The sequence below is a fragment of the Bradyrhizobium sp. USDA3516 genome, assembly GCF_057651995.1.
In genome coordinates this window covers 1-57,140 of record NZ_JBYGYN010000005.1, presented here as the reverse complement: position 1 = coordinate 57,140, position 57,140 = coordinate 1, and the positions used below count along the sequence as shown (strand labels likewise).

At 66.0% G+C, this 57,140-nt stretch carries 47 protein-coding genes and 1 pseudogene (1 of these 48 running past the window's edge); 25 read left to right on the top strand and 23 right to left on the bottom strand.

The genetic code is table 11. The annotated features are described in order from the left end of the window. Nucleotides 1–1,338: the 5' portion of a lipopolysaccharide biosynthesis protein gene (locus AC24YW_RS17285; RefSeq protein WP_487483847.1), read on the bottom strand. Its footprint begins 99 nt before the window's first position; 1,338 of the gene's 1,437 nt are visible here — the first part of the coding sequence; the start codon lies at nt 1,336–1,338; the stop codon falls past the left edge of the window. A gap of 314 nt (nt 1,339–1,652) precedes the next feature. On the opposite strand from AC24YW_RS17285, the gene AC24YW_RS17280 reads away from it, so the two are divergent. Then, complete coding sequence (locus AC24YW_RS17280; RefSeq protein WP_487483846.1) at nt 1,653–2,720, top strand: endo-1,4-beta-xylanase; 1,068 nt, start codon at nt 1,653–1,655, stop codon at nt 2,718–2,720. Between the two features lie 22 nt (nt 2,721–2,742). Here the strand turns inward: AC24YW_RS17280 and AC24YW_RS17275 are convergent, their stop codons facing one another. Beyond that, nucleotides 2,743–3,537, bottom strand: a complete 795-nt coding sequence (locus AC24YW_RS17275; RefSeq protein ID WP_487483845.1) for a protein-L-isoaspartate O-methyltransferase family protein — start codon at nt 3,535–3,537, stop codon at nt 2,743–2,745. Between the two features lies 1 nt (nt 3,538). Further along, nucleotides 3,539–7,003, bottom strand: a complete 3,465-nt coding sequence (locus AC24YW_RS17270) for an ATP-binding protein (protein WP_487483844.1) — start codon at nt 7,001–7,003, stop codon at nt 3,539–3,541. A gap of 136 nt (nt 7,004–7,139) precedes the next feature. On the opposite strand from AC24YW_RS17270, the gene AC24YW_RS17265 reads away from it, so the two are divergent. From AC24YW_RS17265 to AC24YW_RS17255, 3 genes are all read left to right on the top strand, one after another. Next, nucleotides 7,140–13,583, top strand: coding sequence for an amino acid adenylation domain-containing protein (locus AC24YW_RS17265; protein WP_487483843.1), 6,444 nt, complete (start codon nt 7,140–7,142; stop codon nt 13,581–13,583). A 140-nt stretch (nt 13,584–13,723) separates the two neighbouring features. Continuing rightward, complete coding sequence (locus AC24YW_RS17260; protein ID WP_487483842.1) at nt 13,724–13,894, top strand: hypothetical protein; 171 nt, start codon at nt 13,724–13,726, stop codon at nt 13,892–13,894. 220 nt (nt 13,895–14,114) lie between these two features. Further along, entirely contained in the window at nt 14,115–14,846 is a 732-nt protein-coding gene (locus AC24YW_RS17255; RefSeq protein ID WP_487483841.1) for a 4'-phosphopantetheinyl transferase family protein, read from the top strand. Nucleotides 14,847–14,874: 28 nt separating this feature from the next. On the opposite strand, the gene AC24YW_RS17250 is transcribed toward AC24YW_RS17255, so the two are convergent. From AC24YW_RS17250 to AC24YW_RS17240, 3 genes are all read right to left on the bottom strand, one after another. Then, entirely contained in the window at nt 14,875–15,900 is a 1,026-nt protein-coding gene (locus AC24YW_RS17250) for a histone deacetylase family protein (RefSeq protein WP_487483840.1), read from the bottom strand. Between the two features lie 131 nt (nt 15,901–16,031). After that, on the bottom strand, nt 16,032–16,970 hold the full coding sequence (locus AC24YW_RS17245; RefSeq protein WP_487483839.1) for an SMP-30/gluconolactonase/LRE family protein: 939 nt from the start codon (nt 16,968–16,970) through the stop codon (nt 16,032–16,034). Next, the gene (locus AC24YW_RS17240; RefSeq protein WP_487483838.1) at nt 16,927–19,014 is read right to left on the bottom strand and encodes a PQQ-dependent sugar dehydrogenase; all 2,088 of its coding nucleotides are present in this window, start codon (nt 19,012–19,014) and stop codon (nt 16,927–16,929) included. The genes AC24YW_RS17245 and AC24YW_RS17240 overlap by 44 nt, the downstream gene beginning before the upstream one ends. A gap of 201 nt (nt 19,015–19,215) precedes the next feature. Here AC24YW_RS17240 and AC24YW_RS17235 point away from each other — a divergent pair, with 201 nt between their 5' ends. Then, nucleotides 19,216–19,449 carry a DUF6894 family protein gene (locus AC24YW_RS17235; protein ID WP_036011788.1) on the top strand — a complete coding sequence of 78 codons (234 nt, stop codon included), beginning with the start codon at nt 19,216–19,218 and terminating at the stop codon, nt 19,447–19,449. Nucleotides 19,450–19,458: 9 nt separating this feature from the next. Next, a complete protein-coding gene (locus tag AC24YW_RS17230; RefSeq protein ID WP_487483837.1) occupies nt 19,459–19,635 on the top strand; it encodes a hypothetical protein in 177 nt (58 codons plus the stop codon). Between the two features lie 179 nt (nt 19,636–19,814). Here AC24YW_RS17230 and AC24YW_RS17225 read toward each other — a convergent pair whose 3' ends face one another. Then, nucleotides 19,815–20,588, bottom strand: a complete 774-nt coding sequence (locus AC24YW_RS17225) for an enoyl-CoA hydratase-related protein (protein WP_487483836.1) — start codon at nt 20,586–20,588, stop codon at nt 19,815–19,817. A gap of 120 nt (nt 20,589–20,708) precedes the next feature. Between AC24YW_RS17225 and AC24YW_RS17220 the strand changes: the two genes are divergently transcribed. Further along, nucleotides 20,709–22,298 (top strand): gamma-glutamyltransferase family protein, encoded by a 1,590-nt coding sequence (locus tag AC24YW_RS17220; RefSeq protein WP_487484212.1) that lies wholly within the window; start codon nt 20,709–20,711, stop codon nt 22,296–22,298. Between the two features lie 3 nt (nt 22,299–22,301). Here AC24YW_RS17220 and AC24YW_RS17215 read toward each other — a convergent pair whose 3' ends face one another. The 4 genes and pseudogenes from AC24YW_RS17215 to AC24YW_RS17200 all read right to left on the bottom strand — a co-directional run bounded on the left by AC24YW_RS17215 (nt 22,302) and on the right by AC24YW_RS17200 (nt 25,769). Then, nucleotides 22,302–23,585, bottom strand: a complete 1,284-nt coding sequence (locus AC24YW_RS17215; RefSeq protein WP_487483835.1) for an NAD(P)/FAD-dependent oxidoreductase — start codon at nt 23,583–23,585, stop codon at nt 22,302–22,304. A gap of 11 nt (nt 23,586–23,596) precedes the next feature. Continuing rightward, nucleotides 23,597–24,329, bottom strand: a pseudogene (locus AC24YW_RS17210) (amino acid ABC transporter ATP-binding protein). Continuing rightward, nucleotides 24,326–24,979, bottom strand: coding sequence for an amino acid ABC transporter permease (locus AC24YW_RS17205; protein ID WP_197948930.1), 654 nt, complete (start codon nt 24,977–24,979; stop codon nt 24,326–24,328). Before AC24YW_RS17205 ends, AC24YW_RS17210 begins: the two are co-directional and overlap by 4 nt. Nucleotides 24,980–25,010: 31 nt before the next feature. After that, nucleotides 25,011–25,769 (bottom strand): ABC transporter substrate-binding protein, encoded by a 759-nt coding sequence (locus AC24YW_RS17200; protein WP_487483834.1) that lies wholly within the window; start codon nt 25,767–25,769, stop codon nt 25,011–25,013. A 180-nt stretch (nt 25,770–25,949) separates the two neighbouring features. Between AC24YW_RS17200 and AC24YW_RS17195 the strand changes: the two genes are divergently transcribed. Beyond that, complete coding sequence (locus tag AC24YW_RS17195; protein ID WP_487483833.1) at nt 25,950–26,594, top strand: helix-turn-helix domain-containing protein; 645 nt, start codon at nt 25,950–25,952, stop codon at nt 26,592–26,594. Between the two features lie 122 nt (nt 26,595–26,716). On the opposite strand, the gene AC24YW_RS17190 is transcribed toward AC24YW_RS17195, so the two are convergent. Next, nucleotides 26,717–27,982 carry a D-amino acid dehydrogenase gene (locus tag AC24YW_RS17190; protein ID WP_487483832.1) on the bottom strand — a complete coding sequence of 422 codons (1,266 nt, stop codon included), beginning with the start codon at nt 27,980–27,982 and terminating at the stop codon, nt 26,717–26,719. Between the two features lie 66 nt (nt 27,983–28,048). Beyond that, nucleotides 28,049–29,377 (bottom strand): omega-aminotransferase AptA, encoded by a 1,329-nt coding sequence (aptA, locus tag AC24YW_RS17185; protein WP_487483831.1) that lies wholly within the window; start codon nt 29,375–29,377, stop codon nt 28,049–28,051. A 160-nt stretch (nt 29,378–29,537) separates the two neighbouring features. Here aptA and AC24YW_RS17180 point away from each other — a divergent pair, with 160 nt between their 5' ends. Beyond that, a complete protein-coding gene (locus AC24YW_RS17180; RefSeq protein ID WP_018646206.1) occupies nt 29,538–30,086 on the top strand; it encodes a cupin domain-containing protein in 549 nt (182 codons plus the stop codon). A gap of 177 nt (nt 30,087–30,263) precedes the next feature. Here the strand turns inward: AC24YW_RS17180 and AC24YW_RS17175 are convergent, their stop codons facing one another. Genes AC24YW_RS17175 through AC24YW_RS17165 form a run of 3 tightly spaced genes read right to left on the bottom strand, consistent with a single transcriptional unit; the run spans nt 30,264 to nt 34,067 of the window. Beyond that, nucleotides 30,264–32,525 carry a xanthine dehydrogenase family protein molybdopterin-binding subunit gene (locus tag AC24YW_RS17175; protein ID WP_487483830.1) on the bottom strand — a complete coding sequence of 754 codons (2,262 nt, stop codon included), beginning with the start codon at nt 32,523–32,525 and terminating at the stop codon, nt 30,264–30,266. Continuing rightward, nucleotides 32,518–33,573: an FAD binding domain-containing protein gene (locus AC24YW_RS17170; protein ID WP_487483829.1), complete on the bottom strand. Its 1,056-nt coding sequence runs from the start codon at nt 33,571–33,573 to the stop codon at nt 32,518–32,520. The genes AC24YW_RS17175 and AC24YW_RS17170 overlap by 8 nt, the downstream gene beginning before the upstream one ends. Further along, nucleotides 33,570–34,067 carry a (2Fe-2S)-binding protein gene (locus tag AC24YW_RS17165; RefSeq protein WP_487483828.1) on the bottom strand — a complete coding sequence of 166 codons (498 nt, stop codon included), beginning with the start codon at nt 34,065–34,067 and terminating at the stop codon, nt 33,570–33,572. The genes AC24YW_RS17170 and AC24YW_RS17165 overlap by 4 nt, the downstream gene beginning before the upstream one ends. A gap of 252 nt (nt 34,068–34,319) precedes the next feature. Between AC24YW_RS17165 and AC24YW_RS17160 the strand changes: the two genes are divergently transcribed. The 3 genes from AC24YW_RS17160 (at nt 34,320) to AC24YW_RS17150 (ending at nt 36,542) form a co-directional block, all read left to right on the top strand. Next, nucleotides 34,320–34,955, top strand: coding sequence for a TetR/AcrR family transcriptional regulator (locus tag AC24YW_RS17160; protein ID WP_487483827.1), 636 nt, complete (start codon nt 34,320–34,322; stop codon nt 34,953–34,955). A gap of 188 nt (nt 34,956–35,143) precedes the next feature. Then, a complete protein-coding gene (locus tag AC24YW_RS17155) occupies nt 35,144–35,956 on the top strand; it encodes a nickel-binding protein (protein ID WP_487483826.1) in 813 nt (270 codons plus the stop codon). A 181-nt stretch (nt 35,957–36,137) separates the two neighbouring features. Then, nucleotides 36,138–36,542: a DUF4864 domain-containing protein gene (locus tag AC24YW_RS17150; RefSeq protein WP_487483825.1), complete on the top strand. Its 405-nt coding sequence runs from the start codon at nt 36,138–36,140 to the stop codon at nt 36,540–36,542. Here AC24YW_RS17150 and AC24YW_RS17145 read toward each other — a convergent pair. Beyond that, a complete protein-coding gene (locus tag AC24YW_RS17145; protein ID WP_487483824.1) occupies nt 36,539–37,726 on the bottom strand; it encodes an MFS transporter in 1,188 nt (395 codons plus the stop codon). The genes AC24YW_RS17150 and AC24YW_RS17145 overlap by 4 nt on opposite strands. Nucleotides 37,727–37,978: 252 nt before the next feature. Between AC24YW_RS17145 and AC24YW_RS17140 the strand changes: the two genes are divergently transcribed. The 9 genes from AC24YW_RS17140 (at nt 37,979) to AC24YW_RS17100 (ending at nt 46,263) form a co-directional block, all read left to right on the top strand. Then, complete coding sequence (locus AC24YW_RS17140) at nt 37,979–38,398, top strand: hypothetical protein (protein ID WP_487483823.1); 420 nt, start codon at nt 37,979–37,981, stop codon at nt 38,396–38,398. Between the two features lie 77 nt (nt 38,399–38,475). Then, nucleotides 38,476–38,757, top strand: coding sequence for a hypothetical protein (locus AC24YW_RS17135; RefSeq protein WP_487483822.1), 282 nt, complete (start codon nt 38,476–38,478; stop codon nt 38,755–38,757). Between the two features lie 9 nt (nt 38,758–38,766). Next, on the top strand, nt 38,767–40,191 hold the full coding sequence (locus AC24YW_RS17130; protein WP_487483821.1) for a TolC family protein: 1,425 nt from the start codon (nt 38,767–38,769) through the stop codon (nt 40,189–40,191). 13 nt (nt 40,192–40,204) lie between these two features. Then, nucleotides 40,205–41,539, top strand: a complete 1,335-nt coding sequence (locus tag AC24YW_RS17125) for a multicopper oxidase family protein (RefSeq protein WP_487483820.1) — start codon at nt 40,205–40,207, stop codon at nt 41,537–41,539. Nucleotides 41,540–41,571: 32 nt separating this feature from the next. Further along, nucleotides 41,572–42,027 (top strand): cupredoxin domain-containing protein, encoded by a 456-nt coding sequence (locus AC24YW_RS17120; protein ID WP_487484211.1) that lies wholly within the window; start codon nt 41,572–41,574, stop codon nt 42,025–42,027. A gap of 20 nt (nt 42,028–42,047) precedes the next feature. Further along, nucleotides 42,048–42,350: a copper-binding protein gene (locus AC24YW_RS17115; protein ID WP_487483819.1), complete on the top strand. Its 303-nt coding sequence runs from the start codon at nt 42,048–42,050 to the stop codon at nt 42,348–42,350. 283 nt (nt 42,351–42,633) lie between these two features. Next, nucleotides 42,634–43,326: a hypothetical protein gene (locus tag AC24YW_RS17110; RefSeq protein WP_487483818.1), complete on the top strand. Its 693-nt coding sequence runs from the start codon at nt 42,634–42,636 to the stop codon at nt 43,324–43,326. 300 nt (nt 43,327–43,626) lie between these two features. Continuing rightward, nucleotides 43,627–45,768 (top strand): flagellar biosynthesis protein FlhA, encoded by a 2,142-nt coding sequence (flhA, locus tag AC24YW_RS17105; RefSeq protein ID WP_487483817.1) that lies wholly within the window; start codon nt 43,627–43,629, stop codon nt 45,766–45,768. A 294-nt stretch (nt 45,769–46,062) separates the two neighbouring features. After that, a complete protein-coding gene (locus AC24YW_RS17100) occupies nt 46,063–46,263 on the top strand; it encodes a hypothetical protein (RefSeq protein ID WP_197963782.1) in 201 nt (66 codons plus the stop codon). A 167-nt stretch (nt 46,264–46,430) separates the two neighbouring features. On the opposite strand, the gene AC24YW_RS17095 is transcribed toward AC24YW_RS17100, so the two are convergent. From AC24YW_RS17095 to fliI, 6 genes are all read right to left on the bottom strand, one after another. After that, nucleotides 46,431–47,651 (bottom strand): NAD(P)/FAD-dependent oxidoreductase, encoded by a 1,221-nt coding sequence (locus AC24YW_RS17095; RefSeq protein WP_487483816.1) that lies wholly within the window; start codon nt 47,649–47,651, stop codon nt 46,431–46,433. Nucleotides 47,652–48,706: 1,055 nt separating this feature from the next. Further along, entirely contained in the window at nt 48,707–49,666 is a 960-nt protein-coding gene (locus AC24YW_RS17090; RefSeq protein ID WP_487483815.1) for a helix-turn-helix transcriptional regulator, read from the bottom strand. 149 nt (nt 49,667–49,815) lie between these two features. Then, entirely contained in the window at nt 49,816–50,856 is a 1,041-nt protein-coding gene (locus tag AC24YW_RS17085) for an anti-sigma factor (protein WP_487483814.1), read from the bottom strand. Between the two features lie 37 nt (nt 50,857–50,893). Further along, nucleotides 50,894–51,439, bottom strand: coding sequence for a sigma-70 family RNA polymerase sigma factor (locus AC24YW_RS17080; protein ID WP_487483813.1), 546 nt, complete (start codon nt 51,437–51,439; stop codon nt 50,894–50,896). Between the two features lie 315 nt (nt 51,440–51,754). Then, complete coding sequence (gene fliJ, locus AC24YW_RS17075; RefSeq protein WP_025032035.1) at nt 51,755–52,174, bottom strand: flagellar export protein FliJ; 420 nt, start codon at nt 52,172–52,174, stop codon at nt 51,755–51,757. 121 nt (nt 52,175–52,295) lie between these two features. Beyond that, entirely contained in the window at nt 52,296–53,621 is a 1,326-nt protein-coding gene (gene fliI, locus AC24YW_RS17070) for a flagellar protein export ATPase FliI (protein WP_036011877.1), read from the bottom strand. Nucleotides 53,622–54,082: 461 nt separating this feature from the next. Between fliI and ctrA the strand changes: the two genes are divergently transcribed. The 4 genes from ctrA to AC24YW_RS17050 all read left to right on the top strand — a co-directional run bounded on the left by ctrA (nt 54,083) and on the right by AC24YW_RS17050 (nt 56,919). Then, nucleotides 54,083–54,784, top strand: coding sequence for a response regulator transcription factor CtrA (gene ctrA / locus AC24YW_RS17065; protein ID WP_016848562.1), 702 nt, complete (start codon nt 54,083–54,085; stop codon nt 54,782–54,784). 162 nt (nt 54,785–54,946) lie between these two features. Beyond that, on the top strand, nt 54,947–55,351 hold the full coding sequence (locus AC24YW_RS17060; RefSeq protein ID WP_487483812.1) for a DUF350 domain-containing protein: 405 nt from the start codon (nt 54,947–54,949) through the stop codon (nt 55,349–55,351). 17 nt (nt 55,352–55,368) lie between these two features. Continuing rightward, a complete protein-coding gene (locus tag AC24YW_RS17055; RefSeq protein ID WP_487483811.1) occupies nt 55,369–55,755 on the top strand; it encodes a hypothetical protein in 387 nt (128 codons plus the stop codon). A gap of 3 nt (nt 55,756–55,758) precedes the next feature. Then, entirely contained in the window at nt 55,759–56,919 is a 1,161-nt protein-coding gene (locus tag AC24YW_RS17050; protein ID WP_487483810.1) for a glutathionylspermidine synthase family protein, read from the top strand. The last annotated feature ends 221 nt before the right edge of the window (nt 56,920–57,140 follow it).

The following is a 57,140-nucleotide window of genomic DNA, read 5'->3' as shown; positions in this document are numbered from 1 at the left end:
AAGGCCGCCGGCGAGGCTGACGATGACGAGCGAGGCAAGGCCGGTGCCGCCCGCTTGCGCGCGGGCAATCAGGATCGCGGCGGCCATGGCGGCCGCGGAGATGGCCACGCCGGCGAGGCGATTGAGCTCGAACGGGACCGGATGGGCCCGATGCATCAGGACGACTGCGACGAGGAAGCCGATCGCCTCGGTTGCCAAGGTCGCCAGCGCCGCGCCGTAAAGGCCGTAGCCGCCGATCAGCGCGAACATCAGGATCACGCTGATCACCAGGGTGAGGAAGGATTGCGCCGCCAGCATGAACGGCCGCTCGGCGAGCTGGAAGCTGATCTGCACGTAGAACTGATTGGCGATGCCGAAAAGCCGCGCGAGCACCAGCGTCGGCAGCAGCGCCGAGACGCCGGCGCGGAAGTCGATGCCGACGAGCGTGCCGGCCACCTGGTCCGCCGCAAGCGCAAGCCAGACCGCAACGGGCGCCACGACGGCGAGCAGCAGCTCCAGGCTTTCGGTCAGCCGCTCCCGCGTCGTTTCGCCGTTGTTCTCGGACAACGACCGGAACACCAGCGGCACGGTCGCCGAGGCAACGCTCGCGGCGATCATGACCATGAACTGGCGCGGCAGATCGGCGACGACGCCGAAGATACCGGCTGCGTCCTTGCCGAGCATCCAGGCGACGATCAGCCGGTCGCTGGCCGAGTAGATCGCAACCGAGAGCCCAGCCAGCGTCAACGGCAATCCATAGCGCGCCAATTGCACCAGCTGACTGCGCTCAAAGCGCGCGATCCTGGTGCGGTCACCGACGAGATTGAAGAGGATGCCGGTCAGCGAGCCCAGGCCGAACGCCGCGAGCAGACCCATGCCGCCCCAGCAGAGCCAGATACCAAGCAGGCCAAAGCCAACGCTCGACACGCTGCGCACGATCGCGATGGCCGCGAAGCGATACGGCCGCAGCTTGGCGCGCTCGAACTCCTGGCCGACATCGACCGCATTGACCATGATCGCAACGAAGATGCTGGCAACCAGCAGCTCGACGCTGACATCATCCCGGAACAGCACGACCAGCGGGGCCGTAGCGCAGAGAACGGCGACCGTGAGCGCGAAGGCGACCATTGCCGTGCCGCGAAAGTCCACCTCCGCCGACATCGCTTGATAGCGCGACACCGAGAGCTTGATCCAGGCGAAGAAGACCGCGCCCAGAATGCCGGCAAAGCTGAGGCCGACGACATAGACGCCATACTCCGCCGGTGTCAGCAGCCTTGTGTAGAGCGTGACCGCGAAGAAGCCCACCGCCGCAGGCAGGATGTAGGCCATGAGATAGATCGAGAAATGGCGGTTCAGCATGCGAGCACGGGACCGGTGGCAGCCTTGTGGCGTTCTTCCCGACTTTGGCGACCGCTCATCAGTCGGCGATGGCGTGGAAAAACGGACTGCGGCGCAGCATCCCCCAAAGATAGTCACATAAGTCTGCAGATCGGACCGCGAATGACGGGGCAAGGCCGGTTTCACGCGTTAGCGTTAAATTTGCCCTACACCGACGCAGCGGTCCGGCAAGGGGTTAACCCAACGACAAGGGTTAACCCAACGAGAGGAAAGCCCGGCGTCGCACGACACCGCTTGGTACGATGATGCGTTGGTTCCGAAAGGACTCCCGCGCCGTGACCAGGCTCGACAGACGCGAATTTCTCCTCGGCAGTGCCGCGACGCTTGCGGCAGGCGCCTGCGCGTCCGCAGCGCCAGCGTCACGACTGGCTCAGCGCCGTCCCGGCTTTGGAGCCGCGACCAACCTCTGGAACCTGCAAGCCGATCCGCGCTTCGGCGAAGCCATCGGCACCTACTGCACCCAGGTGGTGCCGGAGGTCGAGCTGAAATGGCCGATGCTGCGGCCGGACGCGCACACCTTCACCTTCGAACGCGCCGACGCGATCCTGGACTTTGCCCGGCGGAACGACCTCGCGATGCGCGGGCATGCGCTCGCCTGGTATCACGACATTCCGGAGTGGACCAAGCAGATCACGGACGCGAAGGGCGTCGAGCGTGCGTTCGTCGATCACATCGCGACCGTCGTGTCCTATTACAAGGACAAGCTGACGTCGTGGGACGTCGTCAACGAGCCGATTCCGGACAATCCCAAAGGAGTTACCGACAGGCGGGATTCGTTCTGGTCGCAGAATCTCGGCAAGAGCTGGATTCCGCTGGCCTTCCGAACCGCGGCCGCGGCCGATCCATTCGTGAAGCTCGCGATCAACGAATACGATATCGAGTCCGCCAAAGACTCGTTCATCGCCAAGCGCGCCGCGTTCCGCAATCTCATCATGGACCTGCTCGACCAGGGCGTGCCGCTCCACGCCGTGGGGCTGCAATCGCACCTGCATGCCGAGCTCGATATCGACACGCACGGGCTCGCCGAATTCGTCACCGAGCTCCGTTCCTGGGGACTGGATGTGATCGTCACCGAGCTCGACGTCGACGATCAGAAGTTGACGGCCGATCCGGCCCAGCGCGACGCAATCGTCGCCAAGCGCGTCGATGATCTCCTGACCGCGATCTCGATCAGCGGTCCGGTACGCTCGATCCTGACCTGGGGTATCTCGGATCGCCATAGCTGGATCAACAGCACCTTCGCCCGCAAGGACAAGCAGCCCAACCGCCCCTTGCCGCTCGACAGCGACTTCAAGCCAAAGCCCTTCATGGACGTCATTACCAAGTTCACGAAGGACGCTTGACGAGAGCAAGCGCCGGAAGGCGTTAGCAATCCGACGGCAGTCCCTGCTCCAGGGCGCGAAAGCGGAGCGGCGCCAGGGCCGAGGCGCGCTGCCACCAATCTGCGACGCGGTCGTCGAGGGCGGTCACGCCGCGGCCATGGCCGGGGAAGATCCGGATCTGCTGGATCGCCTCTGCCTCGAAACCCCTGGCCCTCCGCCTGATCTTGAGGGCGGCGCCTTCGCGGTCGCGCTGGGTCAGCGGCACCAGAAGACGGCCGCGCGGACGGAGCGACCGCAGCCAGAGCGGGTGCGGATGCGGGAAGCCGGCATGCACGATGATCACGTCGGCGGGCCCACCCACGTCCTTGCACCCATCGCCGTGGACGACCGTGACGTTGCCATAGCCGCGCAAATAGCTCGCCGCCCGGGCCGCGAGCCGCTGGTCGCATTCGATCGCATGGACGCGGCCCTTTTCGCCGACCATCATCGACAGCACCGCCGAGAAATAGCCGAGGCCGCAGCCGATCTGCACGATACGGTCCGACCGCTTGACGTCGAGTATGTCGATCAAATGCGCCCACAGGCTCGGCAGGCCGGTGTCGAGCTTGCGCCGGGCGTCGATCGCAACCAGCACGTTGTCGTAGAGATGAACGGGATCGGCGTCCGGCGTCAGCCGGTAGCTGCGCGCCGTCTCGTCCTTGATGCGCCATGGTCCCCTTGGCAGAAAGTCCTCGCGCGGAACGGCGGCGAGCGCATGGAGGAGACGCTTCGAGGCAATCCGCTCGCGCCTGGCGATCAACTCCACGTAGCGCGCACGCGCGGCGGCAAGATCGCTCATGTCACAGACCGGCCTGCTCGCGCACCGCCGCGTCGCTACCGAGCTCATCGACGAGCTGCATCGCCTGCTTCAGGTCCGGCGTGTAAAAGCCCTCGCTGAATTTGGCGACGATCGGCATCAGCAGGAGTCTCGCATGCTCGCGCTTGCCGGCTTGATGCGACAGGCGCGCGAGGCCGAGGGCGGTGCGAAGCTCCCAGGACAGCGCACCCTGCTTGCGTGCGGTCTCCAGCGAAAGGACGAACAGGTCCTCTGCCTCCTGGACCGACGCCGGGTCGCCACCCGCCAGCGTGATCTCGCCTTGCAGGCGGTAGACCTCGGCGAGATAGAAGTGATCGCCGGTCCGCCTTGCGGTCGCAAGCGCACCATCCAGCGCGCGCAAGGCGGCGTCGCGCATCCCGACCTTGGCGTAGGTTTCCGCGAGCAGACAGCGGAACCAGCAGCCGGCGAGCCAGGAATCCATCGCCTCGTACTCGTCGAGGCCGAAGCGCATCTGTCCGAGGCCTTCGTCGGCCTCGCCGAGCTGAGCCAGCGCCCAGCCGCGCAGGATCGCCGCCTGCTGCTTCCAGTGCAGGAAATTGTGCTCGGTGGCGATGATCATGGCGCGGTTGGCGTGGTCGCGCGTGCCTTCGACGTCGCGCAAATGCTGGCGGAGATAGGCTCCGAACACCAGAGCGAAGGCGAGCGTGAAAGGGTGGCGGATCTTCTCGGCGTTCGCGATCGCCTGCTCGCTGTGCTGGCGCGCCGCGTCGGGCCGGCCGAGGAACCACAGGAGGTAGCCGAGATAGGACAGCGAGACGACACCGGGATCGATGCCGTGCCGTTCCATCAAATCGGAGTGCAGATCGGGGCTGAACAGGTTGATGCAGCGGTGCAAATGATGCTGCGAGGCCGCGAAGCGGCCGCGATAGAGCATGGTCATCGCGATGGCGCGGTGCGCCTCGATCAGATAGCCGGTCTGCTGCGCCGGCTGCGTCCGCTCGTTCAGCCGCGCGCGCTTGGCGAATTTCAACAGCTCGACGCTGAGATCGTGCGCGCGGGTGAGATCGGCGCGGATGAAATGGCACACCCAGAGCCCGCGCGTCGCAGCGAAGACCTTTTCGTCGTCATCGAGCTGACGTCCGAGCTCCAGCGCGCGGACGTAGTTCTCCTCGACCTCCTGCACCGCATAGCCCTTGGCGGCGATCAGCGCGTTGCCGAGCGCAATGCGCAGCTTGAGCTCCATCTCGTCGGCGCCCTGCATGCGCGCATTGGCCTGCACGACGTTAAGGCCGCGGCGCAGGTGGCCGATCGCCTCCAGATTGGCGCCGGTCTTGGCCGCCTGCTTGCCGGCCTTGAGCCAGAAGCTGGCGGCGCCCTCGCTCTGGCCGGATTCGGTCAAATGATGGGCGAGCAGCTCCGGTTCGCGCTCGGTCTTCTCCGGATACATCTCGGCGAGCACCTGGGCGATCCGCGCATGCAGCTTGCGCCGCTCGCTGTGCAACAAGCTCGCATGCGCGGCGTTCTGGATCATCACGTGCTTGAAGGAGTACAGGGCATCCGGCGGATGGCCGCGGCGCATGATCAGCCCGGCCTCCTCCAGGTGACTGAGCGCCGCCTCGATCTGCTCGGCCGGCGTATTGGCGACGGCGTGCAGCGTCTCGTAGGAGAACTCGCGGCCGATCGTGGCGCCGATCTGCGCGATGCGCTTGAAGGGTCCCATCCGGTCGAGCCGCGCCATCAGCGAGTCGGTCAGGGTCGCCGGGATTGCGAGCTGCCGCCACGGTCCCGACAGCACATAGCGCCCGTGCCGCTCGGTGAGCAGATTGGATTCCAGAACCGTCTTGGTCAGCTCTTCCAGGAACAGCGGCACGCCATCGGTCTTGACGATGATCTCCTCGACGACCTCCTTGGGCAGCTCGCGGCCCGCGACGCGCTCGACCAGCGTCGTGCGCAGCTGCCGGCTCAGGCGATTCAGGACCAGGGTGGTGATATGCGAACGCGCATTCCAGCTCGGCTGGAATTCCGAGCGCGCGGTGATGATCGCCAGGATCGACCGATTCTGCACCCGATCCACCAGGAGGTCGATCACCTCGCGCGAGGTCGGGTCGATCCAGTGCAAGTCCTCGAACGCGATCACCAGCGGCATCTCGCGCGCAAGGCCGAGGAAATGGTTGACCAGCGCCACGACGGTCGCATCCTTCTGCTGCTGCGGCGACAGCTCGAGCGGCGGATAGCGGTCGCCGGTCGGGATCGACAGCAGCGCGGCAAACAGCGGGGTCACCTGCTCGATGTCGCCATCAGCGGCGGCGATCGCGTTCTCCAGGCTCGACAGCGCCAGCGCGGACGAATCCTCGCGATCGAGGCCGAGGGAGAATTTGAGCTGCGCGACAAACGGATGGAACGCGGTGGAGGTGTAATAGGGCGAGCACTGCAGCGAGACCTGTCCATGGCGGTCGTCCGATATCCGCTCGAAGATCTCCTGGATGATGCGCGACTTGCCGATGCCGGGCTCGCCGAACTTGACCACGACCTGGCCGTCGCCGTCCTTGGCCTGCTGCCAGCGCCCCATCAACAGCGCGATCTCCTCCTCGCGGTTGACGAGCGGCGTCAGCCGCGTGCCCATGGCGGCGGCGAAGCGGGTCTCCACCCGCGAGGCGCGCACCACGTGCCAAGCCTGGGCCTTCTCGGAGATTCCCTTCAAGTCGTGGACGCCGAGATTGCGGTAGTCGAAATTCCCCTTCAGCAGCGCCTGCGTCGAGGCCGAGATCACCACGCCGTTGGGCGGCGCCAGGCCTTGCAGGCGCGCAGCGAGGTTGACGGTTTCCCCGACCGCGGAATCGCGTTCCTCGGTGCCCTGCCCGACCAGATCGCCGACCACGACGAGCCCGGTCGCGATCCCGATGCGGACGGCGGGTGAATGGCCGAGCGCACCGCGCGGCTCGACCGCGCGTGCCGTCGACAGCACCCGCACGATCTCGAGCCCGGCGCGCACCGCGCGCTCGGCATCGTCCTCATGTGCGGTCGGATAGCCGAAATAGACCAGGATACCGTCGCCGACGAAACGGGCCGCGAAGCCCTCGTATTGCTTGACCACCCGGACGCAGGTCTCGCGAAAATCCGCGATCATGTCGCGGACGTCCTCCGGATCGAATTGCGCGGACAGCGAGGTGGAATCCACCATGTCGCAGAACATGGTGGTGAGCTGGCGCCGTTCGGCTCCGACCTCGGCCCGGACTTGCGGACGCGGCGCCGCGGCCGGCGCCTCCGTGGTTTCCGCTTGAAACAGCGCAGCCATCGCCCGCTGCAGCCGCTTGCGATCGCCGAGCGGCAATCCGAGCTCGACCAGATCGGCTTCGGTGAGATCCCCGATGACGTCGAGATCGAGGCGGTGCTGCGCGAAAAGATCGGTGTAGTGCCCGAGGCCGATACTTTCGAGCCAGTGCTTCAGCCCGCCTTCTGAATTCGTGCCCGGCTCGTTCTCCAGCATCGTGATTCTGCCCGCCCCTCACTCCGTCGAAGGGCTCGAGGGCCCCTCAACCACAGATTTTGGGGCCCAAACTTCACCTCGGACTGGACGCATTCCCCAACTTCTTGGAAGAATAACTTAATCAGACCAAAAGGGAATGGCGTTGTCGGACATTGCATCCGGAGCAGACGAAGCTTCCGTCGGCACCACGGCCGAAACCAAGATATTCGCGCATATCAGCGGCCTTCTCGAATTCCATGCCCGCAGGACGCCGGCGGCACCCGCACTCCTCGCTCCCGGCCGGCCGGCGCTCAGCTATGGCGCGCTGGCCGAGTCGATCCGGCAACTGGTCCGTACCTTGCGTGAACTCGGCATCGGCCCCACAGACCGCATCGCGGTGGCGCTGCCGCGCGGCGCCGATACTGCGCTGGCGCTGATCGCAGTCGCATCAGGCTGCGCCTGCGTCCCCGTCAACCCCGATCTGACGGCGGACGAGCTGCAACGCTATTTCAGCGAACTGAAGCTGACCGCGCTCGTGACCCGGGCCGACATGAACTCGGCGAGCCGCGACGCCGCCAGAGGGCTCGACATCGCATTGATCGATTTCGTGGCCGGGCCCGCCCACGATCTCGGCGGCTGCGCGTTCATCGCTCCGGCGATCGGGCCGGCCAATACCGGCGGCGCTTCGGGCGGCGACGACGATGCGTTCATCCTGCTGACGTCAGGCACGGCGGCGCGGCCGAAAATGGTGCCGCTGACCCACCGCAATGTCTGCCTGTCCGCTTACAATGCCGGCCATGTGCTGTCGCTCACGACGCACGATCGCCTGCTCAACGTCCTGCCGCTGTTTCATGCCCATGGCTTGATCTCCGGCCTGCTCACGGCGCTGGCCGCGGGCTCCAGCGTGATATGCACCGACGGTTTCGACGCAGCGTCGTTCTTCGGCTGGATGCGGGAGCTGCAACCGACCTGGTACACGGCGGTGCCGACCATTCATCGCGCATTGCTGACGGCGGCAGACGCGAACCCAGACCGTGCCCGACCGTCGTCGCTGCGTGTGATCCGGTCGGCTTCGGCCTCGCTCGCGCCGACGATTCTCGCCGGGCTGGAGACAACGTTCGGCGTTCCCGTGCTCGAGACCTACGGCATGACCGAGGCGGCCTCGCAGATCGCGGCCAATCCGTTCGAGCTGCGCAAGGTCGGGTCGGTCGGCCGCGCCGCCGGCCCGGAGATCGCGATCATGGACGAGACCGGCCGCACGCTCGCAAGCGGCGCGCACGGCGAGATCGTGCTGCGCGGGCCGAACATGAGCCGCGGCTATTACAATGACGAGGCGGCGACGCGGGCCGCATTCCGCAACGGCTGGTTCAGGACCGGCGACCTCGGCTATCTCGATGACGACGGCTATCTCTTCATCGTCGGCCGCATCAAGGACGTCATCAACCGCGGCGGGCAGAAGATCTCGCCCCTGGAGGTCGAAGACGTCCTGCTCAGCCATCCGGCGGTGCTGGAGGCCGGCGTGTTCGCGGTCCCGCACGAGAAGCTCGGCGAGAACGTCGCGGCGGTCGTGGTGCTGCGGCCGAATGCCGAGGCGACCTCGGACCAATTGCGCCAATTCGCGCGAAAGCGGCTTGCGGCCTACAAGGTGCCGAGCCTGATCCGCAGCGTGGCGGGGCTGCCGAAGGGCGCCAGCGGCAAGGTCAAGCGCAATGCCCTCGCCGAGCTGATTGCATCCGTCGAGACGGATCACGCGACCCGGCTGCCGCGCAATGCGATCGAGAGCCAGCTCGCCCAGATCTGGGCCGGCCTGTTGGAGCTGCCGCAGGTCGGCGCCGACCAGGACGTCTTCGCGCTCGGCGCGGATTCGCTCGCAGTGACACAGATGCGCTCGCGCCTGCGGGACCGCTTCAACGTCGACTTCTCGTTCGAGGACATTTTCGACTGCCCGACGGTCGCAGCACTCGCGGCCCGGATCGAGACCACCGCAAGCCGGCGCGAGACGGCGCTGCCGGCCTGGCGCCGGCTTACGGGCACGGACGCACCGCTATCGTTCCAGCAGCAGCGGATGTACGTGCTGTCGCGGCTGGACCCAACCCGGTACAATTACAATGTCGTCGAAGTCGCGGTCCTCAAGGGCCCGGTCGACGCCGCCGCGCTGTCTGCGAGCCTCGCTGCGATCTCAACGCGCCATGAGGCGCTGCGTTCGGTCTTCATCGAGCGCCAGGGCGAGCCGGTGCAGCTCGTGCTGTCGTTGCAGCCGCGGTTGGAGCGCATCAAGCTCAAGCCGTGCCCTGTCGGCAGGCGGCCTTCGGCAATCCGGCGCGAGGCGCTGAGGCTTGCGCAACATCAGTTCGACCTGGCCCACGCGCCGCCCCTGAAAGCCACACTGCTGTCATTCAACAGCAACAGCCATGCGCTGGTGGTCAACGTCCATCACCTCGCCACCGACGGCTGGTCGCAGCGGCTGTTATGGCAGGAACTCGCCGTCCATTATGCCGCGGCGCGCAGGCGGCATTCGGCTGCATTGCCGCCGCCCGCCTTCCAATATCGCGACTTCGCACTCTGGCAGCAAAGCTGGGCGCAGACGCCGGCGGCCAGAGAGCAGCTCGATTATTGGCGGAGCCAGCTCGACGGCGTCACCATGCTGCCGCTACGAACCGACAGGCCGAGGCCTGAGGTCTGGAGCGGGCACGGCGCGCGCCATTATCTGGAATTCTCAAAATCCGTGTCGGCCGAGCTGCGCGCGCTGAGCCAGAACCAGGGCGTCACGCCGTTCATGACGCTGCTTGCCGCCTTCCAATGCCTGCTGTTCCGCCACACCTCGCACGAGGACGTCGCCACGGGATCGCTGATCGCCAACCGCAACCAGATCGAGAGCGAACGCCTGATCGGGCTGTTCGCCAATACCCTCATCCTGCGCAACGATTTCAGCGGCGATCCGAGCTTTGGCGAGATGTTGCGGCGGGTGCGGCAGGTCACGTTGGACGCCTACCGCAACCAGGATCTTCCGATCGAGGAGGTGCTGCGCACGTTGCAGGTCGCGCGCCGCAGCGACGGCAATCCGCTGTTCCGGACCATGTTCATCCTCCAGAACGCCTCGATCGAGGCGGCGCGCTTTCCCGGCCTGTCGACGCGGCGGCTGGAAGTCGATCCCGGAGTGGCGCGGTTCGACATCACGCTCGAACTGGTCGAGGCCGATGGCCGCTTCACCGGCTTCTTCGAATACGCCACCGATCTGTTCGAGGCCGCGACGATCGAAGGCATGGCCGCCCAGCTCAAGACGCTGCTCAAGGCCGTCATCGCCGATCCGGAGCAGCGCATCTCGCGCCTGCCGCTTCTGACCGAGGCCGAACGCCGGCAAAAGCTGGCAAAAGGCCGGGGCATGCCGGCCAATTTCACCACACGCGGCAACTTGAGCGAACGCTTCGAGCGCCAGGCGAGGAAGACGCCGAACGCCGTCGCGGTCTCGGACGGTCGCACGTCGCTGACCTATCGCGAGCTGGCGCACCGCAGCCGGGCGGCCGCGCGCTGGCTGGCCCGCGAGGGCGTCGGTGCCGAAAGCGTGGTTGCCCTGCTCGCGGAGCGCGGGCCCGACCTGCTCGCCGCGATGATCGCGGTGCAGCGCGTCGGCGCGGCCTTCCTCAATCTCGATCCCGACCAGCCGACGGCACGGCTCTCGACGATCCTCGGATCGAGCTGTGCCCGCGTGCTGCTGACCGGGCGGGCTCAGTCCGCCATGGTCGAGGCCCTGCTCGAACCGCTGGTCGAGCGCATCCCGGTGGCCGAGCTCGACGACGCGGTCGCGACAAGGGTAGGCGCGCCGGCCCGCGCCGCACGGCGCGCCGCCTCGAGCCTTGCCTATCTCGTCTATACGTCGGGCTCCTCCGGCGCGCCGAAGGGCGTCATGATCGAGCAGCGTGGCCTGTCGAACCATCTCGCCTCGCTCATCTCCGAGCTCGGTCTCTCGCCCAAGGACGTGGTTGCGCAGACCGCGCCGCAGAGCTTCGTCATCTCGGTCTGGCAGTTCCTCGCCGGTCCCATGGTCGGCGCGCGCGTCCATGTCTGCGGCAACGCGATCGTGCAGGACCCGATGCTGCTGGCGCGCGAGATCGAGCGCGAGGACATCACGGTGCTCGAGATCGTGCCCTCGCTGCTGCGCGTCGTTCTCGAACGCATGAACGAGGCGCCGATCCGGCGCGCCTTCTCCAAATTGCGGCTGCTGATCTCGACCGGCGAGCCGTTGCCCGTCGAGCTCTGCCGCGCCTGGTTCGCGCGCTGCCCGAGGGTGCCGCTGATCAATGCCTATGGCGCCTCGGAATGCTCGGACGACGTCTCCCTGCATCGCCTGACCAAGGCCCCGGCGATCGCGACGGGCAACGTTCCGGTCGGGGCGCCGCTGCCGAACACGCAGCTCTACGTGCTCGACGCAAACCTCCAGCCGCAACCGATCGGCGTGACCGGCGAGCTCTGCATCGGCGGCGCCGGAATCGGCCGCGGCTACGTCAACGATCCCGCGCAGAGCCGGCAGCGCTTTCTGCCCGATCCGTTCTCGCGCCAGACCGGCAGCCGGCTCTACCGGACCGGCGATCTGGCCCGGTGGCGCCCCGACGGGACGATCGAATGCCTCGGCCGCGCCGACCATCAGGTCAAGGTCCGTGGCTATCGTATCGAGCTCAAGGAGATCGAGAGCGCGCTTGCCGGGCATTCAAGCGTGCGCGCCGCCATCGTCGAACCGCGCCGCGAGGCGAGCGGCGACGTCAGGCTGATCGCCCACGTCGTCGCCAAGCCCGGCAGCCGCAGCAGCGCCAGCGAGCTGCGCGACTTCCTGAAGAGCCGGCTGCCCGGCCACGCTATCCCCGCCGCCTTCCTGTTCCTGGATCAGGTGCCGCTCAACGCCCATGGCAAGATCGACCGCTCCGCACTGCTGGCGTCCGTCCCGCCGGAAACGTCCGGCCCGGATGCGATCGTCCCGGCACGGCGCTTCACCGAAAAGGTGCTCTCCGACATCTGGATCGACCTGCTGAAGGTCGAGCGCATCAGTGTCACCGGCAATTTCTTCGACCTCGGCGGCCATTCGCTGCTGGCCGGCCAGGTGATGGCACGCATCGCGCGGGCGCTCGGCGTCTCGCTGCCGATCAAGACCGTCTTCGAGGCGCCGACGATCGAGGGGCTGGCGCGGCGGGTGGACCAGGCCTTGGCCACGAAGCCGCACAAGCCCGCCGCAAGCCTGCCACGATCGGCCGCGGGCGAGCCGCCTGCGCCTTCCATCGGGCAGGACCAGATGCTGCAGATCGAGCGGAATCTGCCGGGGCTGCCGCAGTTCAATTTGCCCTTCGCCTTCCATCTGCAAGGCCCGCTCGATTCGGCCGCCCTGGCAAAGGCGATCGACGACGTGGTGCGCCGGCACGAATCGCTGCGCACCGCGTTCGCCTGGAACGGCGATGAGCCGGAAAGCCGCATCGCCGGGCCGCGCACGCTCGGCCGGATCATGACGGTCGAGACGATCGGCGACGGTCATCCCCACAACAACAAGCGGCGCAAGGCGCTCGAGCTCAGGAAGATCGATCTCCTGATCGAGCAGGAGGCCTATACCCCGATCGACCCCACGCGCGCGCCGCTGTTGCGCGCCCGGTTGTTGCGGCTCCATGACGACGATCACGTGCTGCTGCTGACGCTGCATCACGCCGTCGTCGACGGCTGGTCGATCGGCGTGCTGTTCGAGGAATTGTCGCGCCGCTATGCCGCGCTGGCCGGATATCCGTCCGCGCCATTGCTGAGCCCGCCGCCGGCCTTTTCGGATGTCGCACGCTGGCAGCGCTGGTGGTGCGACACCGACGCGGCGCGCCGCCAGGCTGACGACTGGACCCTGAATTTGCGCGGAGCGGGTCCCGTCTTCGACGGCGAATCGAGCCCGGGCGTCTCCACCGGCCATCATCCGGTCAGCCTCGAGCGCGAGCTGATCGTCCGGCTGACGGCGTTTGCCGGCCAGCATAATTGCACGCTGTTCATGGGCCTGCTCACCGGCCTGAAGGCCATGCTGCTGGCCCGAACAGGCCGCACCGATATCGCGGTCGCGACCGCGATGGCCAATCGTGCCCAGCCGGACACCGAACGGATCATCGGCCCGTTCGAGAACACGGTGATCGTCCGCACGACAATCACGCCGGACCTGTCCTTCGCGCAAGCCCTGCTGCGGGTGCGCCAGAGCGTGCTCGAGGCGCATGCACGGCAGGAGCTGCCGTTCAACATCCTGGCCGATCGATTGGAGCAGGAGGGGATCGATCCCGCCTCGCTGCTCCAGGTCTATTTCACGCTGCAGAATCCGCTGCGCCAGCCGCTCGATCTCCCGGATCTCGTGACGGAATCGATCGGCAACGTCGCACGCGAGGGCCAGCCGGTGCTGCCGATCGACCAGACCTGGCTGTCGCTGATGCTCAAGGAGCGCCCGGCCGGCATCACCGGCTCGTGCAATTACAAGCGCGATTTGCTCGAGGGCCGAGTGGTCGGCGAATGGATGGAGGATCTCGTCGCCCTGCTGACGGCGGCGATCGCCGGGCCCCACGCACCACTCGGCAGGTTGCTCGCGCGCAGGGCCGCTTGACGCCGCGACATCGCGCCAGAGTATGGGTTCACGCGCCAAAGCTGTGAATGATCAAGTTGCAGCTTGATTATTTGGCGTCGTCGCGCAAGATTATTCCCGGGTTCTGATTTGGGATGATCATTTTCAACCGGGGGAGTGTTATGGGTTTCATCAAATTTACGAAGAAGACCTCGCTCAGCGAGGAGGACCGCAAGGCGCTGCAAGAGCTGCTCAATTACGAGAAGCAGAAGCTTCAGGACAAGCTGAAGGATGTCGAAGCCAGCCTTAAGGCTCTGCGCGCGTCCAAGAAGAAGTCCAAGAAAAAGAAGTAAATTCGTCGGTCGGGGACGCCGTACGAGTCTTCACAGAGCGACCGCTTGCTTGTCGAGCTTCGGGTCTCGCACAAGCTTGCGCCTGTAAACCGGCCTGCAAATCGACAAGAATTCGCCCGGGTGGACCGCTAGGTACGGTCCTCTCGGCTGATTCTTGCGCAGTTGTTTCTTCCGTCGGGACCGAGGGATTTGGCCTCGCCCGACGCCATGGGCCCAATTGATGGCAGACGACAGAATCGAACTCTTTGTCGGACTGATCGAGAGCATTGACGTGCCGGGCGCGGTCGAGGCGTGCCGGCGCCTGCTCTCGGTCGACGAACGGGCCCGGGCCGATCGCTTCGTGTTCGAGCGGCATCGGCGGCAATACATCTTCGCACATGCGATGCTGCGCCTCGCGCTGTCGCAGGTCGCTTCCAACGTCGCGCCGACCGACTGGTCGTTTGGCGCGGGCCGCTATGGCCGGCCGTTCGTCGCAGCGCCGGCCACCTCGACCGCGCTGCATTTCAGCCTGTCGCATGCCGACGGCTGCGTCGCCTGTGTGGTGTCGCGGCATGAGGCCGTCGGGGTCGACGTCGAAACCGTGTCGCGGCGCGTCGCGCCGCTGTCCACCGCGCTTCGCTTCTTTGCGCCGGAGGAGGTCGAAGCCTTGCGCGGACTGCCGGAGCCCGCGGCGATCGAGCGCTTCTTCGACTATTGGACGCTCAAGGAGGCCTATCTGAAGGCCAGGGGCTTCGGGCTCAATCTGCCGCTCGACGCCTTCGCCATGCAGGTGTCACGCGAGGCCATCGAGATCAGCTTCAAGCCCGACATCGTCGACGATCCGGACGCCTGGCGCTTCTCGCTGAGCTCGCCATCGCCCGCGCATCGCCTCGCGATCGCCGACGGCTCCCGCGCGGACGGCGGCCTTCCCATCAGCCGCCATGCCTGGCCGCTCCGCGAAGCGGCGGAATGAGGCGCGCAAGCGCCGAGGCGAAGCGATCTCACCGCGCGTCTTCGAAGCCCGCCAGCACCGAGGTCAGGTTGGCGCCGAGGATGTCCGAGAGATAGCCGCCTTCCTGCACCAAGACGGTCGGCAGGCCCATCTTCGCGATGGCCTGGCCGATGCGGCGGAAGCCGGGTGTGGTGACGGCCAAGCCCTTGAGCGGATCGTGCTCGGAGGCATCGAGGCCGAGTGCGACGACGAGGGCGCCGGGCGCAAAGGATTCGATCGCCTTGCGCGCGAGGTCCAGCGCCTGGAGATAGCCGTCATCGCCGGTGCCGATCGGAAGCGGAATGTTGAGATTGGTGCCGAGGCCGAGTCCTTCGCCGCGCTCATGCGCATAGCCCCATACGTACGGATAATACGCAACGGGGTCGGCATGGATCGAGATCGTGTAGACGTCGGGCCGGGCATAAAAGATGCCTTGCGTGCCGTTGCCGTGATGGACGTCGACGTCGAGGATCACGACGCGCTCGTGCTTCTGCCGCAGATGCTCCGCCGCGATCGCGCTGTTGTTGAGGAAGCAGAAGCCGCCGGCCATGTCGCGATAGGCGTGATGGCCGGGCGGACGGCAGAGCGCGTAAGTCGCGTCCTCGCCGTCCATCACCATCTGCGCTGCGGTGACCGCAACGTCGGTGGCGACGCAGGCAGCAAGCCACGTGCCCGGGCCGATCGGCGCTGCGGTGTCGGCGGTGTGCCAGCCGAGCTTGCCGACGATGTGGGTCGGATAGGTCGCGGCATGGCGCACCGGGTGGATATTGCCGATCATCTCCGGACCGGAATCGCCGAGCGCGGTCCAGGCGTCCCAGGCCTCGCTGAGGAACGACAGATATTCCGGGCTGTGAACGCGCGCGCGAGGGCCGGGCCCGAACTTGGTCGGCTCGACCAGTTGATGCCTGCCGTCCTTCAATCCCCTCAGCAGGCGGTCGGCGCGCTCGGGCTGCTCGGTGGTGCGCTTGACGACACCGCGCACCAGGAAGAATTGCGGATCGTGGCTGCGGTGCAGCTCGGTATGGACGGCTTTCACTCAAACACTCCGGGATCGCGTGCTACTGGATGTGCCGCAGAGTCTTGATCGCCACGGCTGCCGGATGCAAGCAAGAAGAATGCCGCCCATCGTCGCGCTGCCCTGCACGATGAGCAGAGCGCTTGCGAAGCTCAGCAACGCCCGCGCTGGAGGCAGTGCTCCCGGCCCGGCTGGTCGGTGCGGAAGGACTCGATGAAGCCGCCCTGGCGCTGGGTGACGAAGACGGTCTTGCCGTCGCTGCCGCCGAAGGCAATGTTGGTCGGCTCCTTGGCCTTCAGCGGGATCTCGCGCTCGACCGCGCCGGTCGGCTTCATCAGCGCGATCGTGCCCTTGAGAATGCGCGCGACGTAGAGGCGGCCGGCAACGTCGGTGCGCAGGCCGTCGATGGTGTCGGGCTGAAACGCCTTGACGAGTTTTGCAGCCGTCAGCTCGTTGCCGCTTATCGCATAGGACCAGATCTGGCCGCTGCTGGATTCGCCGACATAGAGCGTCTTGCCGTCAGGGCTGAGATCGATTCCGTTGGTGGTGCCCATCGCGCGCGGCGCCGACATCACCTGCCCCCGCACCGTACCGTCCGCTCCCCTCGCGATGCGCCAGATGTGGCCTTCGCGCCCCTTCCAGTTCGGATCGCTCGCATAGATCGTGCCGTCGGGGGCGATGGTGATGTCGTTCGGCTGGCTCATCTCGTCGGAGTGAAACCACACCGCGGGCTCGGTTGCGCCCTTGGGGATCGCGAGGATGTTGTGCTTCTTGTAGTCGGCGATGAACATGGTGCCGCTGCGATCGAAACGGATCGCGTTGCCGACACTGCCCTCGGGGAGCGTCGTGAACAGCTCCGAGGCGGCGCCACCCGCGGGCAATTTGCCGATGGTGCCGGGCTTGCCGAGATTGACGACGAACAGATTGCCGTCGAGATCGGCGGCCGGCCCTTCGATGCCGAAGGTGTATTCGCTGGCGGGCGTCACCTGCGCGCTTTCGAACAGCTTTGTTTCGGCAGCGGCCGGCAGCGTTGCGACCAGCAGGATGCTACTGCACAGGCACCAGAAGTTCCTGCCGGATGTAATAGCCATCGCCGTCGGTGCACTCGCCGTTCAGATAGGGATCGGCTGGCCGGAAGAATCGGCTGAAGCCGGGTCTGTCTACAGCGCTCCTTTGTGTCACGACGACGACCTTTCCAGCCGGTATTTCGCCGCATTCCTTGTTGGCCTTGCTGAAAAACTTCCGCTGCGGCGGGCCCGGCTTGATTCGCATCCGCGTGCCCGGAACCATTTTGGCGACGAGCAGGTCCGCGGTATCGAGCAGGCGCGTGTAACCGGGTTCTAGCTTCGGCAGGTTCTCGCCGCCCGGCGGCATCAGCTTCTCGGCGCCAAGGCCGCGCAGGCGCGTGCGCAGCCTGCCGGCGTCGGGATCGCCAGGATAGATCCAGCCGTCCTGCGCCAGGATGAAGTGCAGCACCGCTCTGTCCTTCTCCGCATCCGATTGCCCCGCGCTCAGGCCGAAATCCGAATGGCAGCCGACGCAATGCTTCTCGACGAGGCCCTTGCGCAAGGCGGTGAGGCGCACGCTGTTCTGCGCGTCCCTTGCGACGAAAGCGGCGAGTTGGTCGATCATCGCCTGGCTGCGGGTATCGCAAGGGAGCGGCGGAGGTGGCTCGCCAGCCGCGCGATCGATCCGGATCACGGTCTTGTTCTTGTCCTCGACCAGCCAGATTGCGCCATCCTCGGCCACCGTCATGCCGACCGGCGCGCCTTGCGGCCGCGCGCCGTTGACGCGGTGCCAGCCTGCAATCAGCTCTTCGAACGGCGCGGCGGCGACCTCGCCGGCGTCGGTCCGGAAATCGCGGGTCGGCTCGGCCCCGCAACTGACGTGATAGCGCACCGGTGGCGGCGCGGGTTTTGGAAAGCCGTGATCGTCGACGTCATAGACCAGCAGCCGGCTGCCGGTCGGCCGATAGCCGTGCAGGCCGACCAAGAGCTTGCCTTCCAGCTCCGGGAATTTGGCGCCCTGGTAATACAGCATCGCGAGCGGCGCGCCGTGCGGCGGCAGCAGCGAGAGCGGCGCCTTGTAAAGCGCATTGGCCGAGCAGAAAGACTTGTACGCGCCCGATTGCAGCACGAGCCGGAATTCGGGGCTCGGCGTCGACAGATCGTAGCAATAGGGCCAGCCATAGTGCCTGCCCTGCTCGATCGCGTTGATCTCCTCGTTCGGCTTGAAGATATCAGGCAGGTCGCGGGCGTTCTCGCCTTGGAGGAAGGCGTAGCCGGTATCCGGAAACTTCGGATGCAGCGCCAGCGCCATCGAGTTGCGCAAGCCGCGCGCATAGACGCTGTGCGGCGGGTCGGGATCGCCGGGCTTCAATGCCGGGAAGACGCCGCTTGCGGGCGGCGTGAACAGCCAGATCGATGCCAGCGCGGACGCGCCCTCGGCCGCCGCGCAGGGTCTTGTGATCGGCGCAGGCGTGATGCAATCGTCGCTGTGCGAGCCGACATTGACGAACAGCCGGCCGCTCCGGTCGAACACGAACTGCTTGAGCGGATGCGCGCTCTCATCCAGCCTCCTGCCGTCCGGCAGCGTGATCCGGCGGCCGGGCATGTGGCGGATGATGGTCTCGACCGTGCTGCGTGGATTGTCCGCGAGCGGGTCGAACCGGAAGATCGTCTCGGCGGTCGAGGCATAGAGCTTTTTGTCCGGGCCGATGACGAGAGCGAACGGATATTCTATCCCCGTCAGCAGCTCCTTGACGCGTTGCCCCTGCGGGGCACGCGGATCGAGCAGCAGCAGCCGCCCGTCGGTGTGGCCCCAGCCACCCATGTCGGCGACCACGAACAAGTCGCGGCCGGGCACCTGGACGATCGAGCGCGGAAATTTGAGGCGGTCCTCTTCGCTGGCGACGAGGCCGGCGCAAAATCCCGCCTTCATGTCGATCTGGATCCTAGGAAAGGCGAGATCGCCGCTGCCGCAGGCTTCCGTGCCGATCGCATAGCCGCTCTTTCTCACCGGCTCGGAGAAGGCCGGGGCGAAGCCGAGCAGCGCGGCGGCCCAAACCGCTGCAAGAATGGCTGCCGCAGGCAAGCGCAGATGTCGCCGTTCGCGATCGAGTGTGAACTGGTTCACGGTGAAGCCCCGCCTTCCCGCGGGCGTTGTTCCATGCCGCCGCCGCGCCGTCCAGTCATCACCCGGCTGTGATTAAACCTGTAACGACCTTGGGCCCGACCAATATCCGTAAATTCCCTTACCGGGCTCGACCCGAATGTTTCGCGAATGCTTGGGGTGGTATCGGTTTGCCGTCCCGATCGCTTTCTACAGGAGGCGCCTATGGTCCAGGTCTATTTTCACTGCTCCAACACCGAGGGCACGCTGATCGACCGCTACGGCGCCGCAGTCGCCAATCTGACCGAGGCGCGCGACCGCGCCGCGCAGATCATGAACTCGATGATCCAGACCCCCGGTGCCGAAGACTGGCGCGATTGGGTGATCCATGTCAGCGGCTCCGACGGCGAGGATCTGTTCGACCTCCCCTTCACCGCCATGCTCGGCAAGCCGCATTGAGGTGATGCCGTGTTGCTCGCTTCCCTGACCCTGCTGCGCCAGCCCCTGAGCTTCGTCGCCACCCGATGGCAGACGCTGTTCCGCGTTGCGGCCGACCCCTACCGCCCCGAGCTGCACTACATGCGCGGGCCCGGCCCGAAATGGCGCGCCAAGTATCAGGCCAGCCGGCTGGATCGCTCGCACTGAGTGCTACGTCTTACAGCTGACCCTTTGTTTGTCGTCATGGCCGGGCTTGTCCCGGCCATCCACGTTTTGGGGGCGCGGATCCGAAGACGTGGATGCCCGGGCCTTCGCCTCGCCGAAGCGGCTTCCGCCGCGCAGGCGGGACAAGCCGGGCATGACGAGGGGAGAAAGGGCGCCCCACCTCACCTCCCTGTAAATCTCGCCTTGCGCTTCTCCGCGAAGGCATTGCGGCCTTCGATGGCGTCCGCGCTCTTGCGGATCGTGGCCTGGAGCTCGATCTCGCGACGGAACTGCGCCTCGTAGGTCGCGTGCTCGCTCTCTTCGACCAGCGCACGCGTGGCCACCAAAGCGCGCGTCGGCCCGTCGGCGAGGCGGTGGGCCAGACCTAAGGCCTCGTCCATCAGCCTGGCGTCATCGACGACCTGCCGCACCAGGCCGATCTCCTGGGCACGTTCCGCCGTCAGCGGCTCGTTGAGCAGCATCAGCTCGAGCGCGCGCTGCCGGCCGATCAGTCGCGGCAAGAGCCAGGTCGAGCCGAGATCCGGCACCAGCGCGATGCGGCTGAACACCTGGATGAAGGTCGCCGACCGCGCTGCGACGATGATGTCGCCGGCCATCGCCAGGCTAAAGCCGCCACCGGCGGCAACGCCATTGACGGCGACGACGACGGGCACCCGGCATTCGCGCAAGGCCTTGAAGGCGGGCCAGTAGAACCGCATCACGCCCTCCGCGATATCCTCGCCGAGCGCTTCGGATGCCTTCAAATTCTGCCCCGAACAAAATCCGCGACCGGCGCCGGTGAGGATCAGGGCTCTGATGCCTTCGTCCTGCGTCATCTCGGCGACAGCGGCGGCAAGCGCGCCGAGCAGGTCCGGCGTCATCGCGTTGAGGCTGGCGGGCTCGTCGAGTGTCAGGATCCCGACCGCGCCATCCCGCGCCTGTTTCACACCAGCCATGCCGCGCCTCCCTTTGGATGTTCTCGTTGGCGGCAATGTGCCATTGTCCGCGCGCTTCGCCAATTGCGGAGCCTCGCATTCAACGCGAGCGAAGCCACCGACGAGCATCAAGACGACACCATGCCGCACCAGTTCAGCCTCAACCAAGCCATCCGCAAGCCCGCCGTCACCTCCAAGGGCGGCATCGTCGCCTCGCAATCGCGGCGGGCCGCGGAAGTCGGGGCAGAGGTGCTGGCCGCGGGCGGGGATTGCGTCGATGCGATCGTCGCGACCACGTTTGCCCTCAACGTGCTGGAGCCCTGGAACAGCGGCATCGGCGGCGGCGGTGCGATGGTGCTCTACCGCGCCAAGGAAAATCGCTACGAGGTGATCGACTACGGCATGTCCGCGCCGCAAAGCCTGCGCACCGCCGATTATCCGCTCAGCGGCGAAGGCGCGTCGTCAGATCTGTTTCCCTGGCCGCGGGTGAAGGATGACCGCAACGTCCATGGCCCCGGCGCGATCGCCGTACCCGGCGTCGTCGCCGGAATGGAAGAGGCGCATCGCCGCTACGGCAAATTGCCGTGGAAGGATCTGGTCGCGCCGGCAGCTCGGCTCGCCGGCGAAGGCCTGCTGGTCGATTGGTGGACGACGGTGACGATCGCGGGCTCGGCCGCCGATCTCAGGCGCTACCCCGCGAGCGCGGCCGCCTATCTGAAGAACGGCCTGCCGCCGACCGCGCCGTGGGGCATCAAATTCGAGACGCGGCTGCCGCAGGACGCCCTGAAGGCGACGCTGGCACATCTTGCGGACGCCGGCCCCCGCGATTTCTATCAGGGCGAGCTCGCCAGGAGCATTGCTTCCGACATCAAGGCCGACGGCGGCTCGCTGTCGGTGGAGGATCTCGCCGCCTTCCGCGCCCATCCGCGCGAGCCGCTGGCGATCCCCTATCGCGAAGGCAAGGTGTTCGCGACGCCGGAGCTCACCGCGGGGCCGACGATGGCGCATGCGCTGCGGCTGCTGCAGCAGAGCTTGACGCCGGCAGACGCGCCGGATGCCGCCGCCTATATCGAATATGCGCTTGCCCTGCAGGCCGCCTTCCGCGAGCGTCTCAAGGACATGGGCGATGCCGACGGCAAGCGTTCGCTCGGTGCCGAATATCTGGCGCCCGCCTGCACCACGCATTTCTCGGTGGTCGATCGCCACGGCAACATCGCGGCGGTGACGCAGACGCTGCTGTCGTCGTTCGGCTCGCGCTACGTGACACCGCACACCGGCATCACCATGAACAACGGCATCATGTGGTTCGACCCGACGCCCGGCACCACCAACTCGCTCGCTCCGGGCAAGCGCTGCCTCTGCAACTATACGCCCGTCATCGCCGAGACCAAGGACGGCAAGCGCCTCGCGGTCGGCGCCTCCGGCGGCCGCCGCATCCTGCCTGCGGTGATGCAGCTCGTGTCCTTCGCGATGGATTACGGCATGGACCTCGACGCCGCCATCCACCAGCCGCGCATCGACGCCAGCGAAGGCGCGGTGGTGATCGGAGACGCCCGCCTGCCGGCTGAGGTACGCGAGGCGCTGGCCGCGCGCTTCGACTATGAAGAGAGCCGGCTGCAGGCGGTGCCGCAGAAGTTCGCCTTCCCGAGCGTCGTGATGCGCGAGGGCGAGCTCAATTCCGGCGCGGTCGAGATTTTCCAGCCCTGGGCCGATGCGGTGGCGGAAGGCTGAAGGCTAAATTCCGAGCCGGTCCCGCACCCGGCCCGCGATCACGGCGGTGGTCACGCCGACCGGCCAGAATGCGTGCATCGGGATCGGCTTGATGCCCGTGATGGGCATGTCGATCTCGGCCCTTGCGCCGCCGATCAGGCGGCGGGCGAGCTGCGCGCCCATCGCGGTCGAGAGCGCGACACCGCGGCCGTTGCAACCGAGCGAGATCAAGATGTTCTCCGTGGGCTCGTGCACATGGGGATAATGATCCCCGGTGATGGCGAGCCGGCTGTTCCAGCCGTGGGTCCAGGCGACGCCCTTGAGCTGCGGCCAGAGCCGCTCGGCATAACGCATGAGATAGGCGACGTCATGCGGTGACTTGATCCAGCGCATCGGGCCGCGGCCGCCCATCAACAGGCGATTCTGCTGATCGATGCGGTAGTAAACGGTGATGTGGCCGCTCTCGTAGAGGACGGGGCGCGTCGGCATGATCGAACGGGCGACTGCGTCGGACAGCGGTGCGGTGGCGGCGATCGAGGAAAACACCGGCACGACGGTGCGGCGGAGCGCCGGCCAGAGATCGTCGGTGAAGCCGTTGGTGGCGAGCAGGACCTTGTCGGCATGAACCACCGCGCGCGGCGTCTCGATGCGCCAGCGCGTGCCGTCGCGGCGCAGCGACAACGCCGGCGTCTCGCCATGAACCGTCGCGCCGGCCGAAATCGCGGCGCGCGCAAGACCGCGGGCGTAGCTCAGAGGATGCAGATCGCCGCCGCGCGGATCCAGCATCGCACCGACGTAGCGGTCGGTGCCCGTCATCTCGCGGAGCTGCTCGCGATCGAGATACGTCACCGGCATGCCGCGGCGGATGCACTGCTGCGCGGTTTTCTCGATCGCGGCGGCGCTGCTCCCATTGTAGGCAGCGCGGAGCGTGCCGTTCTGCCGCGCTTCGCACGGAATCTGGTAGCGGCGGATCAAATCATGCGTGAAGTTGGTCGTGCCGTAGGCGAACGCGATCATCCGGCGGCCGAGCTCGACGCCGAAGTCGGCTTCAATCTGATCAGGATCGTGCTTCAGGCCCGGATTGGTATGGCCGCCATTGTTGCCGGACGCGCCCCAGCCCGGCTCTTGCGCCTCCAGCACCAGCGCCTCGACGCCCTGTTCGGCCAGATGCAGCGCGGTGGAAAGGCCGGTGTAGCCGCCGCCGACGATCGCGACCGAGACGCTTCTGTCGACATCGAGCGGCGGCGTGGCAACCGGCGCCACGGCGGTGTCGGCATAGAGCGAGGGCGGCAGAGGCAGGCGCGTCATGGAAAGTCCGGTCAGAGCGGATGCAGCACGCGGCGCAGGAAATCCTGCGTCCGCGCGTGCTGCGGTTGATTGAGCACCGATTTTGCCGGCCCCTGCTCGACGATGACGCCGCCGTCGATGAACAGAACGCGATCGGCGACATCGCGGGCAAAGCCCATCTCGTGGGTGACGACGACCATGGTCATGCCGTCGTCGGCGAGCTTGCGCATCACGCCGAGCACGTCCCCGACCAGCTCGGGATCGAGCGCCGAGGTCGGCTCGTCGAACAGGATGGCCTTGGGCTGCAGTGGCGAGCGCCCGCGCGATGGCGACCCGCTGCTGCTGGCCGCCGGAGAGTTGCGGCGGATGCGCGTCAGCCTTTTCCGCAAGCCCGACCTGGGCGAGCAGCGCGCGGCCGCGCTCCAGCACCTGGGCGCGCGGCTCCTTCTTCACGAAGAGCGGACCCTCGATCACGTTCTCCAGCGCCGTCCGGTGCGGGAACAGATTGAAACGCTGGAACACCATCGAGACCTGGGTACGGATGTTCACGATCGACGGCGCGTCGCGATCGACCTTCAAGCCTTCGACGCTGATTTCGCCGAGGTCGTAGCTTTCGAGACCGTTGATGCAGCGCAGGATGGTCGACTTGCCGGAGCCGGAGGGGCCGATGATGCAGACCACCTCGCCCTTCTCGACCGAGGCCGTGATGCCCTTGAGCACCTCGACCTGGCCGAAGCTCTTGTGGACGTCGCTCAGCTCGATCATCGTTTGCCGGCCCGCTTTTCGAAGTGACGGACCAAGAGGATCAGCGGAATGCTCATGGTGAGATACATCAGCGCGACCAGCGTGAACACGCTGGTGTTCTTGAACGTCGAGGACGCGATCAGCTTGCCCTGCAGCGCGAGCTCGGCGACCGTGATGGTCGAGGCTTGCGAGGAATCCTTCAGCATCATGATCATGACGTTGCCGTAAGGCGGCAGCACGATGCGCACGGCCTGCGGCAGCACCACGCGTCGCATGGTGAGCCACCAGCCCATGCCGATCGACTGCGCCGCCTCGATCTGTCCCTTGTCGATCGCCTCGATGCCGGCGCGGAAGTTCTCGGCCTGATAGGCCGAATAGGCGATGCCGAGCCCAAGGATCGCGGCCTGCAACGCGCTGAGCGTGACGCCGAGATCGGGCATCACGAAGTAGAGGTAGAACAACAGCACGATGATCGGGATGCCGCGGATCACGTTGATCAGGCTGGCGCTGAGCATGGACAGCGCTCTTATGCCGGAGACCCGCATCATGGCCCAGACGAGGCCGAGCACCGTCGAGAGCAGCAGCGAGCCCACCGTGACGACGATCGTCAGTGCGACGCCGTTCAGCAAGATCGGGAAGAACTCGACGGCATCGCGCCAGAAGCCTTTCATCGGGCAGCCTTCATCGGTCAGACGCTGACGATCATCCCTGGGCCTTCAGACCCCATTTATCGAGGATCTTGTCGATGGTGCCGTTGGCCTTCAGCTTCGCCAGCGAGGCGTTGATCTTGCCGAGCAGCGCGCTCTCGCCCTTGCGCACACCGATGCCGACCGAACCGACCGTGACGGGCTTGTAACCGTCGACCAGGCGCACCTCGGGAAAGCCGCCCTGCTTCAGATTGTAGGCGAGGATCGGATAATCGGCGTAGCCGGCCTTGAGGCGGCCGGTGTTCACGTCGCGCAGGATGTCCGGAATGGTGTCGTAGGCCTTGACCTCGGCGAACAGGCCGGTCTTCTTCAGCGCGTCGACGAAGGCGGTGCCGACCTGGGCGCCGACGGTCTCGCCCTTCAAATCTTCCTGCGTGGCGTAAGCCTTGGTGTCGCTCTTCGGCACCACGAGGCCCTCGCCATAGCTGTAGATCGGATCGGAGAAGTCGACGACCTCCTTGCGCGGCGGCGTAATGAACATCGCGGCCGCGATGATGTCGATCTTGCTCGAGGTCAACGACGGGATCAGCGCCGAGAACTGCATCGGCTCGATCTGCACGTTGAAGCCGGCATCCTTGCCGACCTCGGTGATGAGATCGACCATGATGCGCTGGATGCTGTTCGTCTTGGTGTCGAGGAAAGTGAAGGGAATGCCCGTCGGGGTCGATCCGACCTTCAGCACCTGTTGCGCCGAAGCCGGCACGGCTGTGGCAATGGCGAGCGCCGCAACTGCGGCCCGAACAAAACGCTTCATCGCATCCCCCTCTTGGGCTTGGCCGACGGCGGCACGCGCGCATGTCGCGATCAGACGTTGCGGGCCGGCCCGTTTCGGCCTATTTTCACCAGTATGAAAATTTGGTCACACTTTCACGGACGATGCAAGCGGTTTTCATGCACATGAAGGAAGCGGTTTGACGTGAGCGGTGGCAAAAGAATGCGCAAACCGGCCGCCGCAAAGCCGGCCAAGATGAAGCCGGCCAAGGTGAAAGCCAAAGCGGCCGAGCCGGCGATGGACGTCGCAGTCGGCCGCCGCATCCGGGATCTCAGGCGGGTCAGGCAATTCTCGCTGGAGACGGTCGCCGCGCGCACGGAGCTGTCGATCGGCTTCCTCAGCCAGATCGAGCGCGGGCTGTCCTCGCCCTCGCTGCGCGTGCTGGCGACGCTCGCCGACGTGCTCGGCGTCGGCATCGCCGCGCTGTTCGGCGCGAGCCCGAGCGCCGACGGCGGATCGGATCAGGTGGTCACGCGCGGACTGCAGCGGCCGGAATTGAAGCTGTGGCGCACCGGCGTGTCCAAGCAATTGCTGAGCCCGGCCAGCAGCGACAACAAGCTCAATCTGTTCCTTGTGCATCTGGAGCCCGGCGGCTCCACGGGCGATGAGCTCTACACCCATGACGGCGAAGAGGCCGGGCTCGTGCTCGAAGGCGAGATGATGCTGACGGTGGACAGCAAGACGTGGTCGCTGAAAACCGGCGACAGCTTTCGCTTCGCGAGCCGACGGCCGCACCGTTTTTCCAACCCGGCGCAGGATGCGAAGGCCGTGGTGCTGTGGGTGAATTGCGTGACGGGGGCGGGGTAGCGCTGTTCGCAACGTCAACAGCCGTCATTGCGAGGAGCTCTTGCGACGAAGCAATCCAGACTGTCTCCGCGGAGAGATACTGGATTGCTTCGCTACGCTCGCAATGACGAGCCGATAGAACGTCACCCGAACCGGTGCTTGTACCGCTCCACCGACAACGCACTGACGTCGATCTCCGGCTTCTTGCCCGACAGCATGTCGGCGAGCACGCGGCCCGAGCCGCAGGACATGGTCCAGCCGAGCGTGCCGTGGCCGGTGTTGAGGTGGAGGTTGGCGTAGTGCGTCCGGCCGATCACCGGCGGGCCGTCCGGAGTCATCGGGCGCAGGCCGCTCCAGAACGTCGCCTTGGACAGATCGCCGCCGCGCGGGAACAGGTCGGTCAGCGAATGATCGAGCGTGGCGCGGCGCGCGTCGTAGAGCTTGTCCGAATAGCCGGAGATTTCGGCGGTGCCGCCGACGCGGATGCGATTGCCGAGGCGGGTGATCGCGACCTTGTAGCTCTCGTCCATCACGGTCGATTCCGGCGCGCCGGAGGCGTCCTTGATCGGCACCGTGATCGAATAACCCTTCACCGGATAGACCGGCAGCGAGATGCCGAGCGGCGCGACGAGCCGCGACGACCAGCTGCCGAGCGCGAGCACGTAAGCGTCCGCCTGCAACAGGCCGGCGCTGGTCGCGACACCGCTGACGCGCGCGCCGTCGGTGACGATGCGGTCGATCGAGGTGTTGAACAGGAAGCGCACGCCGAGCGCCCCGGCATGCTTGGCGAGAGCCTGCGTGAACATGTGGCAGTCGCCGGTCTCGTCCTGCGGCAGGCGAAGCCCGCCGACGAACTTCTCCTTCACACCGCCGAGCGCCGGCTCGGCGGCGATGCAGCCCTCGCGGCTCAGCACCTCGAAGGGAACGCCGTATTGCTTGAGCACGGCGATGTCTTCGGCCGTGCCGTCGAGCTGGGCCTGATAGCGAAACAGCTGCAGCGTGCCTTGCGACCGCTCATCATACTGGATGCCGATGTCGCGGCGCAGATCACGCAACGCATCGCGGCTGTATTCCGCGATCGGAATCATCCGACTCTTGTTGACCGCATAGCGCGCACTGGTGCAGTTGCGCAGCATCTTGAGCAGCCAGACCCACATGACCGGATCGAGCTTCGGCCGGATCACAAGCGGGCCGTGCTTCATCAACAGCCACTTGACCGCCTTCACCGGCACGCCGGGGCCGGCCCAGGGCGAGGAATAGCCGGGCGACACCTCGCCGGCATTGGCGAAAGAGGTCTCCAGTGCCGGCTCCGGCTGACGGTCGACGACCGTCACCTCATGGCCGGCACGGGCGAGGTAGTAGGCAGAGGTGACACCGATGACACCGCTGCCGAGGATCAGAACTTTCACGCTTCGTCAAACTCCCGCGGCGCTCGCCGCTGCAAGGACACAACTCGCTAGCGGCGAGAGCAATTATCAGGCCACCTTCTTGATGGCGTCGCCGAGGATCGAGATCATCTGGTCGATATGGCTCTTCTCGACGATGAGCGGGGGCGACATCGCAACGGAATCGCCGCCGGTGCGCAGATAGAGGCCGCTGTTGAAGCATTCGACCAGCATGTCGTAGCCGCGTGCGCCGACCACGCCGCCACGCGGCGCGAGCTCGACCGCGCCCATCAGGCCGCAATTGCGGATGTCGACGACGTTCGGCAGACCCTTGAGCGAATGCAGCGCATCGCGCCAGTATTCGGCGAGCGAGGCGCCGCGCGTGAGCAGGCCTTCATCCTTGTAGATGTCGAGCGTCGCGATGCCCGCGGCGCAGGCCACCGGATGCGCCGAATAGGTGTAGCCGTGGAACAGCTCGATCTGGTTCTCCGGGCCGGTCATCATGCCGTCATGCACCTTGCGGCTCGCGAACACGGCGCCGCAGGGCACGGTGCCGTTGGTGATGCCCTTGGCCGTCGTCATCAGATCAGGCGTGACGCCGAAGAAATTGGCGGCGAACGGCGTGCCGAGACGGCCGAAGCCGGTGATGACCTCGTCGAAGATCAGGAGAATGCCGTGCTTGTCGCAGATCTCGCGCAGGCGGTTGAGATAGCCCTTCGGCGGCGGCAGCACCGCGGTCGAGCCGGGAACCGGCTCGACGATGACGGCCGCGATGGTCTCGGCGCCGTGCAGGGCGACCAGACGCTCGAGATCGTCGGCGAGCTCGGCGCCGTGCTCGGGCAGGTCCTTGGCGAAGGCGTTGCGGGCGAGATCATGGGTGTGGCGGATGTGGTCGACGCCCGGCAGCAGGGTGGTGAAGGCGCGGCGGTTGGCGACCATGCCGCCGACCGAGGTGCCGCCGAAGCCGACGCCGTGATAGCCGCGCTCGCGGCCGATCAGCCGGGTGCGGCTGGCCTGGCCGTTGGCGCGGTGATAGGCGAGCGCGATCTTCAGCGCGGTGTCGACCGACTCGGAGCCGGAATTGGTGAAGAAGACGCGGTCGAGGCCCTTGGGCGCGATTTCGGCGAGACGCTCGGCGAAGTCGAATGCCAGCGGATGGCCCATCTGGAACGACGGCGCGAAGTCCAGCGTCATCAGCTGGCGCTCGACCGCGGCGGCGATCTGCTTGCGGCCATGGCCGGCATTGACGCACCAGAGCCCGGCGGAGCCGTCGATCACCTTTCGGCCGTCGACGCTGGTGTAGTACATGCCCTCGGCCGAGGAGAACAGGCGCGGCGACTTCTTGAACTGCCGGTTGGCCGTGAACGGCATCCAGTACGAATCGGTCTTGATGGTGTTCGGAATCTGATGAAGGGTCACGGCCGCGCTCCTTTGCTGACGCAATAGCTGAGCCATGGCTTGCAAAGCGCAACAAGTCCTTTTCTGGTGACCTGCAAGCCATTGATTTGACTGGGGCTGCCGGTCCATATTTGCGCGATCCGCAACACCTGCAACACGGGATCAGGGCAAGGACCAGGACATGAGCGTCGACATCGGTGGACGGCTGCGATTCATCCGGGCGCGCCACAAGTTGTCGCAGCGGGAGCTCGCCAAGCGCGCCGGTGTCACCAATTCGACGATCTCGCTGATCGAATCCAATCAGATGAACCCGTCGGTCGGCGCGCTCAAGCGCATTCTCGACGGCATCCCGATGGGGCTCGCCGAGTTCTTCGCGCTGGAGCCGGAGTCGAGGCGCAAGATCTTCTACCGTGCCGAGGAGCTCACCGAGGTCGGCAAGAAGCCGATCTCGTACCGGCAGGTCGGCGACAATCTGTTCGGCCGCAGCCTGCAGATCCTGAAGGAGCGCTACGAGCCCGGCAGCGACACCGGGCGCGTTCATCTCGTCCATGACGGCGAGGAAGGCGGCATCGTGATCTCGGGTAAGCTCGAAGTCACCGTCGAGGACGAGCGCCGCATCCTCAATCCCGGCGATGCCTATTATTTCGAGAGCCGCCGCCCGCATCGCTTCCGCTGCGTGGGCGGCAAGCCGTGCGAGGTGATCTCGGCCTGCACGCCGCCGACGTTCTAACGGCGAGATCGGCGCACCCGGCGCGGCTCGTTCACCTCTCCCACTTGCGGGAGAGGTCGCGAGGGTGAAGCTCTTTCCTCTGGGGGATTGTCCCATTGCGGAGACACCCTCTCCCGCAAGCGGGAGAGAGAGCGCAATTCCCATCGTTGCAGCGCTTTGGCCTCATTTCAACGTGCTTCAACCCTGCGTCAGCAACTCCTCGATCCGGATCGGAAAGTTACGGACACGTACGCCGGTGGCGTGCCAGACCGCGTTGGCGACCGCGCCGGCGCTGCCAGTGATGCCGATCTCGCCGACGCCCTTGATGCCGAGCGCATTGACGTGTGGATCGTGCTCCTCGACCGTGATGACGTCGAGCGGCGGCACGTCGGCATTAACCGGGATATGGTACTCGCCGAGATTGGCATTCATGATCCGTCCGCTGCGGCGGTCGGTGATGGCCGCCTCGTGCAGCGCGAAGGACAGGCCCCAGATCATGCCGCCGAACAGCTGACTCTGCACCATGCGCGGATTGATGATGCGCCCGGCGGCGAAGGCGCCGACCATCCGGGCGAGGCGGACCTGGCCGAGCTCGGGATCGACTTTCACCTCGGCGAACACCGCACCGTGGGCATGCATCGCATATTGCTCCATCGCCGCAGGGTTCGCCGCGCCGGTGCCGCGGGCCTCGATCTCGGCGACGCCCGCGCGCGCGAGAATCTTGGCATAGCTCTCGCTGCGGCTCTCGTCGTCGCGGCGGATCAGCCTGCCGTCGCGCGCGATCACGCCGGCATTGCCGGCGCCGAACAGCGGCGAGCGCTCGTCGTTGGTGGCGAGATCGGCGAGCTTTCCGATCACGGCTGCACCGGCGCTGTGGATCGCAGCGCCTGCCGTTGCCGTGTGCGCCGAGCCGCCGGCGATGCCGGCGTCGGGCAGGTCCGATGTCCCCGACTTGAAGTCGAGGCGGTCGATGTCGAGGCCGACGGCATCGGCCGCGATCTGCGCCAGCGCGGTCCAGGCGCCCTGCCCCATGTCATGCGCGCCTATCTCCATCACGCCGGAGCCGTCGCGGCGGATCGCCGCGCGCGCTTCGGCCTGGAACATCAGCGCCGGGAAGGTCGCTGTCCCCATGCCCCAGCCGACCAGCAGACCGGCATCGTCGCGCATCTGCCGCGGCTGCAGCGGACGCTTGGCCCAGCCGAAGCGCGCCGCGCCCTGCTCGTAGCAGGCCCGCAGCGCCTTGGAGGAGAAAGGCCGCCCGGTCATCGGCTCGACCTCGGCGTAGTTCTTCAGACGGAAGGCGAGCGGATCCATGCCGCAGGCCCAGGCCATCTCGTCGATCGCGCTCTCGAGCGCGATCGAGCCGGTCGCCTCGCCCGGCGCGCGCATGAACAGCGGCGTGCCGGAGTTGACGCGCACGGCATCGTGCGAGGTGCGGATCGCGGGCGCCGCGTAGAGCGTGTGCGAGGCATCAGCGGCAGGCTCGTAGAAATCGTCGAACGTGCTCGACACGGTTCGCGCGTGATGATCGAGCGCGGTCAGGCGTCCCTCGCCGTCGGCGCCGAGGCGCAGGCGCTGGCGCGTCGGCGCGCGGTGGCCGACCGGGCCATACATCTGCTCGCGGCGCAGCACCAGCTTGACCGGCTTGCCGACCAGCTTCGCCGCCATCACGCCGAGGATCTGCGGCCCGGTCAGGAAGCCCTTCGAGCCGAAGCCGCCGCCGAGGAACGGGCTACGGATATGAATCTTCTCCGGCGCGAGGCCAAACAGCTCGGCGACGCGGCCGCGAGCCATCACCATGGCCTGGCTCGGGGTGTCGAGGAAGAGCTCGTCACCCTCCCAGCGCGCCACGATCGCGTGCGGCTCCATGGCGTTGTGATATTGCGGCGGCGTCTCGTAGGTTGCGTCGATCTGCTTGTCGGCCGCGGCGAGGCCCGCCTCGACATCGCCGCGGTGGCCTTCCGTGGGATTGCCGACACCGACGACCGGCGGCACGAAGCTTTCGCCGGCATCGAGTCCGACCAGCGCGGGCTGCACTTCAAAACGCGGGGCCAGCAGCGCCGCGCCTTCGGTCGCGGCCTCCAAGGTTTCGGCGATCACGACCGCAATCGCCTGACTGGCGTAGCGGATATCGTTGCTCTGTAGCACCTCCATCCGGAACACGAACGGATTGGTCTTGATGTCGGGGTCGATCGCGAGCGCTGGCTTGTGATCGGGCGTCATGACGTCGACGACGCCGGGATGGCGTTTTGCGGCAGCGACATCGAGCGAGACCACACGGCCGCGCGCAACGCTGGAGACGGCCATCACCGCAAACAGCATGCCGGGCGGATGATTGTCCGCGGCATAAGTCGCCTGTCCCGTCACCTTGAGAATGCCGTCACGGCGGGTCAGCGGCTGGCCGATATTCGAGCCGTGCCTGAGATGGGCGGGAGCGCTGGTCAAATTGAGCTCAGACATGGAGGGCTCCGGAGGTCGAGGCGAAGGGAGAGGCCGGCAACGCGGGGATACGCGCAGGCGTCCCGGCGGCGGCCAAGGTCAGCGCGCGCACGACGATGCGGCGCGCGAGTTCGATCTTGAAGGCGTTGTCGCCGGACGGCTTGGCGCCGTCGAGCCCAAGCCGGGCCGCCTCCTGGAACGCGGCCGTGGTCGGCGCGACGCCCTTGAGGACGTCTTCGGCGGCGCGGGCGCGCCAGGGCTTTGCGGCGACGCCGCCGAGCGCGAGCCGTGCTTCCTCGATCCTGCCATTCTCGATCCGCAGCGCAGAAGCGGCCGAGACGACGGCAAAGGCATAGGAGGTGCGTTCGCGGACCTTGAGGTACCGCGCATGCGCGGCAAAGCCGCGCGCAGCGGGCGGCAGGCGCACCGCGACGATGAGATCGCCGGGCTCGAGCACGGACTCGCGCTCGGGCGCATCGGCCGGCAGGCGGTGCAGCTCGTCGAGCGCGACTTCGCGCCGGCCGCCCCTGCCCTCGATCTCGACGATGGCATCGAGCGCGACCAGCGGCACGCAGAAGTCGGAAGGGTGCGTGGCGATGCAGCTCTCGCTCCAGCCGAGCACGGCATGGCTGCGGTTGTCGCCCTCGCGCGCGTCGCAACCGGAGCCCGGCGTCCGCTTGTTGCAGCGGCTGGCGGTGTCATAGAAATACGCGCAGCGCGTCCGTTGCAACAAATTGCCACCGACGGTGGCGGCATTGCGCAATTGAGCCGACGCTCCGGAAAGCAGCGCCTCGGCCACCGCCGGATAGGACCGCGCGAACTCCGCATCATGGGCGAGATCGGCATTGCGCACCAAGGCGCCGATGCGCAAGGACCCGTCCGCGAGAGTCTCGATTCCGCCGAGGCCATCGAGATGCGTGACGTCGATCAGCCGGTCCGGACGGCTGACGCCGCCCTTCATCAGGTCGAGCAGGTTGGTGCCGGCGGCCAGAAAGACCGCGCCTGGCTGGGCCGCCGCCGCAACGGCTTCAGCAACCGTCGCCGGCCTGACATAATCGAATTGTTTCATGCGGAGCGCCTCTGATTGGTCTCGTCCATCTGTCCTTGCGCTTCCAGCACGGCATCGACGATGCCGACGTAAGCGCCGCAGCGGCACAGATTGCCGCTCATGCATTCGCGGACGCGCTCGGGATCGTTGCCGGCCTGGCCTTCGCCGATCATGCCGATCGCGCTCATGATCTGGCCGGGCGTGCAGAAGCCGCACTGGAAGCCGTCATGGGCGATGAAGGCCGCCTGCACCGGATGCAGTTGGTCACCGCGCGCGAGGCCTTCGATGGTGAGGATGTCGGCCCCGTCGTGGCTGATGGCGAGCGCGAGACAGGAGTTGATGCGCTTGCCGTCGACGAGAATGGTGCAGGCGCCGCACTGGCCGCGGTCGCACCCCTTCTTGGTTCCGGTCAGATGGAGGCGCTCACGCAGGAGATCGAGCAGCGTGACGCGCGGATCGTCGAGGACGAAGTCGCGCCGCGCACCGTTCACGGTGAGGCTGATGGAGTGGTTCATACAAGGCTCCGATCAGATTTGGACATGAGTCATCGCGCAGCGCGCCACCGCCGTGGCCGCTGTCGATTGCGCGCCTTCCGATCACGATGCGGCCGGCGCTCGATCGAAGATACGGAGGCTGCCTCCGCTTAACAAGGGCGGTGCGAAAGAATCTGGAATTCGTCAAAAGCGCGTGCGCCACCAACGCGATGCAGCTAGCTAAGGGTCCGGCGAGGGTTCAATCTAACCAATTCGTGATCTACATTGCGCGGCATGGACGACCACACCGACCAGAGCCGCAAACCCCGCGCCGATGCCGTGCGCAACCGCGAGCGCGTGCTCGAAGCGGCGAAGCTCGTGTTCAATGCGGGCGGCTCGGAGGCGAGCCTGGAAGCGGTGGCGAAGCGCGCCGGCGTCGGCATCGGCACGCTGTATCGGCATTTTCCGACGCGCGAGGCCCTGTTCGAGGCGGTGTATCGGCGCGAGGTCGAGCAGCTCAGCGAGCTGGCCGAGCAACTGAAGAATGCCAAGGATCCGGTCGAGGCGCTGCGGCGCTGGCTACGCTCGGGGGTCGAGTTCGTTGCGACCAAGAAGGGGATGATGGCCGCGCTGGCGCTCGCAGTGCAGAGCGGGTCGGAGCTGCATGCCTTCTCCTTCGAGCGTCTGACCAAGGCGATCGGCTCGCTGCTGGACCGGGCGGTCGCAGCCGGCGAGATGCGCGCCGACATCAGCCCGGAGGACCTGCTGCGCGCCTTCTTCGGCATGTGCTACGTGCACGACCAGCCCGGCTGGCAGGCAACCGCGCTGCGCCTGCTCGACGTGTTCGTGGACGGCTTGCGCACGCCGCCGCCCAGCAAGGCCAGGGCGCGCACGTCGAAGACGACGAAGCCCGCGAAGCGGAAGCGGTAGGCGGTGTGGACTCATAGTCGAAGGAATCTCGACTCCTGAAGGCCGAGCGGAAAATCTGCTGATCGGCCTGAGCATTGCGGCTTGTGGCGCGCGGCGGACATCAGGACGCGGGGATTGGCACTTTCGGGAACTCCAAACTTGGTGCAGACTTCAGGCCATATTTCGAAGAATTGGATCGGGTGCTGCCAATGCCAATCTTCCTTGACCGACACGATCTCTCGGGGCTAACCGCTGCCGATATCGCCGAGGCGCATCGCAAAGATTTGGAAGTGCAAGATGGATACGGCGTTCGTTTTCTAACGTACTGGTTTGATGAATCGCGCGGTACGGGCTTCTGCCTCATTGACGCACCGGATATCCGAACGGCGATGAGGGTTCATGACGAAGCTCACGGCGACGTGGCGAAAGATGTCATCGAAGTGGACCTCTCGGCGGTCCAGGCCTTTCTGGGGAGGGTATCCGACCCGGCACCTAGCGGCGCGGCAGACGATGTCAAATTCGATTCGGCGCTGCGAGCTATCATGTTCACCGACATCGTCGGCTCTACCAGCATGACGGCGCGTCTTGGCGATGCCCGTTCAGTGGAGATGGTTCGGGCTCATGACGCGCTGGTGCGCCGGGCCTTGAAGGACGAGGGCGGGCATGTGGTGAAGCACACCGGCGATGGTATCATGGCATCCTTTGCCGACGCCGCTGCCTCTGTGCAATGCGCCCGCGCCATCCAGCGCGCATTTGAAGCCTTTAATCTAGCGAGCAAGGAGAAGCTTCAGGTGCGAATTGGCATCGATGTCGGTGAACCGATTGCTGACAGCAACGACCTTTTCGGTGCGACCGTTCAACTGGCCGCACGCTTGTGTCAGTTGGCCGAACCGGATGCTATTCTCGTGTCAAAGGCTGTACAGGATTGCATCCGGGATCGCGTGCAAGTGTCGAGTTTGGGTGCCCACCAGCTCAAAGGCTTTCAGCAGCCCATTGATGCATACGGAATCGAATGGCGTTAACTTTCGCGAATTCCAGCGACGTCTGCGCTTGGCCCATCGGCGACCTTCGACGATTTTTGTGCCGCTGCTGAGGGCGGAGCGGGCATCTGGAGCACCCAGGCCAAGCGTGTGATTCACGAGTCCACGCCGGCCGCAGCAGATGTGCTACGATCGCCGCCGGGATATCGACGCGGAGCCTGTCATGCGTATCGCAGCCTTGCTGGTCGCTCTCATTGTTGCCTGTCATCATTCAGCGTTCGCCGGCGATGTCGCGGCGGCCCAGAGCGTGATCCGCGCCCAGGAGCAGGCCTTCGTTCGCGACGATGCGGCGGCGGCCTATTCCTATGCGGCACCGGCGATCAAGGAGATCTTCCCCGCACCCGACATCTTCATGTCGATGGTGCGAAACGGCTACGCGCCGGTCTATCGTCACAAGAGTTTCGAGTTCGGCGAGAGTAAGAGCGATGGCACCTGGATCGCCCAGCGCGTCCATATCGTCGATGCCAATGGCGAGGCCTGGGTGGCACTCTACACGCTCGAGCAGCAGGGCGACGGCAGCTACAAGATCACCGGATGCTCGCTGCTCAAGGCAGGACAGGCGGTTTAAGTCGCGAAACCGGGCCCGGCCTTGACCGAGCCCGTCCGCGCGCGGATCAAGAGCAGTACGACGATGCCGACGTTCAGCGCATTCCAGGCGACGCCGTTGGTGAAGGCCGCGGCATACGAGCCGGTGGCGTCGAAGATGACGCCGGACACCCAGCCGCCGAAGGACATGCCGAACACGGACGCGAAGATCACGATGCCGACCCGGGTCGCAGCCTCGCTCGCCGGCATCGCCTCGCGCACGATGATGGCGTAGCTCGGCACGATGCCGCCCTGGAACAGGCCGAACATCGCGGAAATCAGATAGAGCGAGGTCAGGCTGTCGAAGAACAGATAGAACACCAGCGCAAAGCCCTGCGCCAGCGATCCCACCAGCAGCGTGTAGATGCCGCCGATCTTGTCGGCGAGGTAGCCCGAGCCGATCCGGCTGATGATGCCGCAGCCCATCATCAGGGACAGCATCTCGGCGCCGCGCGCCACGCCATAACCGAGATCGCCGCAATAGGCGACGATGTGCACCTGCGGCATCGCCATCGCCACGCAGCAGGAGATGCTGGCGATCGAGAGCAGCACCGTCAGCGTATTCGTCGACAGCCTGAGGTCGACCCGCGGCGGCGGCGCATTGGCATGATCGTGCACGGTGTCGCGGCCCATCTGCGCGCGCAGGATCAGCACCAGCACCGTCATCAGGCCGGCGCAGACGACGGCGATGCCGATATGGGTGTAGCGCCAGCCGATCTCCTGCGTGCCCCAGCTCACGATCGGCGGCCACATCGCGCCGGCGACGTAATTGCCGCTGGCGACGATGGTCACCGCAAGACCGCGATAGCGCTCGAACCAGTGCGAGGCTTCGGCCATCAGCGGCGCGAAGGTCGCCGACGTCCCGAGCCCGATGAAGAAATAAGCCGCCACGAACTGCCAGAGCTGGCCCGACAGGCCCGCGAGCACATTGGCAACGCCGAGAAAGGCGATGCTGATCGCCATCGCCGGCACGATGCCGAACCGGTCGGTGATCTTGCCCGCGATCACGCCGCCAAGCCCGAAGCCGAACATCATCATGGTGAAGGCCAGCGAAACCGCGCCGCGCGTGGCGCCGAATTCGGCCTGCACGATCGGAATCACCACAACGACGGCCCACATGCCGACGGCGCCGATCGAGCCGATCAAAAGCGCAATGACCAGCCGCATCCAGGCCTGACGCGAATCAGGGCTGAATGAATGAGGCGTCTGGCCGGGATGATTGGGCGCGTGCACGGCGGGAACATGGCCCGCGGGTTGCCACAGGGTCAAGCAGCACGCCGCGATATTGGGCATGCGCTGTGCACTGCGGTAAGAAGGCGCTTGGCGAATGCGCGTTTTGACACTAGTTTGCAATCAGCGTGTGCAACATTGCCGCGCGAGGAGCCCATTGGCGGGATGTTGCTGCGTTTGACACGATCGATGCGGATCAGGGTGGGGCGGATCGTCGCCCTCGCCTATCTGTTCTGCGTGCTCGCGCCGGCTGCAAGCCTTGCCTTCGGTAGTGCTGCGCCCTGCCTTGGCGACGAGGGTTTGGCCGACTCCGTTCCGGTGCATCACCATATGGCTGCGAGCCACGGCGATGTTCCGCATGGCGATGTTCCGCACCAGCATGCGGCGCCCCCTTCGCAGACCGCGGCGAAGGACGCGCCTCTTCCGAATCATCACGACGGCAAGGGAACAGTGGGCCCGTGCTGTGCGATGATGTGCGTCAGCGCACTGCCGGCCGATCTGCCCAGCGTCGCCACGCCGGTCCGGCCGATGTCGACCTGTGCGCCCGAGATCGTGCCCAGCCTGCACAGCGCCGCGCCGCCCCAGCACTACCGCCCTCCCATCGCCTGATCTGACACGACGGTTTCGGTTTCGAAGCGCGCTTTTGCGCGCGCGAACCTGTGGTCTTTCAGATCGGGATTTAGGACATGCTCGCGCTTTCCGGGGCGAAATCCGCCGCATCTGCGGTGGGTGATCGACACTCACGTTTCATTTGGCTGCTACTGGCTTTTTCCGCGCCGGCGCTGTCCGGCTGCATGCCGGCAACGACGCACATGGCCAGCGCGGATCCCGCCGATCCGGCGGCGAAGGTAGCCCCCGTCGGCTATCGCTCGACCATCGCGCCCTATACCAGCCTGCGGCCTGCGACGCCGGCTCCCTGGCGCGGCCGCAACGAGGCGGTGACGCCGCAGCCGAAGCAAGAGCGGTAGGAGCGCGCCATGTCACAGCATGTTGCGCGGAGCCTGCTCGTGCTCGCCGTGCTCGGACTGTCCGGCTGCGCCGCGTTCTCGCCCGACAGCGGCATGAGCGCGGTCTCGGATCTGACGAGCCGGACCATCAACAAGGACGTCGCCTTCGTGCACTCGGCTGACGGCGCCGCCGCGGTCGATTCCCGCGTCCGCCAGCTGCTCTCGCGCACGCTCAGCGTCGACGCCGCCGTGCAGATCGCGCTGCTCAACAACAAGGGACTGCAGGCCGCCTACAACGAGCTGGCGCTGGCGGAGACCGAGCTGGTCGAGCAGAGCCTGCCGGCCAATCCCGTGTTCGCGATCTCGCGCATCACAGGCAATGGCGCCAGCGAGATCGAGCGCCAGGTGGTCGGCGACATCCTCGCGCTCGCCACCCTGCCGTTCCGGTCCGAGATCGCTCGGGAACGCTTCCGCGGCGCGCAGCTGCGCGCCGCGCTGGCGACGCTGCGGCACGCCTCGGACGTGCGCCGCGCCTATGTCCGCGCGGTTGCCGCCAACGAGATGGTGGAACTGCTGACCGACGCGAAGGCGACGGCGGAATCGACCGCACAGCTCGCGCTCAAGCTCGGCGAGACCGGCTCGCTCAACAAGCTCGACCAGGCCCGCGAGCAGGTGTTCTATGCCGAGACCACCGCCGACCTCGCCGGCGCGCGACAGGCGGCGGCAAGCGCGCGCGAAAAGCTGGCGCGCCAGATGGGGCTGTGGGACGACCGTCTCGACTTCCGCCTGCCCAACCAGTTGCCGCCATTGCCGCGCCGGCCGCTGGCCCTCCCCACGATCGAGGCCGATGCGGTGGCGCATCGCCTCGACCTGCAGATCGCGCGGCTCGAGCTGGCCGCGCTGGCGAAGGCGCTTGATCTCACCGAGGCGACACGCTTCGTGACGCTGCTCGATATCGCCGGCATCTCCCGTCGCACCCAGGATCCGGAAGGGCCGCCGTTCCGCGAGCGCGGCTTCGACCTGACGTTCCAGATTCCGATCTTCGACGGCGGCGAGGTGCGCGTGCGCCAGGCCACCGAGACCTACAACCTCGCCTTCAACCGCCTGACCGAGCGGGCCGTGAATGTGCGCTCCGAGGCGCGCGACGCCTATCGCGTCTATCGCTCCACTTACGACATCGCCGGTCACTATCAGCGCGAGATCATCCCGTTGCGCAAGATCATCACCGAGGAGATGCAGCTGCGCTTCTCCAGCATGCAGGTCGACATCTTCGCGCTGCTCACCGAAGCGCGGCAGCGCCTCGCGGCGCTGCGCGGCGCGATCGACGCCAGGCAGAGATTCTTCCTCGCCCAGGCCGATCTGCAGACCGCCGTCAACGGTGGCGGCCTGCCCGCCGCCGCAGGCGACAATCCAACCACCGTTGCCGCGGCAGCGCCTGTCGCCGGCGGCCATTGAGATGGAGGCCAGCATGTTTTCCCGTCGAGGATTTTTAGGCAGCGCGGCCCTTGCCGGCGCCTCAGCCATCAGCGGCCGCGTTCAGGCCGCCTCGATTCCGGAAGCACCGACCATGGACAAGGTGGTGATGCAGCCGCCGCTGCACCCCACCAGCGGCCCGGATTATCGCCCCGTGGTCACGCTGAACGGCTGGTCGCTGCCGTTCCGCATGAACGGCGACTGGAAGGAATTCCATCTCGTCGCCGAGCCTGTCGTGCGCGAGTTCGCGGAAGGAATGAAGGTGAATTTGTGGGGCTACAACGGGCAATCGCCGGGCCCGACCATCGAAGCCGTCGAGGGCGACAAGGTGCGCATCTTCGTCACCAACAGACTGCCCGAGTACACCACGGTGCACTGGCACGGCATGATCGTCCCGAGCGGCATGGACGGCGTCGGCGGGCTGACCCAGCCGCACATCCAGCCGGGCAAGACCTTCGTCTACGAGTTCGAGATGAAGAAGAGCGGGACCTTCATGTACCACCCGCATTCCGACGAAATGGTGCAGATGGCGATGGGCATGATGGGCATGTTCGTCGTGCATCCGCGCGACCCGAGTTTCCGCGCCGTCGACCGCGACTTCGTGTTCGTGATGAGCACCTATCGCGTCGACCCCGGCACCTATCTGCCGCACGTCAACGAGATGACGGACTTCAACATGTGGACCTGGAACGCGCGGGTCTTTCCCGGCATCGATCCCTTGCCGGTCAGGCTCGGCGACAAGGTGCGCGTGCGCATCGGCAATCTCAGCATGACCAACCATCCGATTCATTTGCATGGCCACAGCTTTGCGGTGACCTGCACCGACGGCGGCTGGATTGCAGAGAGCGCGCAGATCCCGGAGACGACCACCGACGTTCCGGTCGGCGCCGTCAGGGTGTTCGACGTGCTCGCCGACAATCCCGGCGACTGGGCGTTCCATTGCCACAAGTCGCACCACACCATGAATTCGATGGGACACGACGTGCGCAACCTGATCGGCGTGTCGCGCAAGGACCTCGCCAAGGCCGTCGGCAAGCTGGCGCCGGACGGCATGGCCATGGGCTCGACCGGCATGGCGATGGGCAACATGGAGATGCCCGCGCCCGACAACACGCTGCCGATGATGACCGGCACCGGCCAGTTCGGGCCGATCGAGATGGGCGGCATGTTCACGGTGATGAAGATCCGCGAAGACCTCGCGCGCGACGATTACCGCGATCCCGGTCCGTACAAATTCCCGCCCGGCACCGTCGCCTACGAAGTCGCCCCACCCGCCAAAGAGCCGGCGCGGCAGAAATCCGGCGGCACGCCGATGAAGCACAAGATGTGAGCGTTTCGATGAACCACCAACCGGAGACCACGATGAAGACCACGAGCAAGCTTGCGCTGGCGCTGGCTGCACTTTCCGCCGCGCCGGCCTTTGCGCACGACAAGCACGGGCACGGAGACTATTCGGCCGGCGAGCCCGGCGATCCCAGGAAGCCCGCGCGCACCATCGAAATTCTGATGAACGAGATGGACTACACGCCCGCGAAATTCGAGGTGAAGCGCGGCGAGCAGATCCGCTTCGTGCTGCGCAATGTCGGCAAGGAGGACCACGAATTCCTGCTAGCCACGACCAAAGAGAATCTCGCGCATGCGGATCAGATGAAGAAGCATCCGTACATGGAGCACGACGAGCCCAATGCGGCGCGGCTTGCGCCCAAGAAGACGACCGAGATCCTCTGGAAGTTCAGCAAGCGCGGCACCTTCGAATATTCGTGCCTGATTCCCGATCATCGCGAATACGGCATGATCGGCCAGGTCACCGTGAAGTAATGCGAAAGGAGATCCACCACATGAACCGCATCATCCGTATCGCTTCGGCGCTGACGCTGAGCGTCGGCATTGCGACTGCAACCCTCGCCGCCGAAGGCGCCGCGATCAGCGGCGAGGTGAAGAAGATCGACGAAGGCGCCGGCAAGATCACGCTCAAGCACGGACCGGCGAAGAGGCTTGGCATGGAGGACCCCATGACCATGGTCTATCGGGTCAAGGATCCCGCCATGCTCAAGCAGGTGAAGGTCGGCGACAAGATCACCTTCGAGGCCGAGGAGGCGGCGTCGGGGTATACGGTGACGAAGATGGAGAAGGCGAAGTAGGACGGCCCTCCCCGACCATCGTTGCGGGCGACTCGCCCGACGCCTGGACGCCCCAATGCGCCTCAGTGCATTGCGAGCTCCGTCGAAGGTCCGGCCTAACCGTATGGGGTACCAAGCCTGCAGCCACGCATCGGGACTGCGGCGTCTTGCCTACAACCCTAAGTCTTTTCCACAACCTTAAATAATGGCACCATGACGCTCATTGGCGTCATGGAGCTCATTATGGAACAAGATCATATCGACAAGGCCATCGTTGAGAACTACCGGAAAACTGCGGACACGAATGGGCGTGCTGACCGCAGCTTTCCCGGTCATCGTGATCTTGGTCGGCCTGCTCTGGGGAATTCGCCTGCAGCCCTCGCTGAGTGATTACTATTTCGCCCAAACCCCTGCTCAAGGCGTGGCAGCCCTCTATCCCGTCCGGCTCTGGTTCTGCGGCCTGCTCTTCGCGGTCGGCGTGTTCCTGTACCGCTACAAGGGCTTCTCGAAGAATGAAGACCGCTGGCTCAGCCTGACTGGCGCATTTACCTTGGGCGTCGCGATTTTTCCGATGGGCATCCCCGACAAGACGAGTCCCTTCACATTGGCATCGTTCGGCTATCCAAACGTCACGCTGCACGGCATCAGCGCCGTTCTGGCGTTCGCGTGTATCGGCGTTATCATATTCTGGTACTCGGACCAGACGCTGTCGCAACTCAAGAACAATCAAACGGCACGTAAGCGGTTTAGGACGTTCTACTTCCTGATCGGCGCTTACATGCTCCTGGCGATGGGAGGCTCGGTCATTATGCATTTGCTGCATACGGATCGGGCGAATGATTCCTACATCCTGTACGTGGAATGGTCCGGCCTCTGGGCTTTTGCGGCCTATTGGTTCGTCAAGAACTGGGAGCTTCGCTTCGTAGCCGAGTCGATCAGGAAAGACGCGAGCAGCCCTTTGCCGATGGGCAATGCCGATGTGGTGCAGGCGCTCTAGGGGCGCGATCCCGAGCAGTTCGGCCCGGCCTTCCATCGGCCGCAGCCTGGCGGCCATCGCCCGGATTCGGCATCCGGGTGCCTAGCGCCCCCGGGTCTGACCTTCATCGGCCCCGCGTTAACCCTTTGCTAACCATACACCCGGCAAGAATTGCCGGGTGAAGTCGAGTGTCGTCAGCCGCGTAGAACGGGAGCTCCCGTGGACGCCAGTGCGGTGCCTCACTTTCGGAACGGCGGCCCGTCGGCCGCCGCGCAGACGTTTGGGGCGCGCGGACGGCAGGCGCGCGGGGAGGCAGCTACCATGGTCGACGTCACCGCGGGACAGGGCGTAGGCGGCGCGAAGCCCGGCATCCCCTCCCTCAACGACATCGTCACCGTCCTCAAGCGCGGCGACATCGCGCTGGCGCTCGGCATCCTCACCATCCTGGTGGTGCTGATCCTGCCGCTGCCCGCGATCGTGCTGGACCTGTTCCTGGCGATCTCGATCACGCTGTCGATCCTGATCCTGATGACCTCGCTGTTCATCCAGGCGCCGCTGGAATTCTCCGCCTTCCCGACCATCCTCCTGATCTCGACCATGCTGCGCCTGTCGCTCAACATGGCCTCGACCCGCCTGATCCTGTCGCACGGGCACGAGGGCACGGCCGCGGCCGGTCACGTCATCGAGGCGTTCGGCAACTTCGTGATGGGCGGTAATTTCGTCATCGGCATCATCGTCTTTGCCATCCTGATCATCGTCAACTTCGTCGTCATCACCAAGGGTTCGGGCCGCATCGCCGAAGTCGCCGCGCGCTTCCACCTCGACGCCATGCCCGGCAAGCAGATGGCGATCGACGCCGACCTCTCCGCCGGCCTGATCGACGAGAAGGTCGCCAAGGAGCGGCGCAAGGAGCTGGAGGACGAGAGCGGCTTCTTCGGCGCCATGGACGGTGCCTCCAAATTCGTCCGGGGCGACGCCATCGCCGGCCTCCTGATCGTCTTCATCAACGTCGTCGGCGGCATGATCATCGGCGTCGCGCAGCAGGGCATGTCCTTCGCCGACGCCGGCCGCACCTACACGCTGCTGACGGTGGGTGACGGCCTCGTCACCCAGGTGCCCGCGCTGATCGTCTCGACCGCGGCCGGCCTGCTCGTCTCCAAGGCCGGCGTCTCCGGCGCCGCCGACAAGGCGCTGATGAAGCAGTTCTCCGGTTATCCGCAGGCGCTGGCAATGTCCTCGGCGGTGATGCTGGTGCTGGCGGCTCTGCCGGGCATTCCGACCCTTCCCTTCCTCGCGCTCGGCGCCGGCGCCGGCGCGCTCGCCTGGAACGCCCGCAACCGCAACCGGGTGACGGCCAGGGCCGAAGCGGCCGCCCAAGCCGCGCCCGCTCCGGGAACGCCGGGTGCGCCGGGCGCTGCCGCGACCGAAGAGCCGATCTCGGCCGCGCTCAAGATCGACGACCTCAAGATCGAGCTCGGCTACGCCCTGCTGCCGCTGGTCAACGGCCCGGACGGCACCGACCGCCTCACCGAGCAGATCAAGGCGCTGCGCCGTTCGCTCGCGATCGAGATGGGATTCGTGATGCCGGCGGTGCGCATCCTCGACAACGTCCAGCTCGAGGCCAACACCTACATCATCAAAATCAAGGAGGTCGACGCCGGTACCGGCAAGATCTGGCCGAACCAGTTCATGGTCATGGATCCCGGCGGCAGCCAGGTGCAGGTGCCCGGCATCCACACCACCGAGCCGACCTTCGGCCTGCCCGCGACCTGGGTCGATGCCAGCCTCAAGGAAGAGGCCTCGCTCAAGGGCTACACCGTCGTCGACGCCGCGACCGTGCTGTCGACCCATCTCACCGAGCTGCTCAAGGCCAACATGTCGGACCTGTTGTCCTACGGCGAGGTGCAGAAGCTGCTCAAGGAGCTGCCGAAGGAGCAGAGCGAGCTGGTCAAGGACATCGTCCCGGGCCAGGTCACGGTGTCCGGCATCCAGCGCGTGCTGCAGCTCTTGCTCGCCGAACGCATCTCGATCCGCGACCTCTCCACCATCCTCGAAGGCATCGCGGATTCGCTCGCCTTCTCGCGCAACCCCGCGACCATGGTCGAGCACGTCCGCGCACGCTTGGCGCGGCAGATCTGCGCGCAGAACACCTCGTATGCCGGCTATCTGCCGCTGATCGCGCTGTCGGCGAAATGGGAGCAGGCTTTTGCCGAATCCATCATCGGCCAGGGCGAGGAGCGCAGCCTTGCCATGCAGCCGTCGAAACTCTCGGAATTCATGACCGCCGTGCGCGAGGCCTTCGAGCGCGCCGCCCGCGAGGGCGAGGCGCCGGTGCTGGTCACCTCCGCTTCCATTCGGCCCTTCGTGCGGTCCCTGGTGGAGCGGTTCCGCGCCCAGACCACCGTGCTGTCGCAGGCAGAAATCCACCCCAGGGCGAGGCTGAAAACGGTCGGAAGCATCTGATTTGCCTTAAGAAGCCGTGTGTTTTTCAGCCACAGGCAAATGGTTTTTGAGTTCCTGGCGCCTTGTCGACCAAAGCCAGGAAAGTCAGGCAACGAGCACATTACGACTTTGAAATGATTATATAAAAGAACGATCACGGGTCGCCCTTGATCGCGATCTATCACGTCCTATCACGCTCTTGTGATGGCCTCTTGGGAACGAATCCCCCCAATACTAGGTTGTTGGGCACCGGAAGCATGAACCTGCCTCAAACGGCCGGCGACTACTTCGGGTAGATGGCGGCAGGAGGCTTCCATGAACCACTCGATCTACAGCGCAGATCGCGCGACCCATTTGAAAATCGTGGTCGTCGCCCTCGTCGCAGGGATCGCGGTGGCTGGCCTCGGCATCACGGCACGCTCGGGTTCGGATGAAGGCCTGACCCAGACCGCCCGCGTCATCAAGGCCGGCAAGCCGGTCGTTGTCACCAGTTCGAACGCGAACCTCGTTCGCTAAGGAGATCTGACGAGTTTTCTGAATTCACGCGGCTCTTTACCAGCCCCCCAAAGTCGCCACGTGGATATGTAGACGACCCCAACCCCAAGTCGACTACAGAAAGCGCCCGCCCCCCACGGGCGCTTTCCCATGTCTGGGGTACGTCCTCCAAGCAGCCCAATGAAATTTCATCGCGCCCCATAAGTCGGCGGCGGCGCCTGCACGGTCGGCGCTGCAGCCGCGAACAGCTCGTCTCTGCTGCCAGTCAGCGGCGGATAGATGCGCTTGCGGTTGATGGTGTTCTTGGTCGCTTTCGCCGCCGCGCCGGTGGCACGAACCCGGCGTTCCCATCCTTCAGTGTAGAGCGCGCCCCAGGCACCGAGATCGAGCACGGTGACGTACCAGTCGATCCGCAGCGGCAGCATCGGCAGGCCGACGAGATCGGCGACCACGTTGTGGCCGGCGAAGCGGCCCATGGGCCGCGCGAACTGACAGGACATCACCGTCGGATGCAGCCCGTCGATCACGCTCGAGGCGACGTCGCCGGCCGCGAACACGCCGCCGACATCGGCGACGCGCATCAAGGGATCGACGAGCAGCCGCCCGAGGCGATCGCGCCCGCCTGGAAAGCTCGCCGCCACAGGGCTCGCCCGCATCCCTGCGCACCAGATCACCGTCTGCGCCGCAATGAACTCGCCCGAGCTCAGGCGGATGCCCGCGGCCTCGATCGCGGCGACACGCACGCCAAGCCGCGTCTCGACGTCGAGCGAAGCCAGGGCCGTCTCGATGACGGGACGCGCGTGCGTGCCGATGCTGGCACCGACGCTCGGATTGGGATCGACCAGAATGATGCGGCGGCTGCCGGTGATGCCAGCACGCACCAACCGGTCAGGCATCTCGGCTGCGACCTCGATGCCGGTGAAGCCGGCACCGACCACGACCACCGTTGAATGCCCCGGAGACGGCGCGCTGCGTCCGAGCGAAGCCAGATGATCTTCGAGCCGGAGCGCTGCGACATAGGTATCGACGTCGAAGGCGTGCACGGCAAGGCCGGGAATCTCGGGGCGCATCACCTCGCTGCCGAGCGCCAGCACCAGGCGGTCGTAGTGCAGCGTCTCCTCGCCGGCGCTGGTGACCAGCGAGATTTCGCGCCGGGCCGGATCGATGGCCTCGACCTCGCCGAGGCCGTGGCTGACGCCGATCGGATCGAGCAATTGCGGAAGTGGAAGCGCGACCTCGCCGAGATCGGCCTCGTAATTGCGCACGCGGATGTTGTGATAGGGATTGCGGTCGACGAGACGGATCTCGATGTCGCGCTCGCTCGCGCCGATCTCCTCGCGCTTGCGCGCAGCGCCGATCGCCGCCCACAACCCCGCAAACCCGGCGCCGAGCACGACGATACGCGCCATCTCCGCTTTCCAGAGAAAAACTGCGGTCTGCCCGCAGAGACAGACTAGCTCAACAGATGGCGCCGAACAAATGCGGCAACGCCCGCGCCGCTGCACAAAATCGCGATCTCGCACGGCGCGGCCGCTTCCATCCATCGTCATTCCGGGATGCGCGCGGAAGCACGCGGGCTCGGAATCCATGGGCGGCACGTCGTGCGGTGAAATGGATTCCGGGTTCGCGCTTGCGCGCGCCCCGGAATGACGAGTGGAGGGCGGGCGCGCCGTTCGCGAGGCGTCGGGCGAAACACCGCGTCAAGTCCCTCCCGCAAAAATATTTCACTTTTCCGAATTTCGGATTTGTGGCATACACGCCGCCATCCCGGCCCTGCCAGAGGGGCGCTTCGCGATCGTCACGGGATGCGGTGGACGCGGTAGCGCCGGCGCGATTGCGGAGGACAGGGCGGGCGACCGTGAGTCCTGGCGCAATGCGCATACGACACGGCGCGGTCACAGCGGTTTGGTCGATGGTCTGGGGTGCGCACACTAAGCCCCGGGCGCTGAGGCGAAATCGTCCGCGGACGGAGAAGTCGTGTGGTCCCGACGCCCGGGGTTCTGGCGTCAAGGCTTGCGGTGATGCGGCGGCCCGACCGGGTGCGCGCATCAGAGAAGCTGCAAGAGGACGGGGGCAATAGTGCAACGCTCCCCGAGGAGAGCACGAAGGACACCGTTAAAACCAGCCGCGCAGGGAAGGCCGGGCGTTCGGCGAGACCTGTGATCCACCCCGTGTGCGTTCTTCAAAGCGCACGGATCTGCGGGTGCCAGCCGGCGCCCGGCCTTCCCTGCGCCCTTTGGCTTCCATGGGTGCGAACGAAACAGCAAAGCTCGGGCGAGCGCGCCGCGAGAATGCGAAGGTGTGCCCTGCAAACCGGAGTGCAGCTTGATCTCGAGCTCGGTTACGCACTGGGTCCCGGCTCTGCGCCGCAACGCTCATGCGTTGCGGCTTGTCCGGGGGCACGAGCGGTGGGGCAACCGTCCTGAACCCGCTGGCGTCACCGCCTGCGCGCCGAACCCGCGATCTACCCCTCGCGCAGCTCCGACGGCGTCGCGCCAAAGCGCTTGCGGAAGGCGCGGTTGAAATAGGACAGATCGGAGAAGCCGGAGGAATGCGCGATGTCGCTGATCTTGCGCATCCTGGCGCGGGGATCGCCGAGCAGCTTGCGCGCATGGAGCAGGCGCTGCTCCAGCACGAATTCGGTGAAGGTCGTGCCGGCCTGCTCGAACAGGCGCTGGGCCTGGCGCGGGCTGAGGCCCGAGCGCGTCGCAACTTCCGCGAGGCAGAGATCGTTGCGGCCGAGCGCGGCCATCACGTCGGCACGCATGAGATCGAGGCGCGCCGCCGCCTGCCCGCGGCCGCGGGCGCGGCTTGCATGCTCGGCATCGGTGCCGAGCAGGAGACCGACGAGATCGACCATGTGCTGCGCGGTCAGGCGCTGGCCGACGGCATCGAGATGCGGCGCGTGATTGGCGGCGAGCGCGTGGTAGCGGAAGACGGTCTCGGCGACCGCGCCGTCGGAGAGCACCTGCGAGAGCTTGTCCTCGGCACGCGGACTGATGTCGAGCAGCGCACGGCGCGGCATGCGAATGGTCGTGAAGCGGTCGGCCTCGGTGTGGCCGACGGTCCCGGTCACGCTCATGTCGACCAGCATCATCTGGGCGGGCGCGAGCTCGACGGTGTGGCCGTTCTGCCCGACACGGACGAGCCCCGCATGGGCCGCGATCAGCACGAGATCGTCGCTGCCGTCGGCAAGGTGGCTCTGCGTGCGGGAATATTGCGCCGAGGCGCCTTCCGGAATGGCGAGCGTGATGTTGTCGACGACGCTGATCTGCAGCCGGCAATCGATGCGCTCGCCATGGCTCGGCCCGATATCGAGGCCGCAGGGACCGACGGCCCGCTCGCGCCAGTGCTCGAAGGCCGCACCGTGCGGCAGGCCGGCATATTGGTGAACGAAGATGCCCGGCGTTCTCGCTGCATCCATCTGATTTTCTCGCCCTTTCCGGCATCACCGCATTCAAATTCCGGGGATTTGACGCCGCGGACGGAGCAGAGGTTCAAATCGGGGGCGGATTCAGCGGTACTTGTCGGCCTGCGACAGCGGGATGGACCGTGACGACAAGGCTACGGAATTTACTTCTGCGCGGGCGCCGGCGGCACGGTCTCGATCAGCTTGCCGGAAAACACCGGGGCGGAGGTCGGCTGGCCGTTCGGCGAGCCGCCCGCCTGTTCGACGGTGACGGCGTAGGTGGCGCCGTTGACGACCTCGGCATCGTAGGAGGCGAGCAGCGGACGCGCGGTGAAATCGCCGGCGCCGATCACGCCGAGCGAGCGCGGCCGCGGCAGCTTGTCCGAGATCAGCCAGAGCTCGAAGCTTTTGCCGGGCTCCGGCGTCGCGCCGACCTTCCGCACCGTGAAATTCCGCGTCGCGCCGTCGATGGTCATGATGAAGGCGGGGCCGCCGCCCTGGCCCTGCAGCAGCGCGACATATTGCGCGGAGGCCGCGAGCGGCGCGGCCGGCGTCTTCACCTCAACCGTCTGGATGCGGGGCGGCGGACGCAAGGCGCCCGGCAGCGCATCGGGCTGGAAGATCTGCAGCGACAGCGTCACGAGCAGCGCGGCCGCGAGCGCACTGAGGACGGAAGCGACGGTACGCCAGCGCTTCACCCTGCTCTCGAGACGAATCACGTTGCTGTCGTCGGCGAGCGGCGCCTGCGGCGCATGGACGACGTTGGCATCCGGCGCATGGACCTGCGGGATGAATTGCGGCGCGATGTCCGGAACAGCATCAAAGTCGGGACGCGGCGCCTCGGGCGGCCCGGCTTCGGGCTGCGACAGCTCCACCTGCGGCGAGCTCTCGGGCGGAGCCTCCGCAGCTGCCAGCGAGAACGAGTCCGGCACAGGCGGCGGTGGAGCCTCGGCGCTCGCCGGCCGCTCTTGCACTGCGGCCGTGCGCGCGATCTCCGCCCTGATGTTCTCCCACACGATCGGACGCGGCTCGACCGAGCCGACCATCTGGTTGAGCACGCCAAGCCGATACGACCAGGCCTGCACGATTTCGGCGAAGGCCGGGTCCACCGCCATCATGGTCTCGACCTGCACGCGCTCATCGGCGCCGAGCGTACCGAGCGCGTATTCCGCGGCGAGCGCGATATGGTCCTCCGTATACGCCATCAATTGCAGTCCAGTACCACCCTCATCATCCAAGCGATCAAAGTCCGAGGCACTCCCGGATATCCAGCATGCTGCGCCGCAGCCACGTCTTCACCGTGTTGACCGGCGCGGCAAATTTCTCCGCCAATTGCTCGCGGCTCCAGCCGTTGTAATAGGCGAGCAGCACGAGCCTCTGACGGTCCGGCTCGAGCCGGCCGATGCATTCCAGGAGCCGCTTCAGCTCCTCGGTCATCTCGCGGCGCGCCAGCGGATCGGGACTTTCGGCCGCGACCTCCATCGCCTGAGGCTCTTCCTCGATGGAGGCTTCCGATTTTTTCCGCACGATATCGATCGCACGGTTGCGCGCGATCGAGGCCATCCACGTGATTGGCGAGGACAGGGCCGGATTGAACTGGCCGGCGCTGTTCCAGATCTTGACGTAAGCCTCCTGAATGACCTCCTCCGCGAGATCTTGCCTGCGCAAGATACGGAGCACGACGCCATAGAGTTTCGCGCGCGTGGCGGCGTAGAGGCGCTCGAACGCGGCCTGATCGCCCTTCGCCACCGCCTCGATCAACCCGACCAGCTCCGCTGGCGTCAGCATTCAGCCCCCCAACACGCGGCCTGCCGCTTCCCTTCACCTCTCCCCAACGGGGAGAGGTCGATTTGCGCAGCAAATCGGGTGAGGGGGCGCAGGGCTAACATGGGACCGTCACCCCTCACCCGGCGCTCCGCGCCGACCTCTTTCAAGGGAGAGGTGGGCACTGCCGTCGCTGGCACAGCATTCATCTCCACCACCATAGCGCGCGGCCAAGCCGACCACCAAGGGGCGCGGCGCCCCACTGTGGACAGCACATGCGAAAACCCGGACCTTGCGGGTCCGGGTTTCGGCAATTTCCTGGAGGGGCGGGCTAGCGGCTCAGGCGACGGCGCCGATGCGGGCACGCATCAGGCCGATGCTGTCGAGGTCGGCCTGCTCGCGGGCGTTCTCCTCGGCACGCTCGCGGGCCTGGTCGCGCTCGTCGAGCAGCTCGACCTTTTTCAGCTCCTCGAAGGCCTCGGCCAATGCGGCCTTGGCTTCCTCGAGCTGGCCCTTGAGCTCGTCGGCCGAACGGGTCAGGTTCTCGCGGCGCTGGATCGCGGCTTTGGCGTAGGTCGGATAGGCGAAGTGCGAGGGATCGTTGATCCCGGCGCGCTCCTGCTCGGTCTGGATCTCGCGTTCGAGATCGACCGACATGCGCTGGAAGTCGGCGATCATGGTCTCGATCTGGGTGACCCGGCGGCGCTTCTCGTCGACCTGAAACTTCTTCAGGCGGATGAGGGTATCTCGTGACTTCATCGACTCGTACTCCCCAGAAGTCCCCCCGCTGCACGTGGGACGATACCGGTCACCCCACGGGCCCGAAGGGGGCCCAGACCGGCTCTGCTACTCTGTGGGATCGGATGATGACCGGACAAAGTTAGCGTTCCGTTTCCAAATTGCCGAGGATTTGCGCCAATTGGCGATAGCCCTCCGCAAGTGATGCCTTTTCGTCCTTGCGCTGGCGCAGGAAGGCTTCCAGCGGCTCGTTCAAGCGGATCGCCTCGTCGACCTCGGGACTGGAGCCGGCGCGATAGGCGCCGAGACGGATCAATTCCTCCATGTCTGCATAGGTCGCCATCACCTGGCGTGCCCGCTGAATGACCGGCCAGAACTGCGGATCGGCCGATTTCGGCATCGTGCGCGAGACGGATTTGAGGATGTTGATCGCGGGGTAGCGGCCGCGCTCGGCGATCGAGCGCTGCATCACGATATGGCCGTCGAGAATGCCGCGCACGGCATCGGCGATCGGCTCGTTATGATCGTCGCCGTCGACCAGCACCGTGAAGATCGCGGTGATGGCGCCCTCGCCCAGTCCCGGCCCGGCGCGCTCCAGCAGCTTCGGCAACTCGGTAAAGACCGTCGGCGTATAGCCCTTGGCGGTCGGCGGCTCGCCGGCGGACAGGCCGATCTCGCGCTGCGCCATCGCAAAGCGCGTCACCGAGTCCATCAGGCAGAGCACATCCTTGTCCTCGTCGCGAAAATATTCGGCGACCGCGAGCGTCAGATAGGCCGCTTGGCGGCGCATCAGCGCCGGCTCGTCGGAGGTCGCGACCACCACGACCGAGCGCGCAAGGCCCTCCTCGCCGAGATCGTCCTGCAGGAATTCCTGCACCTCGCGGCCGCGTTCGCCGATCAGCCCGATGACACTGACATCGGCATCGACGTTGCGCGCCAACATCGACAGCAGCACCGACTTGCCGACGCCCGAGCCTGCGAAGATGCCCATGCGTTGACCGCGGCAGCAGGTGAGGAAGGTGTTCATGGCGCGCACGCCGAGATCGAGCGGGCTGCCGACGCGCTTGCGCGAATGGGCGGGCGGCGGCGTATTGCGGAACGGCATCGGCGAAGAGCCCTGCGGCAGCGGACCCTTGCCGTCGATCGGCTCGCCCAGCGCATTGACGACGCGGCCGAGCCAGGCCGCGGACGGCCGCACCTGATTGGCGGCATTGGCGATGACCGCCTTGCAGCCGCGGCGTACGCCCTCGAGGCCGGCGAACGGCATCACGACGGCATTGTTGCCGGAGAAGCCGATCACCTCGCAAGGAATGGTCCGGTTGGCGCCGGTCTCGATCACCAGCCGCGCGCCGACCGACATCGCGTGGATAGGGCCGGCCACCTCGACCATCAGACCGCGAACGCCGACCACGCGGCCATAGATGTTGATGCCGTCGATGTCGCCGATCTGTTCGGCAAGCGCCTTCATAGGAGCGCCTTCATAGGAGGGCCTTCATCAGCAGCGCGCCTTCATATGAGGCCCCCATGAGATGGTCGCCTTCGGTGATCCCGGGACATCACGGTGAAAACCTTAAGTTTCGCCATATTTCTGAACGGCGCTTAACTTCGTGTTTACCCGCATCATTAATCATTGCGTCACTGTCTTTGAGACTGAGCGTGACTCCCCTTCAGAAGAAGGCTGAGTCGCGGGAGTCGGTTAGGCCCGTCTCTTAAAGTGGAACTTGAACGGAATCGGGTAACGAAAGCTGCTTCTCCCGCAAGACCTTAGGGCGATTCGACAAAAATTGCACCCGGGGGACTTGCGTTCCAGAATCAGACTTTGTTAACCATCTGTTGTCAGGATCCGAATCAGTTGTTCAAAGGCGTTTTGTTGAGTGCCGCGAATGCGGCCGACCTGACGCCCAGGAGCGGCGACTATGGGGAACTGGCATGCGCGTTTTGCTGATTGAAGATGACAGCGCCGTCGCGCAGTCGATCGAGCTGATGCTGAAGTCGGAGAGCTTCAACGTCTACACGACCGATTTGGGGGAAGAAGGCGTCGATCTCGGTAAACTATACGATTACGACATTATTCTTCTCGATCTCAACCTGCCCGACATGTCCGGCTACGACGTGCTCAAGCAGCTCCGGGTCTCCAAGATCAAGACACCGATTCTGATCCTCTCCGGCCTCGCCGGCATCGAGGACAAGGTCAAGGGTCTCGGCGTCGGCGCCGACGACTACATGACCAAGCCCTTCCACAAGGACGAGCTAGTGGCGCGCATCCACGCCATCGTGCGCCGCTCCAAGGGCCATGCCCAGTCGGTCATCCAGACCGGCGACCTCGTCGTCAACCTCGACACCAAGACGGTGGAAGTCGGCGGCCAGCGCGTGCATCTGACCGGCAAGGAATACCAGATGCTGGAGCTCCTCTCCTTGCGCAAGGGCACGACCCTCACCAAGGAAATGTTCCTCAACCACCTCTACGGCGGCATGGACGAGCCCGAGCTGAAGATCATCGACGTCTTCATCTGCAAGCTCCGCAAGAAGCTCGCCAACGCCTCCGAAGGCCGCAACTTCATCGAGACCGTTTGGGGCCGCGGCTACGTGCTGCGCGAGCCGCACGAGGCCGACGAGCGCATCCCCGCCTGATCCAAGGTTTACGTCGCGAGCCCCGTCAGGCTCGCTCCTCCCAGCCTGGACCCCGCCGCAAATGGCGGGGTTTTCATTTTTGGGGGATGGTTCATCGGAAGCTTAACGTTGAACCACTAGCCTTCCCCTGCCGACGAATGGTCGCTGCACGATGGGGGAACGATGATCCTGCAATCACTCGCCGGCCTGCCCGCCTTCCTGGTCTATTTCTGCACCGGGCTGATCGCGATCGTGGCCTATCTGTTCGTCTACACCCGCATCACCGCACATAACGAGTTCCAGCTCATTCGCGACAACCAGCCGGCCGCGGCGATCGCGCTCGGGCTCAGCCTGCTCGGCTTCGTGGCGCCGCTGGTCAGCGCCATCGCGCACTCGGCCAACGTGCTGGACTGCTTGATCTGGGCGACGATCGCGCTCATCGTGCAGGTCATCGTGTTCTATCTCGTCAAGGTTCCGGTGCCGGATCTGTCGCGACGCATCGATGCCGGCGAGCTTGCCCCCGCGATCTGGCTCGGCCTGTCCTCGCTCGCCGCGGGCCTGCTCAACGCGGCAAGCATGATCTACTGACATGATAGCGAAGTGACATGGCCGACAAACCCGCCAAGAACGAGTTCGGCAAGCGCCGGCCGGTGGCCGAGCCGCCGCCGCGTCCGCCGGTGAAGCGCTCCGGCCATGTCGCGCTGCTGGTGATGGGCACGCTCGCAGTCGGCACCACCGCCTACACATTGATGCCGCGGCAGAATTGCGAACCCACGCCCGGCGCCGTGCCGGGACAGACGACCACGACCTGCACCAGCAGCAGCAGCAGTTCGTCGGGCGGCAGCAGCTCGCGCTGGTCGTCGCGATCGAGCTTCTTCAGCAGCGATTCCTCAAGCCATTCGTCGCCGTCGACGTCGTCCAATGTCAGCCACAGCAGCGTGAGCCGCGGCGGCTTCGGTTCGTTCGGCCACGGCTTCTCCGGCGGCGGTTGACCCATGCAGCGCATCACCTGTCTCGAGCGCGACGACTGGCGAGAGACCGCGGCACGATGCGGCTTCGTCTTCCACACCATCGACGGCGAGCGCTATTGGGACGAGCGCGCCTATTACGGCTTCACGCTGGACGAGATCGAGCGCGGCATCGAGGCGCCGACCGCCGAGATCGAGGCGATGTGCCTGGAGCTTGCCGGCCGTGTCATCGGCGACGAGCGGCATTTGCGACGCTTGAAGATTCCTGAAGCGTTCTGGGGCCTGATCGCGGAGAGCTGGAAGCGCGACGACCACAGCCTCTATGGCCGACTCGATCTCAAGTTCGACGGCAAAGATGCGGCGAAGCTGCTCGAATACAACGCGGATACGCCGACTTCGCTGTTCGAGGCTGCCGTCTTCCAATGGACCTGGCTCGAGCAGGCGATCGAGCGCCGCGTCATCCCGGCGCGCGCCGACCAGTTCAACTCCATCCATGAGCGGCTGATCGCGGCATGGAAGGAGATCGCCGGCGGCCGTCCCGTCCATCTCGCCGGGATCACCGGCAACGAAGAGGACGCCGGCACACTCGCTTATCTCGAAGACACCGCGCGCCAGGCCGGCCTCTCGACGACGCTGCTCGACATCGAGAAGGTCGGCTGGCGCGACGAGGCCGGCGGCTTCGTCGATCTCGACGACAACGACATCGCGCTCGCCTTCAAGCTCTATCCCTGGGAATGGATGTTCCAGGACGCCTTCGGCGCCAAGCTGAAGGATGCGCCGACGCGCTGGATCGAGCCGCCGTGGAAGGCGGTGTTGTCCAACAAGGGCATCCTGCCGCTGCTCTGGGAGATGTTTCCCAACCATCCCAATCTGCTGCCGGCCTTCTTCGAGGACGACCCGCGCGCCGCCGAGCTCGGCACGTCCTATGTGCGCAAGCCGCTGCTGTCGCGCGAAGGCGCCAATGTCACGCTGGTCTCCGGCGGCATGCCGCTCGACGAGCAGGCGGGTCCCTACGGCGCCGAAGGCTTCTTGCGCCAGGCGCTGGCACCGCTGCCGAACTTTTCGGGCTTTTATCCGGTGATCGGAAGCTGGCTGGTGAACCACGAGCCCTGCGGGCTGTCGATCCGCGAGGACGAGAGCCCGATCACGGGCAACCGTTCGCGGTTCTTGCCGCATGCGATTTTGTAAGATCTTCCTTCTCCCCTTGTGGGAGAAGGTGGCGCGAAGCGCCGGATGAGGGGTTCTCTCGGCTCGCAAGTCTGCTCGTGAGGATAGAGACCCCTCACCCGGCTTCGCTTTCGCGAAACCACCCTCTCCCACAAGGGGCCTGTTGCGTAATTCGCCATTTGTGATTCCCTAGGGCAAAGCCTTGGAGGGTAGCGATGGCAGTGAAGCAGACGGGGCAGCCG

What these genes read in the sequence shown, in the direction of transcription:
- AC24YW_RS17050 (WP_487483810.1), top strand. Translation starts at nt 55,759, where the DNA reads ATGCAGCGCATCACCTGTCTCGAGCGCGACGACTGGCGAGAGACCGCG.
- fliJ (WP_025032035.1), bottom strand. Translation starts at nt 52,174, where the DNA reads ATGAAGTCACGAGATACCCTCATCCGCCTGAAGAAGTTTCAGGTCGAC.
- AC24YW_RS17270 (WP_487483844.1), bottom strand. Translation starts at nt 7,003, where the DNA reads ATGCTGGAGAACGAGCCGGGCACGAATTCAGAAGGCGGGCTGAAGCAC.
- AC24YW_RS17180 (WP_018646206.1), top strand. Translation starts at nt 29,538, where the DNA reads ATGAGCGTCGACATCGGTGGACGGCTGCGATTCATCCGGGCGCGCCAC.
- fliI (WP_036011877.1), bottom strand. Translation starts at nt 53,621, where the DNA reads ATGAAGGCGCTTGCCGAACAGATCGGCGACATCGACGGCATCAACATC.
- AC24YW_RS17245 (WP_487483839.1), bottom strand. Translation starts at nt 16,970, where the DNA reads ATGGCTATTACATCCGGCAGGAACTTCTGGTGCCTGTGCAGTAGCATC.
- AC24YW_RS17215 (WP_487483835.1), bottom strand. Translation starts at nt 23,585, where the DNA reads ATGACGCGCCTGCCTCTGCCGCCCTCGCTCTATGCCGACACCGCCGTG.
- AC24YW_RS17125 (WP_487483820.1), top strand. Translation starts at nt 40,205, where the DNA reads ATGTTTTCCCGTCGAGGATTTTTAGGCAGCGCGGCCCTTGCCGGCGCC.
- AC24YW_RS17055 (WP_487483811.1), top strand. Translation starts at nt 55,369, where the DNA reads ATGGCCGACAAACCCGCCAAGAACGAGTTCGGCAAGCGCCGGCCGGTG.
- AC24YW_RS17265 (WP_487483843.1), top strand. Translation starts at nt 7,140, where the DNA reads ATGGCGTTGTCGGACATTGCATCCGGAGCAGACGAAGCTTCCGTCGGC.
- AC24YW_RS17260 (WP_487483842.1), top strand. Translation starts at nt 13,724, where the DNA reads ATGGGTTTCATCAAATTTACGAAGAAGACCTCGCTCAGCGAGGAGGAC.
- AC24YW_RS17175 (WP_487483830.1), bottom strand. Translation starts at nt 32,525, where the DNA reads ATGTCTGAGCTCAATTTGACCAGCGCTCCCGCCCATCTCAGGCACGGC.
- AC24YW_RS17110 (WP_487483818.1), top strand. Translation starts at nt 42,634, where the DNA reads ATGGGCGTGCTGACCGCAGCTTTCCCGGTCATCGTGATCTTGGTCGGC.
- AC24YW_RS17255 (WP_487483841.1), top strand. Translation starts at nt 14,115, where the DNA reads ATGGCAGACGACAGAATCGAACTCTTTGTCGGACTGATCGAGAGCATT.
- AC24YW_RS17090 (WP_487483815.1), bottom strand. Translation starts at nt 49,666, where the DNA reads ATGGATGCAGCGAGAACGCCGGGCATCTTCGTTCACCAATATGCCGGC.
- flhA (WP_487483817.1), top strand. Translation starts at nt 43,627, where the DNA reads ATGGTCGACGTCACCGCGGGACAGGGCGTAGGCGGCGCGAAGCCCGGC.
- ctrA (WP_016848562.1), top strand. Translation starts at nt 54,083, where the DNA reads ATGCGCGTTTTGCTGATTGAAGATGACAGCGCCGTCGCGCAGTCGATC.
- AC24YW_RS17145 (WP_487483824.1), bottom strand. Translation starts at nt 37,726, where the DNA reads ATGCGGCTGGTCATTGCGCTTTTGATCGGCTCGATCGGCGCCGTCGGC.
- AC24YW_RS17115 (WP_487483819.1), top strand. Translation starts at nt 42,048, where the DNA reads ATGAACCGCATCATCCGTATCGCTTCGGCGCTGACGCTGAGCGTCGGC.
- AC24YW_RS17155 (WP_487483826.1), top strand. Translation starts at nt 35,144, where the DNA reads ATGCCAATCTTCCTTGACCGACACGATCTCTCGGGGCTAACCGCTGCC.
- AC24YW_RS17235 (WP_036011788.1), top strand. Translation starts at nt 19,216, where the DNA reads ATGGTCCAGGTCTATTTTCACTGCTCCAACACCGAGGGCACGCTGATC.
- AC24YW_RS17120 (WP_487484211.1), top strand. Translation starts at nt 41,572, where the DNA reads ATGAAGACCACGAGCAAGCTTGCGCTGGCGCTGGCTGCACTTTCCGCC.
- AC24YW_RS17150 (WP_487483825.1), top strand. Translation starts at nt 36,138, where the DNA reads ATGCGTATCGCAGCCTTGCTGGTCGCTCTCATTGTTGCCTGTCATCAT.
- AC24YW_RS17200 (WP_487483834.1), bottom strand. Translation starts at nt 25,769, where the DNA reads ATGAAGCGTTTTGTTCGGGCCGCAGTTGCGGCGCTCGCCATTGCCACA.
- AC24YW_RS17085 (WP_487483814.1), bottom strand. Translation starts at nt 50,856, where the DNA reads ATGGCGTATACGGAGGACCATATCGCGCTCGCCGCGGAATACGCGCTC.
- AC24YW_RS17170 (WP_487483829.1), bottom strand. Translation starts at nt 33,573, where the DNA reads ATGAAACAATTCGATTATGTCAGGCCGGCGACGGTTGCTGAAGCCGTT.
- AC24YW_RS17080 (WP_487483813.1), bottom strand. Translation starts at nt 51,439, where the DNA reads ATGCTGACGCCAGCGGAGCTGGTCGGGTTGATCGAGGCGGTGGCGAAG.
- AC24YW_RS17060 (WP_487483812.1), top strand. Translation starts at nt 54,947, where the DNA reads ATGATCCTGCAATCACTCGCCGGCCTGCCCGCCTTCCTGGTCTATTTC.
- AC24YW_RS17095 (WP_487483816.1), bottom strand. Translation starts at nt 47,651, where the DNA reads ATGGCGCGTATCGTCGTGCTCGGCGCCGGGTTTGCGGGGTTGTGGGCG.
- AC24YW_RS17100 (WP_197963782.1), top strand. Translation starts at nt 46,063, where the DNA reads ATGAACCACTCGATCTACAGCGCAGATCGCGCGACCCATTTGAAAATC.
- AC24YW_RS17130 (WP_487483821.1), top strand. Translation starts at nt 38,767, where the DNA reads ATGTCACAGCATGTTGCGCGGAGCCTGCTCGTGCTCGCCGTGCTCGGA.
- AC24YW_RS17165 (WP_487483828.1), bottom strand. Translation starts at nt 34,067, where the DNA reads ATGAACCACTCCATCAGCCTCACCGTGAACGGTGCGCGGCGCGACTTC.
- AC24YW_RS17220 (WP_487484212.1), top strand. Translation starts at nt 20,709, where the DNA reads ATGCCGCACCAGTTCAGCCTCAACCAAGCCATCCGCAAGCCCGCCGTC.
- AC24YW_RS17195 (WP_487483833.1), top strand. Translation starts at nt 25,950, where the DNA reads ATGCGCAAACCGGCCGCCGCAAAGCCGGCCAAGATGAAGCCGGCCAAG.
- AC24YW_RS17140 (WP_487483823.1), top strand. Translation starts at nt 37,979, where the DNA reads ATGCGGATCAGGGTGGGGCGGATCGTCGCCCTCGCCTATCTGTTCTGC.
- AC24YW_RS17135 (WP_487483822.1), top strand. Translation starts at nt 38,476, where the DNA reads ATGCTCGCGCTTTCCGGGGCGAAATCCGCCGCATCTGCGGTGGGTGAT.
- AC24YW_RS17275 (WP_487483845.1), bottom strand. Translation starts at nt 3,537, where the DNA reads ATGAGCGATCTTGCCGCCGCGCGTGCGCGCTACGTGGAGTTGATCGCC.
- AC24YW_RS17205 (WP_197948930.1), bottom strand. Translation starts at nt 24,979, where the DNA reads ATGAAAGGCTTCTGGCGCGATGCCGTCGAGTTCTTCCCGATCTTGCTG.
- AC24YW_RS17160 (WP_487483827.1), top strand. Translation starts at nt 34,320, where the DNA reads ATGGACGACCACACCGACCAGAGCCGCAAACCCCGCGCCGATGCCGTG.
- AC24YW_RS17225 (WP_487483836.1), bottom strand. Translation starts at nt 20,588, where the DNA reads ATGGCTGGTGTGAAACAGGCGCGGGATGGCGCGGTCGGGATCCTGACA.